Genomic DNA, 56,117 nt, shown 5'->3' on the forward strand with positions numbered 1-56,117 from the left:
GATCGCCCGCCGCCGCCCCCGTTTTGCCGCAAAAATTGCGCTCGAACAACCCGGCGCGCCGCCACTGTCGCACACTTGCACACGGCGCGTTCGTACTTGGCCTGTGGCGGGCGTGATTGTGCGAGAATAAGTCAGCCCCGTCTCTATCAGGAACCGACATGGATCAACGCAAAACCATACTGATCGTGGATGACAGCCGCGTCTCGCGCATGATGGCGCGCCAGTACATCGCCGCCCTGCACCCGCACTGGGCGATCGAGGAGGCGGCCAGCGGCGAGGAGGCGCTGGCGCGCGCGCACGCGCTGGCGCCGGACTTGATTTTGATGGATGTCAACATGCCCGGCATGGGCGGGGTGGCGGCCGCCGAACAGCTGCGCCAGCAGTTTCCCGACACGGCCATCTCGCTGCTGACGGCCAATGTGCAAAGCGCGACCCGGGAACGGGCGGCCCAGATCGGCGTCGGCTTCATGGAAAAGCCCATCACCGAGGCCCGCATCGCTCAACTGGTCGCCGTGCTGGAAGCGTGAGCGCCATGTTCAACCTGAGCGAACTGGAAAACGACGCGCTGGTCGAAATCTTCAACATCGGCGTGGGACAGGCGGCGGCGGCCATGAGCGCCATCGTCAACGAGGAGGTGCGCATGTCCGTGCCCTCGATCCGCTTCATGCAGCGCACGGCCGCGGCCCGCCTGCTGGGCGGACAGGACGTACCGGCCGAGCGCATCTGCGGCGTCAGCCAGCATTACGCAGGCGCGTTCGACACGGAAGCAATCCTCATGTTCCCGGAGGATAAGAGCCTGGAGATCGTGCGGCTGATGGTGGGCGAGGCCGTGCCGCTCAAGGAATTGACGGAGATGGAGCAGGAAGCCCTGTGCGAGATTGGCAACATCATCCTCAACGCCTGCGTGGGCACGCTGGCCAACATCTTCCAGCGCGAGCTGCACGGCTCGCTGCCCGAGTACCACGTGGGCACCAGCGACGATATCCTCACGGCCTCGGGCAGCGCGGCCGACACCATCGTGCTGATGCTGCACATCGACTTCGTGCTGGAAAAGCACCAGATCCACGGTTACGTCGCCTTCATCCTCGACATCTCCGCCCTGCATGACCTGAAGGACCAGATCAACCTCTACATCGCGCGCGCGATGGGACAGGCGTGACGCCATGAGCGACGACGGCGACCGGCTGGCGTTGTTGCAGCAAGTGCTGGGCACACTGAACGTGGGCGCCATCGTGCTCGACGGCGAGCGCCGCATCGTGCTGTGGAATAACTGGATGGCGCGCCGCACCGGCCACAGCGCCGACAGCGTGACCGGCAGCGACCTGCTGCACCTGTTTCCCGAGCTGCGCGGCCAGCGCGTCGATGCGGCCGTGACCCAGGCCCTGCACAACAACTTCCCGTCGCTGCTGTCGCAAAGCCTGAACAAGGCGCCCTTCCCCCTGTATGCGAGCGCGGCGGCGGCCGCGCGCGGCGAGCGGGTGCAGCAGGCAATCGAGGTGACGCCGATCGCCGTCGCCGGCGCCGCCCGCCATTGCCTGATCCAGATCAACGACGTCAGCCTGGCCGTGGGGCGCGAAAAACTGCTGCGCGAGCAAACCATGGTGCTGCGCTCGCAGACTTTCTCGGACGGCCTGACCGGCATCGCCAACCGGCGCCACTTCGACATGGCGATCGAGAAGGAACACCGGCGTGCCCGGCGCGGCGGCCTGCCGCTGTCGCTGCTGATGATCGACATCGACAGCTTCAAGGCCTATAACGACCACTACGGCCACCCGCAAGGCGACCAGTGCCTGATCCAGGTGGCGGCCGCGCTGGCGGCCATGTTCAAGCGGCCGTGCGACCTGCTGGCGCGCTACGGCGGCGAGGAGTTCGCCGCCATCCTGCCCGACACGGACGCCGAGCAGGCGCGGCAGATGGCCGAAGCGATCCGCCTGCGCACGATCGAACTGGCGATACCGCACCTGCCCGGCGGCGAAGGGCATCTGGTCACGGTCAGCATCGGCATCGCCACCCGTCAACCCGACAGCGCGGCCGATGCCGCCGCCCTGATCAGCACCGCCGACCGCGCCCTCTACCAGGCCAAGCGCGACGGCCGCAACCGCGTGGCGGCGCAGGCGCTGGCTTAACGCTACGTTCTCAAGATATGCATAAAATATGCATGCCGACTACAATGAGATAGAATTTGATCCAAGCAAGGCTCAATCAAACTTGGTCAAACATAAGGTCAGTTTCGCCCATGCAGAGCAAGCCTTGCGCGACGACGAAGCGATCACGATCGAAGACCGGAGCGCACAGGGCGAACAACGTTTCGTTACGCTAGGCATGGATGCGCTGGGCCGCGTCCTGGTCGTCGTACATACGCCCCGTGGCGACAAGGTGCGGCTCATATCTGCACGCAAGGCCAGTCGGGGGGAAGCGGAGCAATATCATGCATAAACAATACGATTTCAGCGAAGGCAAACGCGGTGCCGTTTTGTCCTCTACAGGGAAGACGCGTATCACCATCATGCTCGACGAGGAAATACTCGAATATTTCCGCAAATACGCCGAGGCGCAAGGCAGCGGATACCAGACCATGATCAACGCCGCACTGCGGCAGTTCATCTTCGACCAGAGCAAACCTGCCAACCAGCCAGTGACGGAAGAAACGCTACGCAGGGTACTGCGGGAAGAACTGCACACCTCCTGATGCAACCTCACGGCCAAGGCCTTATTACGCCGTCAGTCGTGGAACGCATCCAGCGGCAGCGTCACCGTGAAGACGGTGCCCTTGCCCACTGCGCTCTGCACCGCGATGCGGCCATCGAGCACGCCATGCACGAGGTTGTAGACGATGTTCAGCCCCAGGCCGGAACCGCCCTTGCCCAGCTTGGTCGTGAAGAACGGATCGTAGATGCGCCCCAGGTGCTCGGGCGCGATGCCGGCGCCGTCATCACGCACTTCCAGATCGACCCAGCCATCGTCGCGCACGCGCGCGCGCACCGCTACGCAACCACCGTGGACGCCGTCGAAGCCGTGGATGACGGCGTTGTTGACCAGGTTGGTCAGCACCTGCCCCACCGCCCCCGGATAGCTGCGCATGCTGATGCCGGGCGGGATATCATGCGTGATGGCGACCCCGCAGTTCTTCAGCGACGGCCACAAGGTCAGCAGGATCTCCGTGACCACTTCGTCGAGCAGGAACTCTCGCCCCTGCGAACTGGCCCGGTCCACCGCCACCTGTTTGAAACTGGCCACCAGGTCCACCGCCCGGTTCAGGTTGCGCAGCATGATGTCGGCCGCCTGATGCACCTCCGCCAGGTGCGCCTCCAGCGCCGATTTGCGCAGGCCGGCGGCCACCTCGCCCTCGAAGCTGCGCACGTGGTCGGCCAGCGAACTGGCCGCCAGCAAGCCGTTGCCGATCGGCGTGTTCAGTTCGTGCGCCACGCCCGCCACCAGTGAGCCCAGCGCCGCCAGCTTCTCGCTGCGCACCAGGTCGTCCTGCGTCATCTTCAGCGATTCGAGCGATTGCTCCAGCTCCGCGTTGGTCTCCTGCAGCGCGAAGGTGCGCTCCTCCAGCCGGTCGCGCATGACCTTCATCGCGTACAGCAGGCTGGCGCGGTCACGCGGGGCGATGGCGATCTCAAGGTCCATCTGGCCGGCTGCGATCTGGCGCGCGATGGCGGTCGCATAGTCGGGCTCCCCGCCCAGTTGCCGCAGCAGCGAACGGGTGATGCCGAACGTGATGACGACACTGAGCAAGGCCGCGAACCCGCTCAGCGCCAGCATGCTGACGCGCGCCCGCTGGTAGGACGCATCGATCGCTGTCCTGGCCTGCTCCATCAGGGCGCTCTCGTGCTGCTGCAATTTTTCCAGGGCGCGGAAATAGTCGCCCTGATAGGGGTCCAGGTCAACCAGCAGCAGGTTCTTGGCCTCGCCCAGCCGTCCATCGGCCAGCAGTGCGATGAACTCCTCCTGGTTGAAAGTGTAGGCCGAGCGGATGATCTCGATCTGCTGCAGGATCTCCACGCCGGCCGGGTCGCGCACGTTCAGGGTGAGCTGGCCCATCAGCGCCGTCACACGCAGCTTGGCGCGCGCGATGTCGGCCAGCTGCGCCTTGACCTGATCCGGCTCGGTCATGATGAGCGTATTGCGCATGGCGCGCGCAACCGCCCCCAGCTCGAAGATCACTTCATTGACCAGCACCGTGTTTGGATACTTCTCGCGCAGCGCCTCGTCGGTGGTGCGGCTCAGGGCGCCCAGCCTGGCCACGCCCACCAGCGTCATCGCGATTAGCAGCACGATGACGAAGCCGTAACCGAACGCCAGGCGCTGGCCTATCTTCAGGTGCGGGAGGCGCATGGCCACAGTGGCTTCTGTCTGTTCTGTCTTATCTGTCTATCGTGCGCCGATGCCAAACACGGTCTTGTTCGCCACCGGCATCAACTGCTCGACGTTCTTGCTGGTCGCCACCAGGATAGGCACCATGATCTGCTTGGCCGGCGCCTTGCCGTGCAGGCTGTCCACCAGCGCCTCGGCCGCTTTCGCGCCCATCAGGTAGGGCTGCTGCATGCCGCAGGCCACCAGCGGCCCGGCCTTGAGCAGCGCCGCCACTTCCGGCATGGCGTCGAAGGAACCGATCAGCAACTCGTTCTGCCTTTTCGCGGCCTTGATGGTATGCAGCGCGCCCATGGTGGGCTGGTCGGTCTCGATGAAAATGCTGCGCAGCCTGGGCGTGGCCGCCAGCAGGCTTTTGACGTAGCCGCTGGTTTCCTCGGCCGAGTAGTTCTGCATCTGGCGCAGGCCCCCTTCATGGGTGATGCCGGCGTCCTTCATCGCATCGCGAAAGCCATTGGTGCGGTCCTGGCCATTCTTGCGCGCCAGCGAGATGGTCACCAGCGCGAACGGATCGCCCTGCCAGCCTTTTTCCTTGAGCGCGGCCGCCACCGCCGCGCCCACCTCGTAGGCGCCGCGATAGTTGTCGGACTTGATGTAGGAGACGTACTGGCCGCTGTTGGTGCCGATGTCGGCGATCACCACCGGCACGCCGGCCTTGCGCGCCAGCTCCAGCGTGTCGGGCGCGGTCTGGCTGTCGACCGGCGAGATGACGATGCCCGCCACGCCACGGGCGATCGCGTCGCGCGCATGCTGGAGCTGCGTCTGCGGATTGAGCTGGCTGTCCATCACGCTGTAGGCATAGCCATTGGCCAGCGCCGCCGACTCCACCCCTTTGCCCATCGTACTCCAGAACGGCAGGTCCAGCTTGGCCGTGATGTACACGATTTCCTTCGGCGCGGCGGCGGCCCCGCCATGCCAGGACAGAACCCCGAGGAAGGCGGCCAACGCCACGCCACGACAGAGCAACGCTAGTCGCATCATCATTGTCCCCCCGGCTGAGAAAGTTCACGTGTGCAAGTACTGTTTTACTCCCGGCATGGATGGCCGTCAAACAAAAGTTCGGAATTGTGGGCGGCGATCGACATGCCTGATCAGTCCAAACGGACTGATGCGGAAACGGCCGCCGCAAAAGATAATATAAAGACATCATTCATCAGGAGGCAACATGGCAAGCACATCAACCAGCGTCCGATGCTGGACCGACCGCAAGATCCCCTACGCATTCCAGCCCGACTACGCCTACCGGCAAGCCGTGCGCGAGGCCATGAACCAGTGGGAGCAAGCGGCCGGCGTCTGCTTCACGGAGCGCGGCAACGAGGCCGATTACCTGGTGATCGGCGCCGCCAACGGCGGCTCGCACAGCACGCTGGGCATGAGCAACGGCGCCAGCCATGCCGTCATCAACAACGACTACATCGGCGTGCATGAACTGGGCCACGCGCTGGGCCTGATCCACGAGCAGACCCGCAGCGACCGCGACCAGTTCATCACCGTCGAATGGGAGCACGTGGACGGCGGCCATCAAAACGGCAACTTCAGGATCGACGCGGACAGCCTCTCGTTCACGCCCTACGACCGCTACTCCGTGATGCACTATCCGGCGCCCGCCCAAGGCTGGAGCGGCACGCCGCCGGACCAGGAAGTGTGGACCATGCGCTGGAAGGCCGACCACAACGCGCGCCTGGGCGCCGGTCCGCTGGCCAGCTGGACCACGTTGTCGGGCGGCGACCGCGAAGGCGCGCGGGCGCTCTACAACCGCGTGCCGGGCTGGGGCAACCGCGGCACAGGCCCCACCTGCGCCATGTCGCGCGCGCCGCGCTGCGCCACGTTCAAGGATCAGGTGTGGGCCGTCTGGCAAGGCGCGACCGGCTCGGGCATCTGGTATTCCACCACCGCCGACGGCATGCACTGGCGCGACCAGCAATACATCGGCGGCGTGGCCACCGACTGCAGCCCGTGCATCGCCGTCCACGACGGCATCCTGTACTGCGCCTGGCGCGGCTACGGCCTGGACGCCGGCATCTGGTACGCCACCAACGACGGCACCGGCTGGAGCGGCCAGCAGAAGGTGCCGGGCGTGGGCACGGCCGAAGCACCTGCCCTGTGCAGCTTCCAGGGCCGGCTGTGGCTGGTCTGGACCGGCTACGGCCATGACGGCGTGTGGTTCACCACCTTCGACGCGGCCGCGCGCCAGTGGCAGGGCCAGCAACGCATCGGCCAGCTGGTCAGCCAGGAGGGACCGGCGCTGGCCGTGCATGAGAACACGCTGACCCTGGCCATCCGCGGCCTGGGCGACGACCGCCAGGTCTACCTCGCGCACAACGCGGGCGGCGGCTGGAGCGGCGCGGAGACGGTGCCATGTGCCGTGACGGGCAACGCGCCGTCGCTGGCCAGTTACCAGGGCAAGCTGTGGCTGACGTGGAAAGGGCACGGCGACGACCGCATCTGGTGGGCGCAGCGCGGCAGCGATCCGCTGGGCTGGAGCGGCAAGGCCTACCTCGCCGACTGCCAGGCCTACGACACGCCCGCGCTGACCGTCTTCGGCCAACAGCTGGTGGTGTGCTGGGCCTACGCCGGCCTGTCCTTCGCCAAGTATCCGCAACCACGCTGAGACTCACGTCAAAAAAAACGGGACGTAACACAATCGTGTTACGTCCCGATTCAGGGGATGGACCAGCGCGGCGGCTTAGCGCAGGCTGCTGGCGGCCTTGGCCAGATCCGTGATGCGGTCCCAGTTGCCGGCCGCGATGGCGTCCTTCGGCGTGAGCCAGGAGCCGCCCACGCAGGCCACGTTCTTGAGCGCCAGGAACTGCGACGCCGTGTCCTGCGAAATGCCGCCCGTGGGGCAGAACGTCACGTCCGGCAGCGGGCCGCCGATGGCGCTCAGCATGCCCACGCCGCCGGCCGGCACGGCCGGGAACAGCTTGAGCTGCTGGAAGCCGTGCTCGCGCGCGGCCATCACTTCGGACGGGGTCATCACGCCCGGCAGCAGCGGCAGGCCGCTGCTCTTGGCGGCCGCGATCAGGGCCGGCGTGAGGCCGGGCGAGACGCCGAACACGGCGCCCGCGTCGCGCGCGGCGGCGAATTCCTCGGGCTGGGTCAGCGTGCCGACGCCGACGATGGCGCCTTCCACGGCCGACATGGCGCGGATCGCGCCCAGGCCGTGCTTGGTGCGCAGCGTCACTTCCAGCACGCGGATGCCGCCGGCCACCAGCGCGCGCGCCAGCGGTACGGCATGTTCAGGATCGTCGATCGCGATCACGGGGATCACGGCCGAGGTACGCATAATGTCGAGCAGAGTCATGGTCATGGCTTAGGCTTCTTTCTTCATCGAGAAATCTTCATCGGAACCGGGCACGGTATTGCCTACCGGGTCGGCGTCATGCAGGCCGACCGTGGTCGGGATCGGCGATGGCAGCGGGAACGTGGTGGCGCCCTGCTCGGCCGCGCTCACGCTGGCGCGGAACATGGAGAACAGTTCGCGCCCCATGCCCACGGCGTTGGGCGACAGGTCGGCCGTGGCCAACGCGCGCGCGCACCACACGTCCGACGGCACCAGCGCTTCCAGCGTGCCGCTGGCCGCGTCCAGGCGGATCATGTCGCCGTCGCGCACCAGGCCCAGCGGACCACCGGCCAGGATCTCCGGCGACACGTGGATCGCGGCCGGCACCTTGCCCGACGCGCCCGACATGCGGCCGTCCGTCACCAGCGCCACGCGGCGGCCGGCGTCCTGCAGGTTGGCCAGCGCCGGGGTCAGCGCGTGCAGTTCGGGCATGCCGTTGGCGCGCGGGCCCTGGAAGCGGATCACGGCGACGAAGTCGCGATCGAGCTTGCCGGCCTTGTAGTCGGCCATGAAGTCTTCCTGCGAGTTGAACACCAGCGCCGGCGCTTCCACCGTGCGGTGCTGCGGTTTGACGGCCGACACCTTCATCACAGCGCGGCCCAGGTTGCCCTTGACCAGCACCATGCCGCCGTCGGCCGAGAATGGCGCGCCGGCCTTGCGCAGCACGCCCTCGTCGCCCGACTCCAGCGGCGAGGCTTGCCACACCACGCCCTTGCCGTCTTCCGAAAGGAACGGCTCGCCGCAGTGCGCGCGCAGGCCCTTGCCCAGGATGGTGGTGACGTCGTCGTGCAGCAGGCCCGCGTCCAGCAGTTCGCGGATCACGAAACCGGTGCCCCCGGCCGCGTGGAAGTGGTTCACGTCGGCCTCGCCGTTCGGGTAGATGCGCGTCAGCAGCGGCACCACGGCCGACAGTTCGTTGAAGTCGTCCCAGTCGATCACGATGCCGGCCGCCTTGGCGATGGCCACCAGGTGCAGCGTGTGGTTGGTGGAACCGCCCGTGGCCAGCAGGCCGACGACGGCGTTGACGATGCACTTCTCGTCGACGATGTGGCCGACCGGCAGATAGTTGTCGCTCTGGGCCGTGATCTGGGCCGCGCGCTTGGCGGCGGCCGCCGTCAGCGCGTCGCGCAGCGGCGTGCCGGGGGTGATGAAGGCGGCGCCCGGCAGGTGCAGGCCCATCACTTCCATCAGCATCTGGTTGCTGTTGGCGGTGCCGTAGAAGGTGCAGGTGCCGGCGCCATGGTAGGACTTGGCCTCGCCTTCCAGCAGTTCCTCGCGGGTAGCCTTGCCTTGCGCGTACAGCTGGCGCACCTTGGCCTTGTCGGAGTTGGACAGGCCGCTCGTCATCGGGCCGGCCGGCACGAACACGGCCGGCAGGTGGCCGAAGTGCAGCGCGCCGATCAGCAGGCCCGGCACGATCTTGTCGCACACGCCCAGGTACAGGGCCGAGTCGAACATATTGTGCGACAGCGCCACGGCCGTGCCCATGGCGATGGCGTCGCGCGAGAACAGCGACAGTTCCATGCCGGGCTGACCCTGGGTCACGCCGTCGCACATGGCCGGCACGCCGCCGGCGAACTGCGCCACCGCGCCCACTTCACGCACGGCGTCCTTGATGATGCGGGGGAAGCTCTCGAACGGCTGGTGCGCCGACAGCATGTCGTTGTAGGCCGAGACGATGGCCACGGAAGGCTTCTTCACTTCCTTCAGCACCAGCTTGTCGTTGGCCGGGAAGGCGGCGAAGCCGTGCGCCAGGTTGGTGCACGACAGCGCGCCGCGCTGCACGCCCTTGACGCGGGCCGCCTCCAGGTGGGCCAGGTACGCGCCGCGCGATGGTTTGCTGCGCGCGATAATTCGCGCAGTGACGGTTTCAAGTACAGGATGCAGCGCCATGATCGTTCCTTATGAATGAAGAATTCGGTGAAATTTTACTACAAAAATTCCGACAATCCGATCTTTTATCGCATCTTTTTTATCATGACCGCGCAAAAACAGCCCGATCCGGCGGGGGAATCAGGTGAAGGAAACCGAGGCGGCATAAGGCCGCGCACGAAAGTGTAGTGAATTTACCTGTTTTTCATGTATTATTAGCCATCCGAACCGCAACCGACCGTTGCACGGTGCCTATTCCAACCCCACACGACGACGCCACCTCATTATGCGCCAGCCCGCCCTCTCCGCTACCGCCAGCTTCCAGGCCCTCGAATCCCATGCCGCCACGGCCCGCCAGTGGACCCTGCGCGACCTGTTCGCCCAGGACGCGCAGCGTTTTCCCAAGCTGACCGTGGACGCGGCCGGCCTGTTCCTCGATTATTCGAAGAACCGCCTGGACGCCACCACCGTGGAACTGCTGCTGGACCTGGCGCGCGAGCGCGGCGTGGAGCAGCAGCGCGACGCCATGTTCGCGGGCGAGAAGATCAATCTTACCGAGCAACGCGCCGTGTTGCACACGGCCTTGCGTATGCCGCGTGGCAACAAATTGGTAGTGGACGGCCAGGACGTGGGGCGCGACGTGCATGCCGTGCTTGATCACATCAAGGACTTCACGGACCGCGTGCGCAGCGGCGCCTGGACCGGCCACACGGGCAAGGCCATCACGGACGTGGTCAACATCGGCATCGGCGGCTCGGACCTGGGCCCGAAAATGGTGTGCCTGGCGTTGCGCTCATACGCCCACCCGCGCCTGAAGATGCACTTCGTCTCCAACGTGGACGGCCACGACATGGATGCCGTGCTGGACCAGGTCAACCCCGAGACCACGCTGTTCATCGTCGCCTCCAAGACCTTTGTCACCGCCGAAACCATGCTCAACGCGCAGACGGCCCGCAACTGGTTCCTGCGCGGCGCCGGCGAGGACGCGCTGGCGCGCCATTTCGTGGCTGTCTCCACCAACACGGATGCGGTCAAGGCCTTCGGCATCGACCCGGCCAATATGTTCCCGTTCTGGGACTGGGTGGGCGGCCGCTACTCCGTGTGGTCGTCGATCGGCCTGGCGGTGGCGTTGTCGGTGGGCTTTGGCTACTTCAGCGACTTCCTGGCCGGCGCCCACGCGCTCGATGAACACTTCCGCACCGCGCCGCTGGCCGAGAACATGCCGGTGCTGCTGGCCCTGGTGGGCTTCTGGAACCGCCAGTTCCTCGGCTGCGGCTCGCTGTCGATCGCGCCCTACCACCAGGACCTGAGCCGCTTCCCGGCCTACCTGCAGCAGCTCGACATGGAGAGCAACGGCAAGCGCGTCACGCGCGACGGCGCCGACGTGGGCGTACCCACATGCCCCGTGGTGTGGGGCGAATGCGGCACCAACGCCCAACACGCCTACTTCCAGCTGCTGCACCAGGGCACGGACGTGACGCCGATCGATTTCATCGCCGCGCTGCGCGCCACGCACGACCTGGCGGGCCACCACGACGCACTGCTGGCCAACTGCTTCGCCCAGTCGGAAGCCTTCATGACCGGCAAGACGGCCGACGAAGTGCGGGCCGACCTGCGCGGCCAGAACCTCAGCGCGGAGCAGATCGAAGCGCTGGTGCCGCACAAGACCTTCCCCGGCAATCGCCCCAGCAACACCATCCTCATGGACCAGCTCACGCCGCCGCTGCTGGGCGCCCTGATCGCGCTGTACGAGCACAAAACCTTCGTGCAGGGCGTGCTGTGGAACGTGAACAGCTTCGACCAGTGGGGCGTGGAACTGGGCAAGGTGCTGGCCAAGAACATCCACGCGGAGCTGACGGGCGAGATCGCGCCCGAGCGCCATGACAGCTCGACCAATGGCCTGATCGTCATGGCCAAGGCCGCGCAGCACCTGTGAATTCGAAAACCGGGGTCTGCCCCCCCCATAAAACGGGGTCAGACCCCACGCTTTCTTAGAGCATCGCTATGAGCAAATACGAGATCATCCCCGCCTTCGACGCCGTCATGCAGGTGGGCGAATGCCCGCTGTGGCATCCCGAGGAACAGGCCCTGTACTGGGTCGACATCGAAGGCTTCGCCGTGCACCGGCTGGTGCCGTCCACCGGCGCGCACCGCAAGTACCCGATGGCGAGCGAACCGTCGGCGCTGGCGCGCAACGAGAATGGCGGCCTGATCGTCTCCCTGCGGCGCGGCTTCGTGCACCTGAACACGGACAGCGGCGAGCTGACCGACATCGCCCCCGCGCCCTACGACACGGCCACCACCCGCTTCAACGATGGCCGCGCCGACGCGGCGGGCCGCTTCTGGGTGGGCACCATCTACGAACCGCGCGACCGCCAGGCGGCCGAGATGTATGTGCTCGAACGCGGCGCGGTGCGCAAGGTCTGGTCGGGCGGCATGACCGTCTCGAACGGCCTCGGTTTCAGCCCCGACCAGCACACCATGTACCACAGCGACACGACGGCCCACCGCATCACCCGCTATGCCTACGACCTGGCCAGCGGCAGCGTCTCCGACCCGCGCACGCTGATGCAGTTCTCAACCGACCGCACGCACAACTACGGCGGCCGTCCGGACGGCGCGGCTGTGGACAGCGAAGGTAACTACTGGTGTGCCATGTTCGAAGGCGCGCGCGTGCTCAAGCTGTCCCCGGACGGCGCCATCCTCGACGTGATCCCCCTGCCCGCCCGCTGCCCCACGATGGTGGCATTCGGCGGCGCCGACCTGCGCACGCTGTACATCACCAGCGCCAGCTACAAGCGCCCGGCCGGCGAGGCGGAGCAGTATCCGCACACGGGCCGCGTCCTGTCGGTGCGGGTGGACGTGGCGGGCCGGGTTGAGCCAGCCTACATCGAATAAACCCGGGGACAGGCCCTCATGCCCGTCCCTACGCCCGCAGGCAGGCATGGCGGCGCCGCAACGCGCCGTGCGGATTGTAGTAAAATTTCTTGCGTTGCCGCTTTTTGTGTAGTAAATTTACATTGAGGCAGCATCCTTCCGGCACCACCACTTTTGCGATCACACACATATTATGGCTCTTACCGATTTTGACCTGGTTCTGTTTGGCGGCAGCGGCGATCTGGCAATGCGCAAACTGCTGCCCGCGATGTACGCACGCGACGTCGCCAACGACTTGCCGCCAACGGCGCGCATCATCTGCGTGGGCCGCCAGGATTACGGCCAGGATGCCTTCCTGCACACGGTGGAAACCACCTCGCGCCCGCTGATCAAATCGCCGGCCGTGACGGCCGAAGCGTGGGCCCGCTTCACGGCGCGCATCGTCTACGTCTCGCTGAGCGCCACCGACGTGGACAGCTACGGCCCGCTGATCAACGCGCTGCGCCCCGACCCGGTGACCCGCGTCTACTACCTGGCCACGCCGCCGCACCTGTTCTCGCAAATCTGCGACAACCTGGCCGCCAACGGCCTGGTCACGCCCAATTCGCGCGTGGTGCTGGAAAAGCCGCTGGGTCGCGACCTGGCCTCGGCCAAGCAGATCAACGCCGAAGTGGGCAAGGTGTTCGCGGAATCGCAGATCTACCGTATCGACCACTACCTGGGCAAGGAAACCGTGCAGAACCTGCTGGCCCTGCGCTTCGGTAACATCCTGTTCGAACAACTGTGGCGCCGCGAGTGGATCTCGGACGTGCAGATCACCATCGCCGAGAAACTGGGCGTGGGCAACCGCATGGGCTACTACGACACCTCGGGCGCGCTGCGCGACATGCTGCAGAACCACCTGCTGCAACTGCTGTGTATCGTGGCCATGGAACCGCCGACCTCGATCGCGCCGGACGCTGTGCGCGACGCCAAGCTGCAGGTACTGCGCTCGCTGAAGAAATTCACGCCCACCACGCTGGCACAGAACATCGTGCGCGGCCAGTACCGCGCCGGCCACGTGGATGGCAAGGCCGTGCCGAGCTACCGCGACGAACCGGATGCGCCGGAGCAGTCGCGCACCGAAACCTTCGTCGCCATGAAGGCGGAAATCGACACCTGGCGCTGGGCCGGCGTGCCGTTCTACCTGCGCACCGGCAAACGCATGGCCGACTCGCTGGCCGAGATCGTGGTGCGCTTCAAGCACATTCCGCATTCGATCTTCAACCAGCCCACGTCGAGCTTCCAGCCCAATTCGCTGGTGATCCGCCTGCAGCCGGACGAAGGCCTGCGCATGAACCTGATGGCCAAGACGCCCGGCGACGGCATGCGTCTGAAGCCGGTCGAACTGGAACTGGACTTCCGCGAATCGTTCAAATCGCCCCGCATGGACGCCTACGAGCGCCTGCTGCTAGACGTGCTGCGCGGCCAGCTGACCCTGTTCATGCGCGGCGACGAACTGGAAGCGGCGTGGGAATGGGTCGAGCCTATCCTGAACAACTGGGAGCAGGACGACACCATGCCGATCCCCTACGCTGCCGGCACCTGGGGCCCGGCCGCCGCCTCCGCCCTGATCGGCCGCGACGGCCTGCAGTGGCGCGAAGAAGCCTTACCTGAGGATTGATTCAAGCATGCTGCTCGATTCCATCCGCACCCAGCTCGATTCGCTGTCCAAGTCCGAGCGCAAGGTCGCGCTGGCCGTGCTGGAACAGCCGGCGCAGACGGTCAACCAGAACATCACGGCGCTGGCCAAGAGCGCCCAGGTGTCCGAGCCGACCGTGGTGCGGTTCTGCCGCACGCTGGGCTACGACGGCTGGCATGAGTTCAAACTCAAGCTGGCCCAGGGCCTGGCGCTGGCACTGCCCGGCCTGAACGAGCAGCCGGCTCAGGACGACCTGGCGGCCGACCTGGTCAACAAGATCTGCAGCCGCTCCATCAACACCCTGCTGGACCTGCGCAACAACCTCGATCCGGAAGCGATCCAGAAGGCGCTCGACATCCTGTCCAAGGCCAACAAGATCGAGTTCTACGGCCAGGGCACCTCCGGCATCGTGGCGGCGGACGCGCAGCACAAGTTCTTCCGCTCCGGCGTGCCGACCGTGGCCTACGCCGACCCGGCCATCCACGCCATCGCCGCCGCCCTGCTGCGCACCGGCGACGCGGTGGTGGCCATCTCCCAGCGCGGCAACAGCCCGCCGCTGGTGCGCTCGGCCAAGCTGGCGCGCCGTGGCGGCGCGGACGTGATCGTGATGGCGCCCTCGGGCACCCCGCTGGCCGAAGAAGCGACGGTACTGATCCCGATCGACCTGATCTTCAACACCGACCCGTACACGCCGATTTCCGCGCGCCTGGCCTACCTGGTGGTGATCGATGTGCTGGCGGTGGGACTGGCGCTGCAACGCGGCCCGGAATTCCGCAAGAAGATGCAGAACGCCCAGAAGGCGCTGCAGGAATTCGACCTGCAGTTCGACTCCTTCATCGGCTGACGCGCGAGCTGAAGTCGGCAACGCCCCAACGGCGCGCAGAGCTATGTGCCTTCAGGTGACCGTACGATCGCGCCAATAACCGGGGCGACGGGAACGATGCGCAACCGCGATCACAAGGATGCCCTCAGCTTCATCGCGATAAATGATCGAAAATGGGAAATGCCTGACCATCATCCGCCGCGCTGGCCCCAGCGGTGCGCCTGATAATGGAAAGGCCAAAGCACGAGCTACCGCCGCCTCCACCGCCGCGACGAACTGCGTCCCTGTTCCTGATCGCGCAGTGTTGTAATAAGCCACCTCGGCCAGAAACTCCTCTCTGGCTTGCGGTAGAAACCGGGCACGTTTCATTTGGCAAGCAAACGCGCTTCCGCAAAGACCGACTCAGCCGCCAAAGCATTTGCCTCGTCGCGCTCGAACGCTGCAAGACGTTCGGCTATTTCCTGATTCCAGGCGGCTTCAACTTCAGCAATGGGCGCCGCTTGCAACGACTGCAATAACACTTCTGCCAGCCGCGCACGCTCATCAGCAGGAAGGGCGACAGCCATTTTCTCCAGTTCAGATAGCAAGATATTCATCATGGCGCCTCCAGCAGTGAGTCCTCATTCTACGTCAACCAACAGGTTCATGGCCGGCTCACGCCCCGCGCAGCGGAAGCAACAATAACCATGATCGACAGCTTGTCTGCCCTGCCCGGAGCACGTATCAGGTGCGCTGCGCGATCACCGTATCGAACGCCTTCACCGTGCCACCGGGCGCGGGGAAGCTGTGCTGTTCATGCACGAGGATGCGCCAGCCGTCGAACTGCCCCAGCAACTCGCCCGGCTTGAACAGGCAATGTCCTTCCGGTGAAAACATGCCCATGTAAGTGGTGCCCTCTGTCAGCACGTTGACCACCGCCACGCCGCCCGGCCGCAGCAGCGATTGCAGATGCGCCAGTTGGGCAAGCGCCGTGGGACAATCGAAGAACATCAACAGGCCGATGCAGACCACGGTATCGAACTGCTCCTGCAACCGCATCTCGCGCAAATCCGCCACGGCTGCCCGCAACGGCAGCGCTTCCTCGCGCGCCACCTGCTGCAAGTGGGCGATGGCGGCGGGACTGGCGTCGTATGCCAACACCTCATGTCCGGTGCGCGCCGCGTGCAAGGCCAGGTTGCCCATGCCGCAGCCGAAATCCAGCACCCGCCCGCACAAATGCGGCAACGCGGCCTGTTCGAACGGGTTGAGCGCGAATTCGTTCTGCGCGATCTGGCGCTGGAACTGGGTATCGAAAAACTCCACGCTGGCATGCAAGGTCATGGCGAACGTCCTTCAGGATGACTGGGCGCCAAACACTATACCAGCACTGAAACCAAGCTGCTTGGCGAAGCACACGGCCAGCGGATTGCCCGCGTATTTTCCGTAGTTGTCGATCGGCGTGTAGCCGGCGGCCGTGTAGAACTGCACCGCGCGCCGGTTCACTGCACGCGTCTCCAGCCACATTTCGCGATAGCCGCGCGCGCTCGCCTCGCGCTCGAGGAAAGCCAGGATGGCGCGCCCCGTGCCCGCGTTGCCCGCGCGCGCGTACATGCGCTTGACCTCCGCCACGCCCGGCTGCAGCGGCCGGAACGCGCCGCAGCCGATCGCCACACCCTGCAGGTTGCGCGCCACGGCGAAGCAGGCGGTCTCGCCGCGCACGTCGGCCACGTCGAACGAGGCCTTGCCGCTACTGCCCGTGATACCAGCCAGGATGCCGGACAACTCGTCCATCAACAATTGCGCGTCGGCCGTCTCGGGGTCTTCCTGCGCAATCGAAATCTGGTTACCCAGCTGCTCCATCAGGAAAGCGATGAACAGCTTGGTGCGCGCGGGCAGGTGGCGCGTGTCCGTGATCGCATGCACATGGGTCGGCTCCAGCTGCCAGTCCGGCAGCACGCGCACCAGCCGCCCCGCCTCCACGTCCTGCCGCACGATGCGCGGATCGAGGCCGGCGATGCCGATGCCGCTGGCGGCCATGGCGCGGTTCACTTCCGCGCTGTTGCTGACGAAGCGCGAACCGCCCATCACCTCCACGGTCTCGCCGCCGCGATGCAAGCGGCGCCACACATCCGTCTCGCGCGCCGCGCCCCGGCCCACGCACAGCGAATGGTTGGACAGGTCGCTCGCATGCATCAACCGGGGCGCCCGCGCCAGGTATTCGGGCGCCGCGTACAGGTAGCGCGGCAGCGTGGCGATCTGGCGCACCACCAGCGAGTTGGGGCCGGCCGGCGGGCGGCCCATGCGGATGGCCAGGTCGATCGGCTCCGTCTGCAAATCGACGGGGCGCACCGTGATGTCGAAATTGAATTTGATGAGCGGATAGGCGCGCGCGAACTCCCCGAGGATGGGCGCCAGGTAGCCGATGGCGAAGTCGGACGTCATCGACACCCGCAAGGTGCCGATGGGCCGCTCGGATACATCGCGCAGCGCCTGATGCGCCGACAGCGCTTCCTCGACGATGCTCTGGCAGCGCTTGAAATACACTTCGCCGGCCGCCGTCAGCTCCACCTTGCGGGTCGAGCGGTTCAGCAGCCGCAGGCCGATGATCTTTTCCAGCTCCGCGATATTGCGCGACAGCGTGGAATTGGGCATGTCCAGCGCGTCGGCGGCGGCGCGGAAGCTCTTGCGCCGGGCCACTTCCACGAACAGCCGCATGTAATTCAGCACATCCAATCATTGCTCCATTTTTGGAATACTCAATTCGATTATACGTATTTATCCCATCGCGGGAACAGTGCAAAATAAGCATACCAAATCGACAAGGAGTTCAAGATGGCAACACTGCTCAGCGTGAACCAAGCCTCCGTCCCCTGCGCGCCCCTTTCCTCCCGCCCCGCCAGCGCGCATCCGGCCACCGCCCAGCACGCGGCCAAACCCGCCAAGTCGGCCACCCTGCCCTCGGACTTCCTGCGCGAACTGCACCACCTCCTCGCCGCGCTGGCCCACAAGTAGGGCCGGCGCAACTGCACCGAGCGTGACATCATGCGCTCCGTATTTATCATTTGACCAGAGATGAGGACAATAAGCTAAGATACTCTTTGCAATTTCGCTTACCTCTTCTCTTTTGGCACCGCACATGAATCAACTCGAACAGCTCAAGCAATTCACCACCGTCGTTGCCGACACCGGCGATTTCCAGTCGATGAAGGCCTACACCCCGCGCGACGCCACCACCAACCCGTCGCTGATCCTGAAGGCGGTGCAGAAGGACGAATACAAGCCGCTGCTGGAAAAGGCCGTGCGCGACAACCCCAATGCCGCCACCGGCGACGTGATCGATCACCTGCTGATCGCGTTCGGTGGCGAGATCCTGAAGATCGTCAGCGGCCGCGTCTCGACCGAGATCGACGCCCGCCTGTCGTTCGACACGGAAGGCTCGGTGGCCAAGGCCCGTGAATTGATCCACCTGTACGAAACGGCCGGCTTCGACCGCGAACGCGTGCTGATCAAGATGGCCGCCACCTGGGAAGGCATCCGCGCGGCGGAGATCCTGGAGAAGGAGTGCATCCACTGCAACATGACGCTGCTGTTCTCGCTGGGCCAGGCTATCGCCTGCGCGGAAGCGGGCGCCCAGCTCATTTCGCCGTTCGTGGGCCGCATCTACGACTGGTACAAGAAGTCCACCGGCATCGAATACGAGCCGGCCGAGGACCCGGGCGTGCAGTCGGTCAAGCGCATCTACAACTACTACCGCAAGTTCGGCTACCAGACCGAGGTGATGGGCGCCAGCTTCCGCAACACGGGCCAGATCCTGGAACTGGCCGGCTGCGACCTGCTCACCATCAGCCCCGACCTGCTGAAGCAACTGGCCAGCAGCGACGCCCCCGTCATGCGCAAGCTGTCGGCCGAATCGGCGCCGGCCGCCCCCGTGGGCAAGATGTCGCTGGACGAGAAATCGTTCCGCTTCATGCTCAACGAGGACGCCATGGCCACGGAAAAACTGGCCGAAGGCATCCGCGCCTTCTGCGCCGACTCGGGCAAGCTGAAACAGATCATCTCCGGTATGCGCTGATCGCTTCAGCCCTCGTTCCTCGCCAGCGGGGACGGCGCACGCGGGCCGGCACTGGCCGGACGCGGGTGCCGTCCCCGCTGCCATTTCCACCGTTGTCGGCTACAAAACGTTACATGAATTGCTGTATTACAATGCTGCAACCCACCCCGCCCTTATCATGCGCCGGGGACCAGCACAGTCAACCATCCTAATATTTACGAGACATCCATGAGATCAGTCCCGCGCTGCACGTCTGTCGCCCTCTCCCTCCTTACCCTGGCCAGCCTGGCCGCCTGCGGCGACAAGGCCGCCGGCAATGGCGGCCCGCCGCCAGCGCCCACGGTCGCCACCATCACCGTCGCCCCTGCCGCCGTCACCCTCAGCACCGAGCTGCCGGGCCGGCTGGAAGCATCGCGCACGGCCCAGGTACGGGCGCGCACGGCCGGCATCGTGCTGCAACGGGTCTACACGGAAGGGGGCGACGTCAAGGCGGGCCAAGTGCTGTTCCGGATCGACCCGGCCAGCTTCCAGGCCTCGTACGACAGCGCCCAGGCGGCCGTCTCCAAGGCCGAGGCCAACCTGGCCCAGGCTGACCTGAAAGTGAAACGCTACAAACCGCTGCTGGCCGCGCAGGCCGTGAGCCAGCAGGAATACGACGACGCCGTCACGGCCCAGAAGCAGGCCACCGCCGACCTGGCGACGGCCCGGGCCGCGCGCCAGAACGCCAGCCTCACGCTCGGTTACGCCACCGTCACCGCCCCCATCTCGGGCCGCGCCAGCCGCGCGCTCGTCACGGAAGGCGCGCTGGTGGGCCAGGGCGAAGCCACGCCGATGGCCACCGTGCAGCAGATTGATCCGATCTACGTCACCATCACCCAGTCGTCCACCGAGCTGCTGAAATTGCAGCGCGCGCTGGCCAGCGGCAAACTGACCAGCGCCGGCAAGGGCCAGGCCAAGGTCACGCTGGTGACGGAAGACGGCCAGACCTACCCGCTGCCGGGCAAGCTGCTGTTCTCGGATGTGTCGGTCGATGAAAGCACAGGCGCCGTGTCGATGCGGGCCGAGTTCCCGAATCCCCAGCACACGCTGCTGCCGGGCATGTACGTGCGCGCGCGCCTGGAGCAAGGCGTGCGCGAAGCCGCCATCACCGTGCCGCAGCAGGCCGTGGTGCGCGGACCGGAAGGCGCGTCCGTGCTGGTGGTGGGCCCCGACGACAAGGTGCAATCGCAGCCCGTGGTGGCCGACAGCGCCCAGGGCCAGGACTGGGTGATCAGCTCCGGCCTGAAAGGCGGCGAACGCATCATCGTGGAAGGCTTCCAGAAGGCCAAGCCGGGCGCGCAGGTCAAGCCGCAGCCGTGGACCGGGCCAGCGTCGGCGTCGGCGCCTGCATCGGCATCGGCATCGGCATCCGCTTCGGCCGCTGCTGCTGCGGCGCCGGCTGCGGCCAAATAAGCGCGGGGAGCACAGATGCCTAAGTTCTTCATCGACCGCCCCGTCTTCGCGTGGGTGATCGCGCTGTTCATCCTGCTGGGCGGCGCGCTGGCCATCACCACGCTGCCGGTGGCCCAGTATCCGACCATCGCCCCGCCGTCCATCGTCATCACGGCCAACTACCCCGGCGCCACGGCGCAGGTGCTGGACGACGCCGTCACCAGCGTGATCGAGCAGGAAATGAACGGGGCCGACGGCTTGCAGTACGTCGAGTCCCAGAGCGAGGCCAATGGCGCCGTCACCATCACCGTCACCTTCCAGCCGGGCACCAATCCCGACCTGGCGGCGGTGGATGTGCAAAACCGCATCAAGCGGGTCGAATCGCGCCTGCCGGCCGCAGTCACCCAGCAAGGTGTGCAGGTCAACAAGGCGCGCTCGAACATCCTGATGTTCGTCGGCCTGTCGTCCACCGACGGCAAGCTCGATCCGACCGCGCTGGGCGACTACCTGGCCCGCAACGTCGTCAACGAGATCAAGCGCATTCCCGGCGTGGGCCAGGCCCAGTTGTTCGGCACCGAGCGCGCCATGCGCATCTGGATCGACCCGGCCAAGCTGGTGGGCCTGAAGATGACCATGGCCGACGTGACGGCCGCCATCAAGGCCCAGAACGCGCAGGTGGCGTCCGGCACGCTGGGCGATCTGCCCAGCCCCGCGAAGCAAACCTATTCCGCGCCCATCGTCGTCACCGGCCAGTTGTCCTCGACGGACGAATTCGGCCGCATCGTCCTGCGCGCCAATCCCAACGGCTCGCTGGTGCGGCTGTCGGACGTGGCCCGCATCGAAATGGGCGGCGCCAGCTACAGCATCAATGCGCGCCTGAACGGCGCGCCGTTCTCCGCCATCGGCGTGCAGCTGTCCCTGTCCGGCAATGCGCTGCAAACGGCGACGGCGGTGCGCAACAAGATGGACCAACTGGCCAAGTACTTCCCGCCCGGCGTGAAGTACACCGTGCCTTACGATACCTCGCTGTTCGTCAAGATCTCCATCGAGGAAGTGGTGAAAACGCTGGTGGAAGCAGTGATCCTGGTGTTCCTCGTGATGTACCTGTTCCTGCAAAACATACGCTACACGCTGATCCCCACCATCGTGGTGCCGGTGGCGCTGATGGGCACCTTCGCCACCATGCAGATGTTCGGCTTCTCGATCAACGTGCTGACCATGTTCGGCATGGTGCTGGCGATCGGTATCCTTGTCGATGACGCCATCGTCGTGGTGGAGAACGTCGAACGCATCATGAGCGAGGAAGGCCTGTCGCCGCGCGACGCCACCCGCAAGGCCATGGGCCAGATCACCGGCGCCATTATCGGCATCACGCTGGTGCTGATCGCCGTGTTCATCCCGATGGCCTTCTTCGGCGGCGCCGTGGGCGCCATCTACCGCCAGTTTTCGCTGTCGATGGTGTCGGCCATGGTGTTCTCGGCGCTGATGGCGCTGTCGCTCACGCCGGCCCTGTGCGCCACCATCCTGCAGCCGGTGGAAGCGGGCCATCACCATGAGAAGCGCGGTTTCTTCGGCTGGTTCAACCGCCGCTTCGCCGTCACGGCCACCGGCTACCAGGGCATGATCGCCAAGATCCTGACCCGCACCGGCCGCTATCTCGTGATCTTCGCGCTGATCCTGGGCGTGGTGGGCTGGCTGTACGCGCGCCTGCCGTCGTCCTTCCTGCCCAATGAGGACCAAGGCTACCTGATCACCAACGTGCAGCTGCCGGCCGGCGCCTCCACCAGCCGCACGGCCGCCGTGCTGGCCAAGGTGGACGCCTACTTCCGCCAGCAGCCCGGCGTGGCGCGTACCATCGCGGTGGCCGGCTTCAGCTTCTCGGGCAATGGTCAGAACGCGGGCCTGGTGTTCGTGCCGCTCAAGGACTGGAGCGAACGTGGGCCGGACCAGTCGGCCACCGCCATCGCGCAGCGCGCGTTCGGCGCCCTGTCCGGCATTTCGGACGCCATCGTGTTCCCGCTCAGCCCCCCACCCATCCGCGAACTCGGTAACGCCACCGGCATCACGGCGCGCCTGCAGGACCGCAGCGGCCAGGGCCACGCCGCCCTGCTGGCCGCCCGCAACCAGTTGCTGGAACTGGCCGGCAAGAGCAAGGTGCTGAAAGGCGTGCGTCCCGAGGGCTTGGAAGACGCGCCGCAGCTGCAGCTCGACATCGACCGTGAAAAAGCCAACGCACTGGGCGTGGCCTTCGCCGACATCAACAGCATGCTGTCGATCTCGCTCGGCTCGTCCTACGTGAACGACTTCGCCAGCGCCGGCCGCCAGCAACGCGTGATCGTACAGGCCGACGCGCCGCAGCGCCTGCAGCCGGAAGACCTGATGAAGCTCAACGTGCGCAGCGCCAGCGGCGCCATGGTGCCGTTTGCGTCGTTCGCCCGCTCGCACTGGATCAACGGCCCCGTGCAGCTGGTGCGCTACAACGGCTACCCCGCCATCAAGCTGACCGGCGACGCAGCCCCCGGCCGCTCCACCGGTGAAGCCATGGCCGAACTGGAACGCCTGGCAGAACAACTGCCGCCCGGCTTCGGCATCGAATGGACCGGCCAGTCGCTGGAAGAAAAAACCTCCGGCTCGCAGGCGCCTGCCCTGTTCGCGCTGTCGCTGCTGGCCGCCTTCCTGGTGCTGGCCGCGCTGTATGAAAGCGAATCGATCCCGGTGGCGGTGCTGCTGGTGGTGCCGCTGGGCGTGCTGGGCGCGCTGCTGGGCGCCACCTTGCGCGGCCTGCCCAACGACGTCTACTTCAAGGTCGGCCTGATCGCCATCATCGGCCTGTCGGCCAAGAACGCGATCCTGATCATCGAGTTCGCCAAGGACTTGCAGGCGCAAGGCAAAGGCCTGATCGAATCGACGCTGGAAGCGGTGCACCTGCGCTTCCGCCCCATCATCATGACCTCGCTGGCCTTCATCCTCGGCGTGCTGCCGCTGGTGGTGGCCAGCGGCGCCGGCTCCGCCAGCCAGCGCGCCATCGGCACCGGCGTGATGGGCGGCATGATCACGGCCACCGTGCTGGCCGTGTTCCTGGTGCCCGTGTTCTTCGTCGTGATCCGCCGCATATTCAAGGGCAGCGAACGCCAGCGCCGTCTGGCCGCACATGAACTGGACCTGCCTGTGGAGAAAAAACATGACTAAGCCCGGCCACACTCTCTTGACCGCGCTGCTGGCGGCCGGCCTGTTGTCGGCCTGCTCGCTGGCGCCCACCCTGCAACGCCCGGCCGCGCCGGTGGCCGCCACCTGGCCCGAAGCGTCGGCCGCCGACAGCGCCGCCGAGGGCAAGGCCGCCGCCGACACGGGCTGGCGCGACTACTTCACCGACGCCCGCCTGCAACAACTGATCGCCACGGCGCTGGAGCACAACCGCGACCTGCGCACGGCCGCCCTGCGCATGGAGGAAGCGCGCGCCCAGTACGACATCCAGTCCGCCGACCGGCTGCCCAATGTGAACGCCAGCGCCACCGACACCCGCGCCAAGACGCCGGCCTTCCTCACGCCCAGCGGCCAGAGCACGATCGGCAAGCGCTACGACGTGGGCCTGTCCATGCCCGCCTTCGAGCTGGACTTCTTCGGCCGCGTGAAAAGCCTGAACGATGCCGCGCTGGCGGCCTACCTGGCCACCGACGAGGCGCGCCAGGCGGCGCAGATCGGACTGGTGGCCGACGTGGCCAAAGCCTACTACACGGAACGGGCTTACGCCGAGCAGTACGCGCTGGCCCAGCAAAGCTTCGAAACGCGCCAGCGCACCTACGACCTGACGCGCCAGCGTGCCAACGTGGGCGCCTCGTCGCTGCTCGACTTGCGTACCAACGAAACGCTGATGGAAACGGCCCGCGCGGCCGCGCTCACGCTGGCGCGCCAGCGCGCGCAGGCTGAAAACGCGCTGACGCTGCTGGTGGGCCAGCCACCCGCGCCTGCCCCGGCCAACGCCGCCACCGCCGCAAATGCCGCCAATACCGCGAATGGCGCCGGCACCGCCAGCGCTGCCAACAACGCACGCGACACCAGCAATACCAACGCTGCCAACAGCGCCAACAACGCCGGCGCCCTGGCCAGCGACGCCCAGATCGACGCCATGAGCGCGCTACCGGCCGGCCTGCCGTCGGACCTGCTCACGCGCCGGCCCGACATCCGCGCCGCCGAGCAGCGCCTGAAGTCGGCCAACGCCAACATCGGCGCCGCGCGGGCCGCCTTCTTCCCGCGCGTGAGCCTGACGGCGGCCGTGGGCAGCAGCAGCCCCACGCTGGGCGGCCTGTTCGACAGCGGCTCGGGCAGCTGGTCGTTCGCGCCGCAACTGGTGCTGCCGATCTTCGACGCGGGCCGCAACCGCGCCAACCTGAACCTGAGCGAAGTGCGCAAGAACCTGGCCGTGGCCGACTACGAGAAGACCATCCAGGTGGCCTTCCGCGAAGTGGCCGACGCGCTGGCCGCGCGCAGCTACCTGGGCGACCAGGTGACAGCGCAGCGGGCCATCCAGGATGCCCAGGCCGACCGCCTGCGGCTGCTGGAACTGCGCTTCGCCAACGGCGTGGCCAGCTCGCTCGACGTGCTCGACGCCCAGCGCGAACTGTTCAGCGCCCAGCAAACGCTGGTGCAGGCGCGCCTGCTGCGCACCACCAGCGCCATCGACCTGTACCGGGCGCTGGGCGGCGGATTGAAGTAAGGCGGCCGTGACGTCACCGATCACCATCCGCCTGGGCCGGCGAGCGCGCGAGCGCATCGCCGCCGATGGCCTGCGGCCAGAAGACGTGGCCATCATCCCCGCCGCGGCCGGCGGCCCCAAGGGCCTGATCCTGAACGGCATCGATTGCTGGCTGTTCGGTTCCTGGCTGCCGCAGGCGCCGCGCCAGCGCGCGCTGGTGGGCGCCTCGATCGGCGCCTGGCGCATGGCCGCCGCCGCATTCCACGACCCGGTGGCCGCGCAGCGCCGGCTGGCCCGCCTGTACGCGGCCCAGCGCTACCCGGCCAAGGTGGACGCGGCCTACGTCAGCCGTACCTGCCGCGCGCTGCTGGACGAGGTGCTGGACGGGCGCGGCGCCGAAGTGCTGAACCACCCCGGCCATCGGCTGTCCGTACTGACCGTGCGCGGGACGGGACCGCTGGCCGCGACGGGCGGCGTGCGCTGGCGCGAACTGGCCGGCTTCCTGCGCGCGGCCGCCAGCAACGCCATCAGCCGCAACCGGCTGGCCGCCTCCATGGAACGGGTGGTGTTCCACGATGGTCGCGACGAGGCCCAGTGGCTGCGCCAGCCGTTCGACGCCTTCGCCGGCCACTTCGTCGGCCTGTCCGGGGCCAACCTGCGCGACGCGCTGCTGGCCTCCGGTTCCATCCCGCTGGTGCTGGAAGCCGTGTCGGGCATCGCCGGCGCGCCGGACGGCAGCTACTGGGACGGCGGCTTGATCGACTACCACCTACACTTGCCCTACCAGCGCGATCCCGGGCTGGTGCTGTACCCGCACTTCGCCGATTACATCGTGCCCGGTTGGCTCGACAAATCCATGCCGTGGCGCCGCGTGCGCGACGCGGCGCTGGACAATGTGATCCTCGTGTCGCCCTCGCCCGGGTTCGTGGCCAGCCTCCCCAACGGCAAGCTGCCGGACCGGCGCGACTTCAAGTTCTACGGCCAGGACCACGCGGCCCGCACGCGCGACTGGAGCCGCGCCATCGCCGAAAGTGAACGCATGGCCGAGGCGCTGGCGCGCTGGAGCGAGCGGCCCGACTTGCGGTTGGCGCAGACATTTTGAGGACGGCGCACTGTCCTTCCGAAATGAAATATTGTTTCAAAAAAGCAACAAACACGACAGAAAATTTCATGCCCGAAGGCGGCGCTTGAGCGCATACTAACAGCGCCGCCGCCCCCAAACATCCCCCGTGGCAGGCCGGCCTTTCAGGGAGATTCGCCATGAAATTCCTGTCCCACCTGCGCATCCGCACCCGCCTGTCGATCGGCTTTGCTGCCGTGCTGCTGATGTCCGTGTTCGCCACCTCCGTCGCGCTGGTGGACGCCCGCGCCAACGCCGAGGCGACCAAGCTGATGATGGCCAAGCCGCTGGCCAAGGAACGCATCGTGTCGGACTGGTATGTGCTGATCTATTCGGCCATCGCCCGCACGGCGCTGATCGCCCGCAGCACGGACGAAACGCTGTCCGTCACCTTCGCCGACGTGATCGCCGACAGCGTCAAGCAAGGCAGCGCGCTGCTGGCCAGTATCAAGGAACTGCTGGTCACGCCCGAGGAAAAGGCCATGTACGACCAGGCCATTGCCCTGCGCAATGGTTACCAGTCATCGAAGAACGCCGTGATGGCGGCCCGCAAGAAAGGCGACGCGGCCGAAGCCGAGCGCCTGTACCAGCAGGTGTTCACGCCGGCCGCCGCAGCCTACCAGAACAAGGTCAAGGCGCTGCTGGCCTACCAGCGCAAGGCCATCGACGATACGGCGCTGGCGATCGAAGCGGCCAACGACCGGGGCATGCTGCTGCAAACCATCCTGTCGGTGCTGCTGATCGTGGTCGGCAGCCTGGCCGCGTGGGTCATCTCGCGCAGCATCACGGCGCCGCTCAGATCGGCGGTGGACGTGGCCAGCACCGTCGCCACGGGCGACCTCACCACCCGCTTCGAAGCTGAAACCTCGCGCGACGAGATCGGCGAATTGATGAAGGCCCTGCACGGCATGAACGACGCGCTACGCAACGTGGTCAGCCAGGTGCAGGAAGGCACCCACACCATCGCCACCGCATCGACCCAGATCGCGGCCGGCAACCAGGACCTGTCCTCGCGCACGGAGCAGCAGGCCGGTTCGCTGGAGGAGACGGCGTCCTCGATGGAGGAACTGACCTCCACCGTGCGCCAGAACGCCGAGAACGCGCGCCAGGCCAATCAGCTGGCGCAGGCCGCGTCGAACGTGGCCGAAAAAGGCGGCAACATCGTCGGCCAGGTGGTCGACACCATGGGCTCGATCGACGCCTCGGCCAAGAAGATCGTGGACATCATCGGCGTGATCGACGGCATCGCGTTCCAGACCAACATCCTGGCCCTGAACGCGGCGGTGGAGGCGGCGCGCGCCGGCGAACAGGGGCGCGGCTTCGCCGTGGTGGCGACGGAAGTGCGCAACCTGGCCCAGCGCAGCGCCGGCGCGGCCAAGGAAATCAAGGCACTGATCAGCGACTCGGTGGAACAGGTGGACCAGGGCGCGCGGCTGGTGCAGCAGGCCGGCAGCACCATGCAGGAGGTGGTGGCCAGCGTCAAGCGCGTGACCGACATCATGGGCGAGATCACCTCGGCCAGCAGCGAGCAAAGCACGGGCATCGACCAGGTGAACACGGCCATCACGCAGATGGACAACGTGACCCAGCAGAACGCGGCGCTGGTGGAACAAGCAGCAGCCGCCGCAGCCAGCATGCAGGAGCAGGCGGCACGGCTGGCCGAAGTGGCGGCGTCGTTCAAGCTGGGGAATGAAGCCATGCTGGCGGCGCCGGCACATGCATCAGCGAGCGCGCCGGTACGCGCACAGGTACGGACGCCGATCCGGGCGGCGGTGGCGGCGCCCAAAGCACCGGCGCGTCCTGCCGCGCCAGCGGCCCGGCGCCTGGCCGCCGCCCCCTCGCCCGCCCCGGCCAAGCCCACCCCGCGCAAAACGGCCACCGTTGGCGACGACCAGGACTGGGAAGAGTTCTGACGCCTTCCCCTTGGGGGGCAGTGCCGGCAATCGTACACGGGCGCATGTACGACGGCTCGCTTTGACCCCCGTCATTTTTTCGCTCCCGCTTGCATAACGGCCCACGCAGGCACTTGACCTTACTGCGATGGTAAGGTGTAGTGTCGCCGACATCCATCAATGCAAAAGGAAGCCCCCTATGAAACACCTGCACAACGTTGTCCTGGCCACCTTCATCGCCGGCGTGTTCACGTCTGTCAGCCCGCTCTGCTCCGCGCAGCAAGCCAGCGCGGCGGTCGCTCCGGCTGCCATGAGCGAAGGCGAGATCAGGAAGGTGGACAAGGACGCGGGTACGCTCACCATCAAGCACGGCGAATTGAAGAATCTGGGGATGGGGGCCATGACCATGGTCTTCAAAGCCCAGGACCCGGCCATGCTCAACCAGGTCAAACAAGGCGACAAGGTGCGCTTCGTCGCCAACATGGTGAACGGCGTGCTGACCGTCAGCACCATCACCGTCGTGAAATAAGCATTAGGAGCAGCAAAGATGAATGCATTCCGCGCCATCGTCCTCACCGCCGTGATGGCTGCCGCCACATTGGCCAGCCCGATCGCTTCCGCCCACGCGAGCCTGAAAAGCGCGACCCCGGCGGCCGGCGCCACCGTCGATGCATCGGCCAGGGAAGTCACGCTGACGTTCAACGAAAAGATTGAACCAGCCTTCAGCAACATCACCGTCACCGACAGCCAGGGCAAGAACATGGCGATGGACAAGGCCAGGGTGGATGCCGCCAACCCGGCCATCCTGCGGCTGACGCTACCGGCGCTGGCGGCCGGCACCTACGCGGTGCACTGGGCGGTGGCCGGACACGATGGCCACCGCCGCAAGGGCGACTATCAGTTCACGGTGAAGTGAGTGGATGCGGTCACACTGCTGCAGGTCGCTTCAGCCTTTTTGCTCAACCTGGCTTTCAGCTGGCTGGCCGGCGCATGGTGCGCGCGCCGCTGGATGCACGCCAACGGCGCCAGCCGGCATGCGTTCGAACCGGCGCTGCGCCGGCTGGACATGGCGGCTGCGGGACTGGGCGTCGTCAGCGGCGCGGCGGGATTGCTGGCCGCCACCGCCATCATGGGCGACGTCGGCCTGCGCGAGGCGTGCCCGATGTTCCGGGTGATGTTGACCGATACCGACTATGGCCGCGCCGGCTGCGTCGTTGTGCTGGCCATGGCGGCGCTGCTTCTCCTGCGCTGGCGCGGCGCCGCCAGCCGTGCCGGTGATGCCGGCGCCATGCTGGCGTTGGGCATATTCACCCTGACGCGCGCTTCGATGGGACACGCTGGCGAGGAAGGCTATTGGTCCGTCGCGCTGGCGGCGGAAGCGATGCACTACGCGGCCATCGGGATCTGGACGGGCGCGGTACTGGTGTCGGGATGGTTCGCGCTTGAGGATGCGCGCATCGGCGCCAGCGGCATGGGCATGGGCATAGGCGCGCAGGATGCCTACCTGCACCGCATGTCGCAAGCGGCGCTGGTGGCGGTGCTGGCGATCGTCGTCACCGGCGTGTACAGCGCCTGGCGCCGGGTGGGGACACCAGAGCACTTGCTGCACACGTCCTACGGCGCGATCCTGCTGGCCAAGGTGGCGCTGGTCATGGCGGCCATCGCGCTCGGCGGCTACAACAAGCTGGCCGGCCTGCCCGCCGCCAGCCGCTCGCACCGTGGCCTGCTGCGGGTCCGTGCCGTGCTGCGGCTGGAAAGCGTGGTGTTGCTGGGGGCCTTGCTGGCCGCGTCGACGTTGATCACGCTGCAGCCACCCACGGCCCAGTAAGCGGTGCTGCCTATGACCGCAGGAACATCTCCTGCAAGTCATTCAGGAAGCGCTGCCCGAGTTCCGTCGGCCGGATCACCAGGTGGTCGCGGTACAACAAGCCCTTGGCTTCGGCGGCGTTGAGGGTCTTGTCGATCGCGTTCAGGCTCATGCCCGTGCGTTCGGCGAACAGGTTGGGCGAAAAGCCGCCGTGCAGCCGCAGCGTGTTGAGCATGAACTCGAAACCCATGTCTTCGCGCGCGATCTCGAATTCCTCCTGCACCGGCGTGCCGTTGCGCACCTGCTCCATGTAGCTTTTCGGCTGCTTGTAGCGGGCCTGGCGCAGCACGCGATGCGGGAACGACAGCTTGGAATGGGCCCCGGCGCCAATGCCGAGATAGTCGCCAAATTCCCAGTAGTTCAGGTTGTGGCGCGCCTGCCGGCCCGGCTGGGCGTAGGCCGACACTTCGTACTGGCCGTAGCCGTTGGCCGCCGTCAGCTCCGCGATCATGTCCTGCATGTCGGCGCTGGCGTCGTCGTCGGGCAGCGTGGGCGGGTACTTGGCGAACACCGTATTGGGCTCCATCGTCAGATGGTACAGCGACAGGTGCGGCGGCTTGAACGACATGGCCGTCTCCACGTCCAGCCGCGCCTGTGCCAGCGTTTGCGACGGCAGCGCGTACATCAGGTCGAGGTTGAAGTTGTCAAAGTTGGCCTGCGCGATCTCGACCGCGCGACGCGCCTCGTCGCCATCATGGATGCGGCCCAGCGCCTTCAAATGGCCGGCGTCGAAGCTCTGGATGCCGATCGACAGCCGGTTGATGCCGCTGGCGCGGTACGAGCGAAATTTCTCCGCCTCGAACGTGCCAGGATTGGCCTCCATCGTGATCTCCGCGTCGCCATCGAGCGGCAGCAGCGTGCGCAGGTCCGACAGCAGCCGGTCCAGCCCCGCCGCCGACAGCAGGCTGGGCGTGCCGCCGCCGATGAAAACGGTATAAATCTTTCTGCCCCAGATCAGCGGCAGCGCCATTTCCAGGTCGGCGCGCAGCGCGTCCAGATATTCCTGTTCGGGGAAGTCGCCGCCCTTGGCCTCGTGCGAGTTGAAGTCGCAATACGGGCATTTGCGCACGCACCACGGGAAATGCACGTACAGCGATAACGGCGGCAGCGCCTGCAGGTTCAGGGCGCCCGGCTGCAGATATTTGACGGCAGCGCCGGCCGCGTCGGACGTGGCCATGGCCGGCTTGGCGGCGGCGCCCGCGACTTTAATCGGGATCATCGCAGCTTCTCAACCAGTGCGCGCAATGCCTGGCCACGGTGCGACAGCGCGTTCTTCTCGTCCGAGCTCAGTTCGGCCGCGCATTTGCCCAGCGCGGCGATGTAGAAGTGCGGATCGTAGCCGAAGCCGCCGTTGCCGCGCGCCTCCGCGATCATCTCGCCGTTCCAACGGCCTTCCGCGATCACCGGCTGCGGGTCGTCGGCGTGGCGCACGTAGACCAGCACGCAGTAGTAATAGGCCGACTTGTCGGCATGCGGCGCCAGGTCGGCGATCAGCTTGGCGCTATTGGCGGCGTCGGACTTGGGCTCGCCCGCGTAGCGCGCCGAGTACACGCCCGGCGCGCCGCCCAGCGCGTTCACGCACACGCCCGAGTCGTCCGCCAGCGCCGGCAGGCCGGTCAGGCGCGACGCGTGGCGCGCCTTTTCCAGCGCGTTCTCGACGAAGGTGATGTGCGGCTCCTCCGCTTCAGGCACGTTGTATTCGCCCTGCGCGTGCACGGAAAAACCGACGGTGGACAACAGTTCGTTGAATTCCTTGAGCTTGCCCGCGTTGTTGGAGGCAAGGATGAGACGTTGAGTCATGGGTAATCTGGCTAGAGTGGCAATGCGCCCCGCGCGCGGGGCCGGAAGTGCCGCCATTGTAAACCCAAACGCCAGCGGCGACGCCGGCCATGCAAGCCGGCGTGCCGCCCACGGGCCACGGTCAGCCGCGCGCCACCTGCAGCACCAGCTTGCCGTTGTTGCTGCCGTCGAACAGCTTCTGGAACGTTTCAGGGAAGGTATCGAGTCCCTGCACCACGTCCTCGCGGGTTTTCAGCTTGCCTTCCCTGATCCAGCCGCCCATGGCGACGATGGCCTCCATCGCGCGCGGATAGTAGTCCGACACCATCACGCCCTTCATCGTGGCGCGCTTGACCAGCAATTGCAGGTAGTTGGCCGGGCCGCGCACGGGCGTGGTGTTGTTGTACTGCGAGATGGCGCCGCAGATCACGATGCGCGCATTGAGCGCCAGCCGGTTCAGCACCGCGTCCAGGATCTCGCCGCCCACGTTATCGAAATACACGTCCACGCCTTGCGGGCAGTGTTCGCGCAGCGCCTGCGCCACGTTCTCGCGCTTGTAGTCGATGGCCGCGTCGAAGCCCAGCACATCGACCAGGTAGCGGCACTTGTCCGCGCCGCCGGCGATGCCGACCACGCGCGCGCCCTTGATCTTGGCGATCTGCCCCACCACGGCGCCCACGGCGCCCGCCGCACCCGATACCACCACGGTCTCGCCGGCCTTGGGCTGGCCCACGTCGAGCAGGCCAAAGTACGCCGTCAAGCCGGGCATGCCCAGCGCGCCCAAGTACAGCGGCAATGGCGCCAGCTTGGGATCGACCTTGGTCAGGCCCTGACCACGCGAGACGGCATATTCCTGCACGCCCAGCAGGCCATTGACGTAATCGCCGGCCGCGAAGCCAGCATGGCGCGACTCCACCACTTGCCCCACGGCGATGGCGCGCATCACTTCACCGATCGCCACCGGCGGAATGTAGGAATCTTCGCTGGCGTTCATCCAGCCGCGCATGGCCGGGTCGAGCGAGATGTATTCCAGCTTGATCAGCAGCTCGCCGTCGGCCAGCGCCGGCACGGGCACGGCGGCGTAATCGAAATCGCTGCGCTGGACGGTGCCCTGGGGACGGCGGGCCAGCAGGAATTGGTGATTGGTGAGGGACATGGTGGTCTGTGCTCGCGAAGAATGGATAACAGAGCGCAGTATAGGACCCCGCAAGATGCTTGATTAGTCATCAATTCAGCATTACATTGTTGCCCATATGGCGACAATCCCCACTCCCCCGTTCCACGGCCCCGCCCTCCATTCGCAGCGGCTGGCCATTTTCGCCGCCATCGTGCGGGCCGGCAGCATCAGCGCGGCCGCCACCCAGCTGGGCTGCGGCAAATCCGTCGTGTCGCGCCAGCTGGCGCGGCTGGAACTGGAGCTGGGCGCGCGCCTGATCCTGCGCTCCACCCGGCGCCTGGCCCTGACCGAGATCGGCGCGCTGGTGCTGCAACAGGCGCAGCAGATCGAACAGGCGCTGGAACGCATCGCCGACATCACCGACCAGTACCAGCAGCAGGTACGCGGCCTGCTGCGCGTGTCGTGCTCGATCGCCGGACGCCGCCCGCTGGTGCCGCTGCTGGCCGAATTCGCGGCCCTGTATCCGCAAGTGAAAGTGTCGCTGCAACTGGAGGACAGGCTGGTGGACCTGATCGAAGACCAGATCGACGTCGCCATCCGCACCTCCAACCTGGTCGATTCCACGCTGGTGGCGCGCAAGCTGGCCGACAACGTGACGGTGATGGTGGCCGCCCCCGCCTACCTGGCGCGCGCCGGCACGCCGGCCACGCCGCAGGACCTGCGTGCGCATGCCTGCCTGTTGTACACCAACGGCGGCAAAGTCTATGACGAGTGGACGTTTATCGGCGACGCGGGGCCGTATGTGGTGCGGGTCGATGGCCCGCTGCAGATCAACGATGGCGGCTCGCTGGTGACGGCCGCCGCGGCCGGCGCCGGCATCCTGCGCATTCCGCAGGTGCTGGCGCGCGAGGAACTGGCGCGCGGCGAACTGGTGCCCGTGCTGGCCGCATACCGGGTGCCGCCGGCGCCGGCCAGCTACGCCGTCTATCCGGCGCGCGACTTCCTGCCGCTGAAGACGGTGGCCTTCGTCGAGTTCCTGCAGCGCCGCATGGGTGGCGCCAGTTAGTTACGCGGCCAGGCCCAACGCCTGCTTCTGCATCCGGATCAGGTCCGCGATGCCGCCCTGGGCCAGGTCCAGCAGACGGTTCATGCAGGCGCGGTCGAAGGCGGCGCCTTCGGCCGTGCCCTGCACTTCGATGAAGTGGCCGGCGTCCGTCATCACCACGTTCATGTCGGTGTCGCAGCCCGAATCCTCCACGTAGTCCAGGTCCAGCACCGGCACGCCCTGGTACACGCCCACCGAGATGGCGGCCACGAAGTGCTTGAGCGGGATGGCCGGTACGGCGCCGCGCGCCACCAGCTTGGAGAAGGCGTCGTAGGCGGCCACCATGGCGCCCGTGATGGAGGCGGTGCGGGTGCCGCCGTCGGCCTGGATCACGTCGCAATCGAGGTGCAGCGTGCGCTCGCCGATCGCTTCCAGGTCGAACGCGGCGCGCAGCGAGCGGCCGATCAGGCGCTGGATTTCCTGGGTGCGGCCGGACTGTTTGCCGCGCGCGGCCTCGCGGTCCATGCGGGTGTGGGTGGAACGGGGCAGCATGCCATATTCGGCCGTCATCCAGCCCTGGCCTTTGCCCTTCAGGAAGCCGGGCACCTTTTCCTCGATGCTGGCGGTGCAGATCACCTTGGTGTCGCCGCATTCGATCAGCACCGAACCCTCGGCGTGCTTGGTGTAGTCGCGGGTCAGGCGCAGGGTGCGCAGCGCATCGACGGCGCGGCCGCTGGGGCGGGATACAAAAGTCATCAAATTTCCTATTTCAGTATTTGGGAGGATTTTTCAATCGCGCCGCGGATTTCCGCGATGGCGCGTTCGATTTCGTCGTCGTTGAAGGCATCCGGTTCCGGCGCGGGATCAGCGTCGGCCACATCCGGCACCGCCGCCTTGTCCGGCGCGCCGCCATGGATGGTGGTGCTGTGCAGGTCTTCCGGCAGCGCCTCGGTCGAGATCACGGTGGACATGTCGGGCGCCGTCACGGTGGCGATGCCGTCGGTGACGCCGCCGCCCTGCCACATGATGGCCAGCGCCGTCACGTTGTCGCTGCCGGCGCCGGCCTTGGCCAGCGCCGTGCTGACCAGGTCGGGCACGGCGCGCACCACCATCTGCGTGGTCAGCCGGTGCGCCATGTCGTCGTCCGGCAGCATAGACCACAAACCGTCGGAGCACAACAGCAGCTGGTCGCCCGGCAGCAGGCTGGCGCGGCCCGACAATTCGATGCGCGGCACTACCCCGGCGCCCAGGCAGTTATACAGCTTGTTGCGGTCGGGATGGGTGGCGCGCGCCGAGGGCGGCACCACGCCGCGCGCGATCAGGCTTTCCACGTGCGAGTGGTCGCGCGTGCGCGCCAGCACCTGGCCGCCGCGCAGCCAGTACAGGCGCGAGTCGCCCACGTGGGCCCAGATGGCCGTGTTGTGCTGGATCAGGCACACCACCACCGTGGTGCGCGGCGTGTCGGGCAGGTTGTTGGCGGCGCTGTAGCGGTGGATCTCATGGTGCGCCGCCATGCAGGCCAGTTCCAGGAAGCGCTCCGGCTTTTTCACGTAGGGTGTGGCCTGCTGCTGGAACATGGTGGAGATGGTCTGCAACGCGATGGTGGCCGCCACCTCGCCGCGCAGATGGCCGCCCATGCCGTCGGCCAGCACCAGCAGCAGCGCGTCGCGGGTGAAGCTGTAGCCCATGCGGTCCTGGTTGACCTTGCGGCCGCCGATGTGGCTTTCCTGATAGACGGAGAATTGCATGGTGGTGCCTTGCCTTGAATAGGTTGATGCCGTCGTTAGCGCTGCGTGTCGGGTCCGGCCTTGTCCCTGGCCCGTCCCAGGCCGCCCAGGCGGCCCACCAGGCCGCGCAAGCCGCCGCCCAGTTTTTCCAGCGTGCCCTGGGGCGCTGGCGCGGGCGCTTCCGGGGCCGGCGCCTGCAATACCTTCTGCAGCGCGAACAGGCTTTGCGGCCGGGCCAGCGGGTCGAGCGCCAGGCACCAGCGCACCAGCTGGATCAGCTCATCCGAGTACAGGCCGGCCAGCTTCTGGAAATGGGCCTCCATTTTATCCTCAGTCTTGCGCTGGTCGGCCGGTTGTGGCGGCGATCCCACCATGCAGGCGAACATCGAGGCGCCAATACTGTACACGTCCGTCCACGGCCCCAGCGCCGCATTGCGCGTGTACAGTTCGGGCGGCGCGAAGCCGGGCGTGTACATGGGCGTGAGCTTGGGCAGGTCGGTGTTGACGGTCTGGCGCGCCGCACCGAAGTCGAGCAGCATGGGCGTGCCGTCCGTGCGCAGGTAGATGTTGGCCGGCTTGAGGTCCAGGTGCAGCAGCTTGTTGGCGTGCACCTCGCGCAGCCCGCGCAGCACCTGGGTGAAGATCTGGCGGATGAAGGCCTCATTGGGCCGGCTCCCCTTCGATTTCAGGCGCGAGATATGTTCCTGCAGCGAGTGGCCGGACTCGTAGGCCATCACCATATAGACGGTGTCATTGGCGCGGAAGAAATTGAGCACGCTCACCACGTTGGGGTGGGCGATGCGGGCCAGCGCCCTGCCCTCCTCGAAAAAGCACTTGAGGCCAATGCGGAACACGGGCAGGTTGGCCTTGGAAATGGCGGGCGCAAGCTCCCCCGGCTGGCGCAAGGCCAGTGAACTGGGCAGATATTCCTTGATCGCGACCGCGTTGCCGTCCGGGTCGTACGCCAGATAAACAATACTGAACCCACCGGACGCAATTTTCTTTACAATGCGATATCCAGCAATTTCCAGGCCATCTGGTAAGGGGGCGTTGTTCTGTGCAGCCATAAGTTTCCTCGCCTCAACAACCGGATTGTGTGGATAATTCACTGATTTGTAAAGATTTAACCGGGGACATCCTTTGAGCATTTCCAGCATGACAGGCTACGCGGTTGCCACCAGCGAGAGCGCGGCGGGAACCTTGACGATAGAAATCAAGAGCGTCAACTCGCGCTTTCTTGACCTACAGTTTCGAATAAACGACGACTTGCGCGCCCTCGAACCGGACTTGCGGGCCGCCATCATGGCCGCCATCACCCGGGGCAAGGTGGAGATCCGTCTCAGTTTCGGACGCAAGGCCGCCACCACCGGCAGCACGGCGCTGAACATGGCATTGCTCGGTGAATTGCAACGCTTGCAACTCGAAGTGGGCAAACATTTCGTCAACGCGCCGGCCATGACTGTGGCGGAATTGCTGCGCTGGCCAGGCGTGATCGAGGAAGCCCAGATCGGCCAGGAATCGCTGCAGGCCGACGTGGCCGCGCTCACGGCCCGCACAGTGGCCGCCTTCGTCACCAGCCGCCAGCGCGAGGGCGCGGCGCTGGAAGCAATGCTGACGGCCCGCATCGACGCCATGGAAGCCATCGTCAAGCGCATCACCCCGCTGATCCCGCAGGTGGTGGCCGCCTTCCAGCAGAAAGCCGTGGAACGCATGCAGGACGCGCTGGGCCTGGCCTGCCAGGGCTCGAACTCGTCGCTGTCGCGCCAGGACGCGCTGGAGCGCATCCGCCAGGAAGTGATCCTGTACGGGATCCGCATCGACGTGGCCGAAGAACTGGGCCGCCTGTCGGCCCACCTGACGGAGACACGACACATCCTGAAAAAAGGCGGCCAGGTCGGCAAACGCCTGGACTTCATGATGCAGGAACTGAACCGCGAAGCGAATACGCTGGGCGCCAAGGCCTCCGTCAAGGAACTGGCCGACGCGTCGATGGAACTGAAGCTGCTGATCGAGCAGATGCGCGAGCAGGTGCAGAACCTGGAATAAGACCGGTGCGGGCACCTGCCGTCCCCGGCTGGTGCCCGACCGATCCAGGCCGCACACAACGCCTGCGCCCCCGCATGGCCGCTGCCGCCGTCCGGGCGCCGCCGACAACCAGTTGCATGCACAATACCGGCAATCGCAACGATGGCGGAGGATGGCATGGCAACCACACGTGTTGGCATAGGCGGCTGGGACTACGCGCCATGGCGCGCAACCTTCTACCCCGACACGATCCCGCAGAAGCGCCAGCTGGAATATGCCAGCCGCCAGTTCAGCAGCATCGAAATCAACAGCACCTTCTACCGCAACGCCAGGCCCGAGCACTACGCCTCCTGGCACGCGCAAACGCCGGATGACTTCCTGTTCGCCGTCAAGGCCAACCGCTACACCACCCACCGCAAGGAGCTGGGCGAGGCCGGCGAATCGGTCGAACGCTTCCTCGGCAGCGGCCTGTCCGAGCTGGGCGATAAACTCGGCCCCATCCTGTGGCAACTGGCCGCCACCAAGCACTACGATCCCGACGACCTGGCAGCCTTCTTCAAGCTGCTGCCCGCCAGGCTGGGCAAACGCAGGCTCCGCCATGTGCTGGACGCCCGCCACGACAGCTTCCTGTGCGCCGGCTATCTGCAACTGGCGCGCCGCCACCATGTCGCCACCGTGTTCACCGACGCGCCCCAATTCCCAGCCTTTGCCGACATCACCGGCGATCTCATCTACGCCCGACTGATGAATGCCCGGAGCACCATCGCGACCGGCTACACCAGGCCGGCGCTGAAAAAATGGGCCGCCGCCGCGCAGCAATGGCAGGCCGGCCAGCTGCCCGAGCTGCCCGGGCGCCCCTACGTCACCAGTGGCAAGGTCAGCGCCAGGGAGCGCGACGTGTTCGTCTACTTCATCAACGGCGCCAAGGAGCGCGCCCCGGCCGCAGCCACGCGCCTGATCGACTTATTACAATGACAGGCCCGGTAGCTTACCGGCGTTGCTCTTGGTAAAATAGCTGTTTGGGCGATCGTATCGCCCGCAGACGTTAGTGAAAGATCAACATGAGCCAACCTACCGCCTTCTCCGGCAGCCTGTTCATGGTGGTGGCGCCGTCGGGCGCCGGTAAATCGACCCTGGTCAACGCGCTGCTGGCGCAGGAACCGGCCATCAAGCTGTCGATTTCCACCACCACCCGCGCGCCCCGTCCGGGCGAGACCCACGGCAAGGAATACTATTTCACCAGCGCGGAAGACTTCGTGGCCCGCGCCCAGGCCGGCGAGTTCCTCGAATGGGCCGAAGTGCACGGCAATTACTACGGCACCTCGCGCATCATGGTCGAGCAGCAAATGCAGACCGGCACCGACATCCTGCTCGAAATCGACTGGCAGGGTGCCCGCCAGGTGAAAAAACAGTTCCCGCAGGCGGCCGGCATCTTCATCCTGCCGCCGTCGATCGACGCGCTGGAGGAACGGCTCAACAAACGCGCCACCGACGCGCCGCACGTGATCACGCGCCGCCTGCTGGCCGCCGGCGGCGAAATCGCCCACGCGCCGGAGTTCGAGTATGTTATTATCAACCAAGACTTCCCGGTCGCCCTGTCCGAGCTGAGCGCGATCGTCCGAGCGGCCCGTTGCCGGTTTGCGCAACAAGCGGCCCGCAACGTATCGCTCTTCGCCCAACTGGGCATCCACGCAGAATAAACACCCGATTTAGGAGTTAAGATGGCCCGCATCACGATTGAAGATTGCCTCAAGAATGTCCCCAACCGCTTCCAGCTGACCCTGGCCGCCACCTACCGCGCGCGCCAGCTGCTGCAAGGCCACACGCCTAAAGTCGAAGCCAAGGACAAGCCGACCGTGGTCGCACTGCGCGAAATCGCAGCCGGCAAAGTCGGTCTGGAAATGCTGAAAAAGGTTCCCATGTAAGTGGCACCCGCGTTCCGCAAGGTGATGATGGTCAGGACCTGGGCAGTTCTGCAATAATGCAGCTGGCGTGTTGACCATTTCACTGCGACGGAACGCGAACAAGATGAACCTGACTCCTGCCGATACCCTCACTGCCGGCACCCGCGCCAAAACCGCGCCTTCAGCGGCCGGCGCCAGCACCGTCACACCCGCAGCAAACCCCGCCCTGGCATCACCCGCCCCCATGTCGTCTCCGTTAGCCGCCCCCGTTGTCTCCGCCGGCGTCGCCTCCGTCACCCATCTGACGGAAAAGCTGGCCGAATATATGAGCCCGGCCGACCTGAAAAAGGTCAAGGAAGCCTACCGCTTCTCGGACGAGATGCACCTGGGCCAGGTGCGCAAATCGGGCGAGCCCTACATCTCGCACCCGATCGCCGTGGCCGAGATCTGCGCCGACTGGAAGCTGGACGCGCAAGCGATCATGGCCGCGCTGCTGCACGACGTGATGGAAGACCAGGACGTCAAGAAGGAAGAATTGATCGAGCGCTTCGGCGCGCCCGTGGCCAGCCTGGTCGACGGCCTGTCCAAGCTGGAGAAGATCGAGTTCCAGAGCCAGATCGAAGCGCAGGCGGAAAACTTCCGCAAGATGCTGCTGGCCATGGCCTCGGACGTGCGCGTGATCCTGATCAAGCTGGCCGACCGCCTGCATAACATGCGCACGCTGGACGTGATGGCGCCGGCCAAGAAGGCCCGCATCGCCGGCGAGACAATGGAAGTGTACGTGCCCATCGCGCACCGGCTGGGCCTGAACAACATCTACCGCGAACTGCAGGACTTGTCGTTCTGCCACCTGTACCCGCTGCGCTACCGCACGCTGTCCAAGGCCGTCAAGGCGGCGCGCGGCAACCGGCGCGAAGTGGTCAAGAAGATCCTGGAAGCGGTCAAGAGCACGCTGGCCATGGCCAACATCCATGCCGAAGTGTATGGCCGCGAGAAGACCCTGTACGGCATCTACAAGAAGATGCGCAGCAAGCACCTGTCGTTCTCGCAAGTGCTGGACGTGTACGGTTTCCGCGTGGTGGTCGACAGCTTCCCCAACTGTTATGTGGCGCTGGGCACGCTGCACTCGCTGTACAAGCCCATGCCGGGCAAGTTCAAGGATTACATCGCGATCCGCAAGCTCAACGGCTACCAGTCGCTGCACACGACGCTGATCGGCCCCTACGGCACGCCGGTCGAATTCCAGATCCGCACCCAGGAAATGCACCGCACGGCCGAATCGGGCGTGGCGGCGCACTGGCTGTACAAGAACGGCGACTCCAACCTGTCGGACTTGCAGCAGCGCACCCATGCGTGGCTGCAATCGCTGCTCGACATCCAGCAGCAGACGGGCGACTCGGCCGAATTCCTCGAACACGTCAAGGTCGACCTGTTCCCCGATTCTGTCTACGTGTTCACGCCCAAGTCCAAGATCATCGCCCTGCCGCGCGGCGCCACCGCCATCGACTTCGCCTATTCGATCCACACCGGCATCGGCGACCACACGGTGTCGGTCACCATCAACAACGAACCGGCCTCGCTGCGCACGGAACTGCGCAATGGCGACATCGTCGAGATCGTCACGGACAACAACTCGCGGCCCAGCCCGACGTGGCTGTCGTTCGTGCGCACCGGTAAGGCGCGCTCGGCCATCCGCCACCACCTGCGCACCATCAACCTGCCCGAATCGATCACGCTGGGCAAGCAGTTGCTGGCCCAGGCCCTGACCACGCTGGGCATCGACCCGTCGATGGAAGACCAGCTGGTCGAGCGCCTGCTCAACGAATCGAGCGCCAAGTCGCTGGACGAACTGTACGCCGACATCGGCATCGGCAAGCGCATGGCGGCCCTGGTGGCGCGCCACATCTTCGGCCTCAAGGGCGGCGAATCGGCCAGCGCGCCGATCGACCACAACAGCGCGACCGAGCTGGACCCGGTCACCATCTGCGGCAGCGAAGGCGTGTCCGTGCAACTGGCCCAGTGCTGCCTGCCGATCCCCGGCGACGCCATTATCGGCCAGTTGCGGCGCGACCAGGGCTTGCTGGTGCACACCAGCGACTGCACGCTGGCCAAGCGCCAGAAGGGCAAGGAGCCGGACCGCTGGATCGCCGTCAAGTGGGGCACCGAGCTGAACCGGCGTTTCGACTGCCGCATCAAGCTGTTGATCAACAACGAAAAAGGCATCCTGGCGCGTGTGGCGGCCGAGATCGGCGAATCGGACGCCAACATCACCTACGTGGGCATGGACGAGGACAAGGAACACATCCTGCACCAGCTGCGCTTCACGATCCAGGTCAAGGACCGCGTGCACCTGGCCGGCCTGCTGCGCAATGTGCGCCGCGTGGCCGGCGTCAACCGCATCCTGCGCGAACGCAGCTGATCAAAAAACCGGGGTCAGGTCATACCATTAAGCAAGATGCCAGCATCTTGCTTAATGGTATGACCTGACCCCGGTTCTTTAGCGGCTCACCCGGCGTCCGGCGCCGGATAGCTCACCTCCAGTATCTCCAGCTCCTCCAGCCCGTGCGGCGCCTGGAAGCTCACCACATCCCCCACCCGCGCCTTGGTCAGCGCGCGCGCCACCGGCGCCACCCAGCTGATCTTGCCCTTGAGCGGATCAAGCTCGTCGATGCCGACGATGGTGATGGTGCGCTCCTCGCCCGTCTGGTTGCAATAGGTGACGGTGGCGCCAAAGAAGACTTGGTCGCTGCCATGGTGCACGCTGGGGTCGACCACGGCCGCCAGGTCCATGCGCTTGGTCAGGAAGCGGATGCGGCGGTCGATCTCGCGCAGGCGCCGCTTGCCGTAGATATAGTCGCCATTCTCGGAACGGTCGCCATTGGAGGCGGCCCAGTGCACGATGCGCACCACTTCCGGCCGCTCGACATCGATCAGCTGCAGCAGCTCATCCTTGATGCGCTGGTAGCCGGCCGGCGTGATGTAGTTCTTCGACCCGGGCGGGATGGCCAGCGCCAGCGCGGCCGCTTCCTCATCGTCGTCGTGGTCGGATTCTTTGACAAAGGCTTTGTTCATGACCGTATTGTAACGGCTATGACGGCTGTCGCGCCGCGCGCCCGCCCTGCGCAGCGCGCATTTTTTCACGTATGATCTGCCCATGCGCGCACTCGCCCTTCCGGCCTTCCCGGCATGAAACTCTCGCCCACCGCGCGACGCCGGCTGACGGCGCCCCTGGTCTACCTGGCCGCCCTGTTCCTGCTGCTGGAGGACTGGCTGTGGGACCTGGGCGCGGCCCTGATGGCCTACCTGGCCCGCTGGCCGCCGCTGCGCCGGCTCGAACGGTGGCTGCAAGGCTTGCGCCCAGTGGCCGCCCTGGCCGTGTTCGTGCTGCCGGCCCTGCTGCTGTTTCCCGTCAAGCTGCTGGCCCTGTTCGCCATGGCCCGCGGCCACGCCCTGACGGGCCTGGCCGTGATCGTGACGGCCAAGGTGGCCGGCGCGGCGGCCGTGGCTCGCCTGTACGCGCTGACCCGCCCCACGCTGCTGACCATCGCCTGGTTCGCCCGCCTGCTGACCTGGTTCCTGGCGCTCAAGGCGCGCTGGATCGCGCGCCTGCAAGCGAGCGCCGCCTGGCGCGAGTTCCAGCTGCTGGCCACCGCCGTGCGCCGCTGGCGACGGCGCCTGCCGCGCAAGCGCTGGTGGCCGACGCGCGTGTTGCGCCGTTACGCGGCCCGCTGGCGCGCGCGCCGCCGCCGTTTTTCCGATGACCATGAATGATGACTGATCCAACCGCCTCCGCCCCCTCCGCCACGCCCGCCACGCCCGCCACCCCGGCCGACCCGGCCGCCGTGGCCGCCGAACTGGCCCGGGTCCGGGCCCGCCTGGACGCCATCGTCTCCAACACGCCCGGCCTGGTCTACCAGTTCGAGCTGCATGCCGACCAGCGCGTGTCCTTCCCCTACCTGAGCGACGGCTGCCAGGCCCTGCTGGGCCTGACGCCGGCCGCCCTGCACGCGGCGCCGGAATGCTTCCTCGCCCTGATCCTGGAGCCGGACCGTCTGTCCTACCTGGACGCCATGCACACCTCGGCCACCACACTGGCCAGCTGGAACTGGGAAGGCCGGATCTGGATCGAGGCGTGGAAGGACATCAAGTGGATCAACCTGCGCGCCACCCCGCACGCGCTGCCCGGCGGCGGCGTGCGCTGGGAAGGCATCATGACCAACATCACGGAGAGCCGGCGCGAGCAGCAGGAAGTGCGCCAGTCGCGCGCCCGGCTGGCCGAGCTGACGGCCCACATCGAGAAGGTCAAGGAACAGGAGCGCACCCGCATCGCGCGCGAGATCCACGACGACCTGGGCGGCAACCTGACGGCCATCAAGATGGCGCTGGCCATGCTGGCGGCCCGCCTGCCCGAAGGCGACACCACGCTGCACGACAAGGCCGCCTACGTGGACGCGCTGGTCGACCGCACCATCGACGCCGTGCACCGCATCTCGCTCGACCTGCGCCCACCGCTGCTGGACCTGGGCATCGTGGCCGGGCTCGAATGGCTGTGCAAGGAGTTCGAGCAGCAGGCCGGCGTGCACTGCGCGTTCAGCGCCAACCGGCGCGAGTTCGCGCTCGACAACGACCAGTCCACGGCCCTGTTCCGCATCGTGCAGGAGGCGCTGACCAACATCGCCAAGCACGCCGGCGCCAGCCGCGTCACCGTCAAGCTGGCCCGCACCCGCCACCACGTGAGCCTGAAAATCAGCGACAACGGCAGCGGCATCTGGCAGGGCGACCGCGCCAAGCCCGAGTCGTTCGGCATCCGCGGCATGACCGAGCGGGCGCGCGCGCTGGGCGGCACGTTGACGCTGAGCCACGCCGTCGGCGGCGGCACCGTGGTGGCCGTCAAAATTAAGTGCGATGGCCATCACGCGGGCGCCATGCCGGCCGCCGCCGGCGCTACAATAGCGGATCACAGTATTTCCACTGCGAAATAGCGTAACCGGGTAAATGATCGATTCATGACAGAAAAAGCCATCATCAAGGTCTTCATCGCTGATGACCACGCCATCGTGCGCGAGGGCTTGAAACAGATCCTGGCCGAGACCGGCGACATCGTCGTGGCCGGCGAGGCCGAGAACGGACTGGACGCCATCAAGCTGTTCCGCAAGGCCGACTGCCAGGTGATCCTGCTCGACATCTCGCTGCCCGACCGCAACGGCATCGAAGTGCTCAAGCAGATCAAGAAGGAAAAGCCGGAACTGGCGGTGCTGATGCTGTCCATGCACCGCGAGGACCAATATGCGATCCGCTCGCTCAAGGCCGGCGCGGCCGGCTATCTGACCAAGCAGAGCGCGCCGCGCGAGCTGGTGACGGCGATCCGCCAGGTGGCCGGTGGCCTCAAGTACATCAGCCCGGCGCTGGCCCAGGAACTGGCCAACCACGTGGGCGAGGACCACGAGGCGCCGCCGCACGACGCGCTGTCGGACCGCGAATACCAGACCCTGACCATGATCGCCTCCGGCAAGACGGTCGGCGCCATCGCCAAGGAACTGTCGCTGTCGGTCAAGACCGTCAGCGAATACCGGGCCCGGCTGCTGGTCAAGATGAAGCTCAAGAACAGCGCCGAGCTGACCCACTACGCCATCAAGAACCAGTTGATCGAATGAGCCGGACTGAGCCGGCGGGTCTGGCGTTGCCAGGAAGAATACTTTGTATGCGTTTAATTAAGACCCCTTCCGGCCGCTAATCGTCGCTATGCACGGCCATGGTGTCGCCTATCATGATAGGACTGAGTCACTGAAAGAGGCTGTGCGCAACCATGTCTAGCAAAACCACCCCAGCGGCCGCGGCGGAGCAGAACCCGGCCGACATCGCCCGCGAAGCGTTCCGCCGCCTGGCCGTGCGCCGCATCGCGCCCACGCCCGACGCCTACCGCGACATCTACCTCGAAATCGCCGGCCTGCCGCCGGTGGCGCCGGCCGCCGCGCCGGCCGTGCTGGGCAGCGCCGACCCCGGCCCGGAATCGGTGCTGACCGGCTTTGCCAACCGCATGGCCGACGGCGTCGGCGACCTGGCCGAGTTCGGCCGCCGCTTCAACCGCGCCGTCAAGTCGCGCGACTGGGATGGCTACGCCAAGGCCCTATCGCAACTGGTGGACAAGCACATCACCGTCAAGAAAGGCATCGAGACGGCCGCCGCCCCCGATTCCGAGCAAAGCCGCATGCTGCGCGACCTGCTCAGCCGCACCCTCACCTTCGCCGTCGCCTCCCTTCTGACGGGCGCGCCGGCCCTGGTGGCCGAGGCCGAATCGCTGGGCGCGGCCACCAAGCAGGCCCACAGCGAGGAGGCGCTGGCCGAGATCGCCGTGCGCCTGAAGCAACTGTGCTACCAGATCGAACTCAAGAGCGGGGACACGGCCGAGCAGCAGGAATTGCTGCTGCGCCTGTTCAAGCTGCTGCTCGAGAACGTCAGCGAACTGCTGGACGACGACAGCTGGCTGCGCGGCCAGATCGACGCCGTGCAGAACCTGATCGCCGGCCCGATCGACCAGCGCGCGCTGGAGGAAGCCACGCGCAGCCTCAAGGATGTGATCTACAAGCAAAGCCAGCTCAAGCACAGCCTGTCGGACGTCAAGCTCACCGTCAAGAACATGATGATGACCTTCATCGACCGCCTGGGCCAGGTGGCCGCCTCGACCGGCGACTTCCACGAAAAAATCGGCGGCTACTCGGAGAAGATCAGCCGCGCCGACAATATCGGCGAACTGAACCAGATTCTCGACGACGTGCTGCGCGAGACGCGCATCGTGCAGAATGAGGCGCTCAAGGCGCGCGACAAGATGGTGCTGGCGCGCCAGGAAGTGCAGGACGCCGAGCAGCGCATCCACGCGCTGGAGGCCAAGCTGCAGCATATGAGCGAGCTGGTGCGCGAAGACCAGCTCACGGGCAGCCTGAACCGGCGCGGCCTGGACGACGTGTTCGAACGCGAGACGGCCCGCTCGGACCGGCGCGGCACGCCGCTGTGCATCGCGCTGCTGGACCTGGACGACTTCAAGCGCCTGAACGACACCTACGGCCACATCGCCGGCGACGCGGCCCTCAAGCACCTGGTCAAGATCGTCAAGGAGACGCTGCGCTCGATGGACGTGATCGCGCGCTTCGGCGGCGAGGAATTCCTGATCCTGCTGCCCGAGACGACGGTGGAGGCGGCCTCGCAGACGATGACGCGGCTGCAGCGTGAACTGACCAAGCATTTCTTCCTGCACGACAACGAGAAGGTCTTGATCACCTTCTCGGCCGGGGTGGCGCTGCGCCGTCCCAACGAAGACCAGGGCGAACTGGTCAAGCGGGCCGACAAGGCCATGTACCAGGCCAAGCAGTCGGGCAAGAACCGGGTGGTGGTGGCCGACTGACGGCCCCGCCCGGGGCCCCGGCAGGCGGGGTCAGGTCATAAAAAAAGGCAACATGCGCGCATGTTGCCTTTTTTTATGACCTGACCCCGTCTTTTTTTGCGCCCACCATTGTCATCCAGACCACCATTTCCCCCTCCGGCCAGCCAAATCACGTCGAAATAAGGGCCAAAATATAATTATTTTCGCCCTAAAGATTCGACAAACGCGGTCGTTTAAGCGGGCATGGGCGGCCAACGTTTAGCCCCGAAAGTGAAAATTTCGCGCGTTTTTTTGCCTAAATTTTCCCGTGGGGCAACCGTTACACATTACAACAGCGGTTTGATTGTCTCGGAACGCGGAGACAGACCAAAGTGAAATGAGCAAGTAGCCCAACCTAGTCTGGAGAATCATCATGGCACAAACCATCAACACCAACATCGCCTCGCTGAACGCGCAACGCAATCTGAACACCTCGCAAGCTTCGCTGTCGACCTCGTTGCAACGTCTGTCTTCCGGCCTGCGCATCAACAGCGCCAAGGACGATGCCGCCGGCCTGGCCATTTCCGAGCGCTTCACTTCGCAGATCCGCGGCGATACCCAGGCGGCACGCAACGCCAACGACGGCATCTCGCTGGCGCAAACTGCCGAAGGTGGTTTGAGCACGGCTGGTGACCTGCTGCAGCGTATCCGCGAACTGGCCGTGCAATCGGCCAACGGCACCAACTCCGATTCGGACCGCAAGTCGATCCAGAACGAGGTGTCGTCGCTGGCACAGGAACTGAACCGCGTGGCCACCACCACCCAGTTCAACGGCCAGAACGTCCTCGACGGCAGCCTGACCAGCACCCAGTTCCAGGTCGGCGCCAACTCGAACCAAACCATCAACGTGGGCATCCAGAGCGCCAAGGCGACCGACATCGGCAACAACACGCTGAAATCGGCCTTCACCTCGAGCGGCGGCCAGATCTCTGACGCGTTCGCTGGCACCGCCAACAACGTGACGGCCCAGACCCTGACCGTGACCTCGGGCACCGGCACCACCACCAACGTCGATGTCAAGCTGGGCGACACCGCCAAGCAGATCGCTGCCAACGTCAACGCCCTGAGCGGCACCACCGGCGTGTCGGCCACGGCCACCACCACGGCGACCCTGTCGGGCCTGGCCACCGGCACCGACGGTTCCGTCCAGTTCGAACTGCGCGGCCAGAATTCCATCGCCAACGATGCCAATTCGACCCCGGTGACGATCTCGGCCAAGGTGAAAGGCAACGACCTGTCGGCGCTGGCCCAGGCCATCAACGCCCAGTCCGGCACCACCGGCATCACGGCCTCCATCAAGCTGAACTCGACCACCAACGTCAAGGAAGTGGTGCTGAGCGAAGCGTCGGGCGACGACATCCAGATCAAGAATGTCAACTCGTCCGCCGACGACCTGCTGGCCGCCACCACCATGCGCGGTGCCGAGAAACCAGCGGCCGGCCTGACCGCCGCCGTGGCCGCCAACGCGACCGCCATCGGCGCCAGCGGCAGCTCGATGACCGTCGGTGGCAGCCTGAACTTCTCGTCCGACAGCGGCTTCACCATCACCAGCACCGCCACCAACGTGGTCAACAACGCTGCTGACGGTACGGGCTCCAACAACAACACCGGTAGCGACCTGCAATCGGTGGCCAAGATCGACGTCTCGACCGTGGCCGGCGCCAACGCCGCACTGCTGTCGATCGACTCGGCCCTGAACCAGGTCAACAGCAACCGCGCTTCGCTCGGTGCGATCCAGAACCGTTTCGCTTCGACCATCTCGAACCTGCAAACGACGACGGAAAACCTGTCGGCTTCCCGTAGCCGGATTCAGGATACCGACTTCGCGGCGGAAACGGCCAGCCTGACCCGTGGCCAGATCCTGCAACAAGCTGGTACCGCGATGTTGGCCCAGGCCAACTCGCTGCCGAACGGCGTGCTGTCGCTGCTGCGTGGCTAAACCCGTGTGACGATGGACTGACATCGTTAAAACCCGGTTCCCCGGCTGACTCGTGCAGCCGGGGATTTTGCACAAACAGGAACCATCATGACCATCGACTCATTAAGCACTGCCTCGGCAGCACGCCCGATCGAGCGCCATCCTGCCGGCTACGATGCCGCCCCGGCCCCCGCCGGCACGGCGCGCGCCCCCGCCACCGCCGTCGAAACAGCGGCCGCCGTCAAGGGCGCTGGCGCCGTGCCGACGCTGGACCAGGTGTCGCAAGCCGTGTCGCAGCTGAACCAGTCGCCCCAGGCCCGGGCCCAGGGACTGGAATTCTCGATCGACAAGGACAGCAAGCGCACCGTCGTCAAAGTGATCGACCAGACCACCAAGGAAGTGCTGCGCCAGATCCCCTCGCCCGAGGCGCTGGAGATCGCCAAATCGCTGGGTAACACCAACCATAGTTCCGGCCTGCTGATCAAGCAGACCGCCTGAGGCGGCCGCGCCGCCTTGGCGCACCGCCTTGGCGCGCCGCTTTTCCTTCCATCATGGCCTGCGTGCGCTATGCTGTAGCCATGCGCCCCGCTGTTTATTCTCTCTGCGCCCCGCCCCAGCCCCGCGTGGCCGTCCACCCGGCTGCATCGCCGCCGGCGGGCCGGTGCAGCCGTGTCCGCACCCTCCGCGCCATCCGCACTGCCCTGACTGCCCGCCCTGCCACCACCGCCGCGCGCTGCCACTTTTTTGAGCGAATCGTGAACAGACTGGCATTTCCCCCTCTCAAGTCCTCTTTGATGGCGCCGATAATGTCTTATATTGTTGCTTTCCATAGGAGTCCAACGTGGGTATCTCATCTCCCGGCATCGGTTCAGGCATCGACGTCAACACCATCGTCAGCAAGCTGATGCAGGTGGAGTCCGCCCCGCTGGCGGACTTCGACAAGAAATCGGCCAGCTACCTGGCGCAGGTATCGGCCTTCGGCAACCTGTCCGGCGCGCTCGGCTCGTTCCAGGGCGCGCTCTCGCCGCTGACCTCGCTGTCCAGCTTCCAGTCGCTCAGCGCCCTGCCCAGTGATTCAAGCGTGCTGAGCGCCAGCGCCACCACCAAGGCCTTGCCCGGCAGCTACCGCATCAACGTCAGCCAGGTGGCGCAAGCCCAGACCCTGGCCTCGGGCGGCTACGCCAGCACCACGGCCGCCATCGGCCTGGGCGGCAGCACCACCATCAACTTCGCGCTCGGCACCGTGTCCGGCGGCACCTTCGGCCTGGCCGGCACCACGCTGGGCGCCGGCGTCAAGACCGGCGGCCTGACGCCGGGCGCGCTGACCATCAACGGCACCGCCATCGCCACCGACGGCAGCACCCGCAGCGCGCGCCTGCTGGCCGACGCCATCAACGCCAAGAGCGGCACCACGGGCGTGTCGGCCAAGGCGGCCGCCACCGTGACCTCGGCCACCCTGTTCGGTGCGGCCGGCGCCAGCAGCTTCGGCACGGTCGACACCAGCGGCGGCGGCACCTATGCGCTGACGGTGGGTGGCGTGACCATCGCCAGCCAGGCGGCCGGCGTGGCCGCCGGCGCGGCCGGCAGCATCGACGCCGCCGCGCTCGACACGGCGCTGACCGGTGACACGGCCGTCACGCGCGCGCTGGCCGACGCCAACATCACCGTCAGCGGCACGGCCGCCGCCGGCACGCTGCAATTCACCAACGCCGACGGCAGCAACATCAACATTTCCGAGGCCGTCAGCGGCGCCGTCACGGGCGGCATCGGCAACAGCGGCACGGCCAACACCGGCTCGACCACCACTGCCATCAGTTCGATCACGCTGGAGTCGGCCGACGCCAGCCCGATCACCGTGGGCGGCACCAACCCGGCCGCGGCCGGGCTGACGGCCGGTGTGGGCGGCGCCTACCTGGGCGCCGGCTTCACGCCCGACCCCGACCGCACGGCCGGCAGCATCGTCATCGACACCAGCAACAACACGCTGCAGGGCATCGCGGCAGCCATCAACAAGGGCAATTTCGGGGTCACGGCCAGCCTGGTGTCGGACGGCGCCACCGGCGCCAACGCCACCCCCAACCACCTGGTGCTGACCTCGACGGCCACGGGCGCCTCGTCGACCATGCGCATCACGCTCAGCGGCACCAACGGCAACCCGGCCGACCCCGGCCTGGTCAACCTGCTCGGCTACGATCCGGGCGGGGTGCAGAACATGAGCCAGAAGGCGTCCGCGCTCGACACCCTGGCCAACGTGAACGGCATCGCCGTCAGCAGCAGCAGTTCTTCGATCAGCGGCGCCATCGCCGGCGTCTCGCTCAACGTCAGCAAGACCGGCAGCACCAGCCTGACGGTGGCGCGCGACACGGCTTCGCTGACCAGCTCGGTCAACAGCTTCGTCAAGGCGTACAACGACCTCAACAGCCAGATCGCCCAACTGTCCGGCTACGACGCCGCCACCAAGACCGGCGGCCCGCTGCTGGGCGACGCCACCGTCCGCAACCTGCAGGCGTCCGTGCGGCGCCAGCTGTCGCAGCAGATCACGGGGCTCAAGGGCAACCTGACCAGCCTGTCCCAGATCGGCATCTCGTTCCAGAAGGACGGCACGCTGACACTGGACACGGGCAAGCTGAACAAGGCCATCACCAGCAACTTCGACGACATCGCGGGCCTGTTCGCGGCCGTCGGCAAGACCAGCGACAGCAAGATCAATTTCGTCAGCTCGACCTCGGCGACCCAGGCCGGCGACTACGCGATCGACATCACCACGCTGGCCACCAAGGGCAGCCTGACCAGCGCGGCCGCCGTGCCGGCCAGCACCGTGATCGACAGCGACACCACCTGGATCGTCAAGCTCAACGACACGGCCACGGCCGCCAGCACGGCCACCATCACGCTGCCGGCCGGCACCTACACGCCGAGCCAGCTGGCGACCCAGCTGCAATCGTCGATCAACGGCGTGAGCGGCTTCGCCAACGCCGGCTGGTCGGTCAGCGCCACGGTCGGCACCGACGGCAAGCTCAAGCTCGAATCGAACCGTTATGGCGCGCAATCGAACATCAGCCTGGTCGACGACACGGGCAGCAGCGTGTCCTCCGTCTTCGGCGGCGCCACCTCGGTGGACGGGGTGGACGTGGCCGGCACCATCGGCGGCTACGCGGCCAGCGGCGATGGCCAGACGCTGACGGGCGCGGCCGGCGCCCCGGTCGCCGGCCTCAAGCTCACCGTCGACGGCGACACCATCGGCTCGCGCGGCGACATCGGCTTCTCGCAGGGCTATGCCTACCAGCTCAACAACCTGGCCAGCAATTTCCTGGGCAGCAATGGCTACATCACCAGCCGCACCAATGGCCTGAACCAGACGGTCAAGGACATCGGCAAGCAAAAGGATGCGCTCAGCGCCCGCCTGGTCGACGTGGAAGCCCGCTATCGGGCCCAGTACACCCAACTCGATACGCTGGTGGCCAGCTTGAACAGCACCCAATCGTATTTGACGCAACAATTGGCGGCCATCGCCAAGAACGGTTAATAGACAGGAGATACCCTATGTTCGGATCCCGACAAACTGGCGTACACGCCTATGCCAAGGTAGGCATGGAAACGGGCGTGCTCGCGGCCAGTCCGCACAAGCTGATCGTGATGCTGTTCGATGGCGCCATGGTGGCCATCAACACGGCGCTGGTCAGCATGCGCAACGGCAATATCGGCGAGAAAGGCAAGTCGATCTCGAAGGCCATCATGATCATCGACAGCGGCCTGCGCGCCGCGCTCGACAAGAAGGCCGGCGGCGAGATCGCCGAAGGGCTGGACGCGCTGTACGAATACATGAGCGCGCGCCTGCTGGCAGCCAACCTGCAGAACGACCCGGCCATCCTGGAGGAAGTGCAACGCCTGCTGACGGAATTGCGCGACGCCTGGAACGCCATCGGCGACGCCCCGGCCGCCACCGGCCGTGCCACCTCCACCCCCACCCTCGCGAGCGCCTGAACGATGATGACCAGCCAAGAAGTGTTGACCGTGTACGCCGCCATGGCGGAACTGACCGAACAGATGGTGCAGGCCGCCACGGCCAGCGACTGGGACTTGCTGGTGCTGCTCGAACAGCGCTGCGCCGCCCACGCCCAGCGCCTGCGCGCGCACGAGCCGGCCGCCCCCATGCAGGGCGCCCAGCGCGAGCAAAAGATCGAATTGATACGGCAGATGCTCAACGCCGACCGCCAGATCCGCGACCTGACCATGCCGTGGATGGCCCAGTTGTCCAAGCTGATCAATAACACCGGCACGGAACGGCGCCTGGTCAACGCCTACGGCAGCGTCTGATCCCGGCGGGGCCCATGCTGCCGCGCCTGGACGTCAACGTCGGCCCGCTGACCGCGGCCGACACCGTGCACGGCACGCCGCCCATCGGCGACGGCCGCCAGGCCGCGTTCCAGCGCAACCTGCAGGCGCTGGTGGGCCAGTCGCTGCAGGCCACCGTGCTGTCGAAATACCCTGATGGCAGTTTCCTGGTGCGGGTGGCCGACAACGCGGCCCGCATGTTGCTGCCGCAGGGCGTGCAGGTGGGCAGCGAAGTGCCGCTGACGGTGATCGCGGCCCAGCCCCGTCCCACCTTCCAGCTCGGCAACGCGCCGGGCGCCGCCGCCACCCTCGTCTACAGCGACGCGCCGCCCGGCGCCGAGGCCGAAGCCCAGCTCTACCACCCGAATCCCCCCGCAGCGGACGCCGCCAGCGCGGCCCGCCTGCCGGGTTCGCCGGGCAGCACGCCGGGGTCAACGGCCAGCGCGCCGGGCGCCGCGCCATCGACAGCCCAGGCGGCCACCGCCCAGCCAAGCTTGCCGACCGGCGCGCAGCCGGCCAATACGGGCGCCGGCACCGCCGCCGGCGCAGCCGCCAACCAGGCCGCCGCCCAATCGGCCCTCCTGGCGCAAGGCGGCACCCAGCCGGGCGCCGGCGCCGCCGAACTGGCACGGCCGGCCACGGCCGGCGCGGCCTTGCTGGCCAAGGCGCCCCTGATCCCCGCCAGCGAACTGCCGTCGCTCGATGCCAGCACACCGCCACCCACGTTGAGCACGGCCGCGCGCGTGCTCAGCACCGTGCTGACGGCCGCGCCCGCCACACCGGCCGGCGCCCCCGTCGTGTTGACGGGCAAGACGCCGCTGGTGGCGGCCGGCGCCCCGCCTGTGCCTGAGCAAGTGGCCCAGCACCTGCAAACGGCCCTCTCGCAAAGCGGCCTGTTCTACGAATCCCACGTGGCCGAATGGGTCAAGGGCGAGCGCAGCCTGGCCGACCTGATGCGCGAGCCGCAGATGCAGCGCCAGCAGCAAGCCATGGCCGATGGTGGCGCGCGGGCCCAGGCCAGCGGTCCCGACCTGTCGGCCGCCCTGATGATCAACCAGCAATTGCATGCGCACGAACAGGGCCGCGTGCAATGGCAGGGCGAGGCATGGCCGGGCCAGCCCATGCAGTGGGAAGTGCGGCGCGAACCGCGCGACGAGCCGCGCCATGGCGACGGCCGCGACAGTGGCGAGCAGGCCCAGCCGGAACAGGTGTGGCGCAGCGGCGTGCGCTTCCGTTTCCCGCTGCTGGGCAAGGTGGCGGCCACCGTCACGCTGGCCGGCGACCAGGTACAGATCCAGGTGCAAACCGGCAGCGACGCGTCGGCCGTCACCTTGCGCGCCTACGCGGGCTTGCTGGAACAGGCGATGGCGGCGGCCGGCGCGCCGCTGTCCTCGCTCACCATCGCCGCCGAACCGGGGGACGCCCATGAGCCGTGACAGCCGGGATACCCCGCGCCGCCCGCTGCAAAGCGCCGTCGCGCTGGCCTACCAGACCGGCGCGGCCGCCCCCAAGGTGGTGGCCAAGGGCCGCGGCCTGGTGGCCGAGCAGATCATCGCCGTGGCCCAGGAGCACGACGTGTTCGTGCACGAATCGAAGGAACTGGTATCGCTGTTGATGGAAATCGACCTCGACCAGCAGATCCCGCCCACGCTGTACCGCACGATTGCGGAACTGTTGGCGTGGCTATATCATATTGAATCAGCGCAAAAGTCCGGCGCCCCGCTCCCCGCGCCGCCCGACACCAGCCTGCCGCTCACCGAACCCTAGACCCCGATACGGACGCGATGCAATCATTACGACTGGAAGCAGACTTGGAAAACTGGCATGACTTCGAAGTCGAATCGCGCCGGGAGATCATCGCCTTGCTGCGCAGCATAGGCGAGAAGAATCAATTGATCCGCATGCTGGTGCAGGGCGAGTCCGACGTGTGCGTGACCTCGATCCTGGAAGTACAGCCGGACAACAACACGGTCATCCTCGATTGCTCGATCGACCGCGAGCAGAACCAGCGCGTGCTGGGCGCCACGGCCGTCCACTTCGAGACCACGCTGGACAAGATCCGCATCCTGTTTTCGTCCGACAAGGTGGAAAAGTGCCTGTACCGGGGCAACCCGGCGTTCCGCATGGCCTTGCCGGCCACCCTGATCCGCCTGCAGCGGCGCGAGTACTACCGCATGAACACGCCGGTGAGCAACCCGGTGCGGGTGGCCATTCCGCTGCCGGCCGAACTGGGCGGCGGCAGCCACCCGTTCCCGCTGGCCGACATCAGCTGCGGCGGCATCGCCATCCTCGACAACAAGCTGTTGCTGGGCGACACCATCGGCCGCAACTATGCCGATTGCCGCATCGACTTGCCCGACGTCGGCGCCATCGTCACGACTTTGCAGATCCGCAATTCGCTGGACATGACTTTGCTCAACAACAAGTCCAACCGCCGCCTCGGCTGCCAGTTCATCGACATCCCCCGGCCCATGCTGGCCCAGGTGCAGCGCTACATCACCAAGCTCGAACGCGAGCGCAACGCGCGCCTGGCCGGCCTGGGCTGAACGGGCGGGCCAGGCGGCCCGCCGCGCTCAATGATCATTGGATGATCATTTGATTACACCTGCATGTTCATGATGTCGTGATACGCCGTCACCAGCTTGTTGCGCACCTGCATGGTGGCCTGGAAGTTGATGCTGGCCTTCTGCATCGAGATCATCACATCCGACAAGCTCACGCTCTCATCGCCCATGGCGAAGCGCTGGCCCTGGGTGTCGGCCTTGACCTGGCTGGCGTTGACGGCGTCCAGCGAATTTTTCAGCGCGTCGGCGAAATTGACTTTCGCGGCCGGGGTTTCCGTCT

54 protein-coding genes (1 of these 54 running past the window's edge) are annotated in these 56,117 nt (G+C 66.4%); 38 read left to right on the forward strand and 16 right to left on the reverse strand.

The features are described 5' to 3' along the window. The first annotated feature begins 158 nt into the window (after nucleotides 1–158). The 5 genes from H3H37_RS21770 to H3H37_RS21790 are packed head-to-tail and all read left to right on the forward strand — an operon-like array spanning nucleotide 159 to nucleotide 2,689. Nucleotides 159–527 carry a response regulator transcription factor gene (locus H3H37_RS21770; protein ID WP_182166453.1) on the forward strand — a complete coding sequence of 123 codons (369 nt, stop codon included), beginning with the start codon at nucleotides 159–161 and terminating at the stop codon, nucleotides 525–527. Between the two features lie 5 nt (nucleotides 528–532). After that, nucleotides 533–1,159 carry a chemotaxis protein CheC gene (locus H3H37_RS21775; protein ID WP_182166574.1) on the forward strand — a complete coding sequence of 209 codons (627 nt, stop codon included), beginning with the start codon at nucleotides 533–535 and terminating at the stop codon, nucleotides 1,157–1,159. A gap of 4 nt (nucleotides 1,160–1,163) precedes the next feature. After that, nucleotides 1,164–2,126, forward strand: coding sequence for a sensor domain-containing diguanylate cyclase (locus tag H3H37_RS21780; protein WP_182166461.1), 963 nt, complete (start codon nucleotides 1,164–1,166; stop codon nucleotides 2,124–2,126). A gap of 28 nt (nucleotides 2,127–2,154) precedes the next feature. Further along, nucleotides 2,155–2,436: a BrnT family toxin gene (locus tag H3H37_RS21785; protein ID WP_182166463.1), complete on the forward strand. Its 282-nt coding sequence runs from the start codon at nucleotides 2,155–2,157 to the stop codon at nucleotides 2,434–2,436. Beyond that, nucleotides 2,429–2,689 (forward strand): BrnA antitoxin family protein, encoded by a 261-nt coding sequence (locus H3H37_RS21790; RefSeq protein ID WP_182166465.1) that lies wholly within the window; start codon nucleotides 2,429–2,431, stop codon nucleotides 2,687–2,689. Before H3H37_RS21785 ends, H3H37_RS21790 begins: the two co-directional genes overlap by 8 nt. 32 nt (nucleotides 2,690–2,721) lie before the next feature. Here the strand turns inward: H3H37_RS21790 and H3H37_RS21795 are convergent, their stop codons facing one another. Both H3H37_RS21795 and H3H37_RS21800 read right to left on the reverse strand, forming a co-directional pair. Beyond that, a complete protein-coding gene (locus tag H3H37_RS21795) occupies nucleotides 2,722–4,341 on the reverse strand; it encodes an ATP-binding protein (protein WP_229218971.1) in 1,620 nt (539 codons plus the stop codon). A 36-nt stretch (nucleotides 4,342–4,377) separates the two neighbouring features. Then, complete coding sequence (locus tag H3H37_RS21800; RefSeq protein WP_229218964.1) at nucleotides 4,378–5,361, reverse strand: substrate-binding domain-containing protein; 984 nt, start codon at nucleotides 5,359–5,361, stop codon at nucleotides 4,378–4,380. Nucleotides 5,362–5,542: 181 nt separating this feature from the next. Here H3H37_RS21800 and H3H37_RS21805 point away from each other — a divergent pair, with 181 nt between their 5' ends. Continuing rightward, a complete protein-coding gene (locus H3H37_RS21805) occupies nucleotides 5,543–6,988 on the forward strand; it encodes a M12 family metallopeptidase (protein ID WP_182166469.1) in 1,446 nt (481 codons plus the stop codon). A 75-nt stretch (nucleotides 6,989–7,063) separates the two neighbouring features. Here the strand turns inward: H3H37_RS21805 and eda are convergent, their stop codons facing one another. Together eda and edd are read right to left on the reverse strand one after the other, a co-directional pair. Continuing rightward, complete coding sequence (gene eda / locus H3H37_RS21810; protein WP_182166471.1) at nucleotides 7,064–7,687, reverse strand: bifunctional 4-hydroxy-2-oxoglutarate aldolase/2-dehydro-3-deoxy-phosphogluconate aldolase; 624 nt, start codon at nucleotides 7,685–7,687, stop codon at nucleotides 7,064–7,066. 3 nt (nucleotides 7,688–7,690) lie between these two features. Continuing rightward, a complete protein-coding gene (gene edd, locus H3H37_RS21815; RefSeq protein WP_182166473.1) occupies nucleotides 7,691–9,613 on the reverse strand; it encodes a phosphogluconate dehydratase in 1,923 nt (640 codons plus the stop codon). Between the two features lie 265 nt (nucleotides 9,614–9,878). Here edd and pgi point away from each other — a divergent pair, with 265 nt between their 5' ends. The 4 genes from pgi (at nucleotide 9,879) to H3H37_RS21835 (ending at nucleotide 14,994) form a co-directional block, all read left to right on the forward strand. Continuing rightward, entirely contained in the window at nucleotides 9,879–11,528 is a 1,650-nt protein-coding gene (pgi, locus tag H3H37_RS21820) for a glucose-6-phosphate isomerase (protein ID WP_182166475.1), read from the forward strand. A gap of 68 nt (nucleotides 11,529–11,596) precedes the next feature. Then, nucleotides 11,597–12,490, forward strand: coding sequence for an SMP-30/gluconolactonase/LRE family protein (locus tag H3H37_RS21825; RefSeq protein WP_182166477.1), 894 nt, complete (start codon nucleotides 11,597–11,599; stop codon nucleotides 12,488–12,490). Nucleotides 12,491–12,662: 172 nt separating this feature from the next. Continuing rightward, nucleotides 12,663–14,132: a glucose-6-phosphate dehydrogenase gene (gene zwf / locus H3H37_RS21830; protein ID WP_182166479.1), complete on the forward strand. Its 1,470-nt coding sequence runs from the start codon at nucleotides 12,663–12,665 to the stop codon at nucleotides 14,130–14,132. A 7-nt stretch (nucleotides 14,133–14,139) separates the two neighbouring features. Next, on the forward strand, nucleotides 14,140–14,994 hold the full coding sequence (locus H3H37_RS21835) for an SIS domain-containing protein (RefSeq protein ID WP_182166481.1): 855 nt from the start codon (nucleotides 14,140–14,142) through the stop codon (nucleotides 14,992–14,994). A gap of 51 nt (nucleotides 14,995–15,045) precedes the next feature. On the opposite strand, the gene H3H37_RS21840 is transcribed toward H3H37_RS21835, so the two are convergent. From H3H37_RS21840 to H3H37_RS26160, 4 genes are all read right to left on the reverse strand, one after another. Beyond that, complete coding sequence (locus H3H37_RS21840) at nucleotides 15,046–15,342, reverse strand: type II toxin-antitoxin system RelE/ParE family toxin (RefSeq protein WP_182166483.1); 297 nt, start codon at nucleotides 15,340–15,342, stop codon at nucleotides 15,046–15,048. Further along, nucleotides 15,339–15,572, reverse strand: coding sequence for an addiction module protein (locus H3H37_RS21845; protein WP_229218965.1), 234 nt, complete (start codon nucleotides 15,570–15,572; stop codon nucleotides 15,339–15,341). The genes H3H37_RS21840 and H3H37_RS21845 overlap by 4 nt, the downstream gene beginning before the upstream one ends. A gap of 124 nt (nucleotides 15,573–15,696) precedes the next feature. Then, nucleotides 15,697–16,293 carry an SAM-dependent methyltransferase gene (locus tag H3H37_RS21850; protein ID WP_182166485.1) on the reverse strand — a complete coding sequence of 199 codons (597 nt, stop codon included), beginning with the start codon at nucleotides 16,291–16,293 and terminating at the stop codon, nucleotides 15,697–15,699. Nucleotides 16,294–16,305: 12 nt separating this feature from the next. Beyond that, entirely contained in the window at nucleotides 16,306–17,679 is a 1,374-nt protein-coding gene (locus tag H3H37_RS26160) for a GNAT family N-acetyltransferase (protein ID WP_311197575.1), read from the reverse strand. A 105-nt stretch (nucleotides 17,680–17,784) separates the two neighbouring features. Between H3H37_RS26160 and H3H37_RS21860 the strand changes: the two genes are divergently transcribed. From H3H37_RS21860 to H3H37_RS21905, 10 genes are all read left to right on the forward strand, one after another. Beyond that, nucleotides 17,785–17,964: a hypothetical protein gene (locus H3H37_RS21860; protein ID WP_182166489.1), complete on the forward strand. Its 180-nt coding sequence runs from the start codon at nucleotides 17,785–17,787 to the stop codon at nucleotides 17,962–17,964. A gap of 124 nt (nucleotides 17,965–18,088) precedes the next feature. Further along, nucleotides 18,089–19,024, forward strand: a complete 936-nt coding sequence (tal, locus tag H3H37_RS21865) for a transaldolase (RefSeq protein ID WP_182166491.1) — start codon at nucleotides 18,089–18,091, stop codon at nucleotides 19,022–19,024. 207 nt (nucleotides 19,025–19,231) lie between these two features. Continuing rightward, complete coding sequence (locus H3H37_RS21870) at nucleotides 19,232–20,455, forward strand: efflux RND transporter periplasmic adaptor subunit (protein WP_182166493.1); 1,224 nt, start codon at nucleotides 19,232–19,234, stop codon at nucleotides 20,453–20,455. Nucleotides 20,456–20,470: 15 nt separating this feature from the next. Beyond that, entirely contained in the window at nucleotides 20,471–23,623 is a 3,153-nt protein-coding gene (locus tag H3H37_RS21875; protein WP_182166495.1) for an efflux RND transporter permease subunit, read from the forward strand. Next, nucleotides 23,616–25,148, forward strand: a complete 1,533-nt coding sequence (locus H3H37_RS21880) for a TolC family protein (protein WP_182166497.1) — start codon at nucleotides 23,616–23,618, stop codon at nucleotides 25,146–25,148. The genes H3H37_RS21875 and H3H37_RS21880 overlap by 8 nt, the downstream gene beginning before the upstream one ends. 7 nt (nucleotides 25,149–25,155) lie before the next feature. Continuing rightward, nucleotides 25,156–26,229, forward strand: coding sequence for a patatin-like phospholipase family protein (locus tag H3H37_RS21885; RefSeq protein ID WP_182166499.1), 1,074 nt, complete (start codon nucleotides 25,156–25,158; stop codon nucleotides 26,227–26,229). A gap of 158 nt (nucleotides 26,230–26,387) precedes the next feature. Then, a complete protein-coding gene (locus tag H3H37_RS21890; protein WP_182166501.1) occupies nucleotides 26,388–28,160 on the forward strand; it encodes a methyl-accepting chemotaxis protein in 1,773 nt (590 codons plus the stop codon). Nucleotides 28,161–28,338: 178 nt separating this feature from the next. Further along, nucleotides 28,339–28,668: a copper-binding protein gene (locus tag H3H37_RS21895; RefSeq protein WP_182166503.1), complete on the forward strand. Its 330-nt coding sequence runs from the start codon at nucleotides 28,339–28,341 to the stop codon at nucleotides 28,666–28,668. 18 nt (nucleotides 28,669–28,686) lie between these two features. Further along, nucleotides 28,687–29,055, forward strand: coding sequence for a copper homeostasis periplasmic binding protein CopC (copC, locus tag H3H37_RS21900; RefSeq protein ID WP_182166505.1), 369 nt, complete (start codon nucleotides 28,687–28,689; stop codon nucleotides 29,053–29,055). Further along, complete coding sequence (locus H3H37_RS21905; protein ID WP_182166507.1) at nucleotides 29,056–29,967, forward strand: CopD family protein; 912 nt, start codon at nucleotides 29,056–29,058, stop codon at nucleotides 29,965–29,967. It begins immediately after the preceding gene. 10 nt (nucleotides 29,968–29,977) lie between these two features. On the opposite strand, the gene hemW is transcribed toward H3H37_RS21905, so the two are convergent. The 3 genes from hemW to H3H37_RS21920 form a co-directional block, all read right to left on the reverse strand. Further along, nucleotides 29,978–31,225: a radical SAM family heme chaperone HemW gene (gene hemW / locus H3H37_RS21910; RefSeq protein WP_182166509.1), complete on the reverse strand. Its 1,248-nt coding sequence runs from the start codon at nucleotides 31,223–31,225 to the stop codon at nucleotides 29,978–29,980. Next, nucleotides 31,222–31,806, reverse strand: a complete 585-nt coding sequence (gene rdgB, locus H3H37_RS21915; RefSeq protein WP_182166511.1) for an RdgB/HAM1 family non-canonical purine NTP pyrophosphatase — start codon at nucleotides 31,804–31,806, stop codon at nucleotides 31,222–31,224. Before rdgB ends, hemW begins: the two co-directional genes overlap by 4 nt. A gap of 121 nt (nucleotides 31,807–31,927) precedes the next feature. Further along, the gene (locus H3H37_RS21920; protein ID WP_182166513.1) at nucleotides 31,928–32,941 is read right to left on the reverse strand and encodes an NADP-dependent oxidoreductase; all 1,014 of its coding nucleotides are present in this window, start codon (nucleotides 32,939–32,941) and stop codon (nucleotides 31,928–31,930) included. Nucleotides 32,942–33,038: 97 nt separating this feature from the next. On the opposite strand from H3H37_RS21920, the gene H3H37_RS21925 reads away from it, so the two are divergent. Further along, a complete protein-coding gene (locus H3H37_RS21925) occupies nucleotides 33,039–33,968 on the forward strand; it encodes a LysR family transcriptional regulator (protein WP_182166515.1) in 930 nt (309 codons plus the stop codon). Here the strand turns inward: H3H37_RS21925 and rph are convergent, their stop codons facing one another. From rph to H3H37_RS21940, 3 genes are read right to left on the reverse strand one after another with little or no spacing between them, the layout of a single operon-like run. After that, nucleotides 33,969–34,703 carry a ribonuclease PH gene (rph, locus tag H3H37_RS21930; protein ID WP_182166517.1) on the reverse strand — a complete coding sequence of 245 codons (735 nt, stop codon included), beginning with the start codon at nucleotides 34,701–34,703 and terminating at the stop codon, nucleotides 33,969–33,971. Nucleotides 34,704–34,711: 8 nt separating this feature from the next. After that, complete coding sequence (locus tag H3H37_RS21935) at nucleotides 34,712–35,695, reverse strand: PP2C family protein-serine/threonine phosphatase (RefSeq protein WP_182166519.1); 984 nt, start codon at nucleotides 35,693–35,695, stop codon at nucleotides 34,712–34,714. A 35-nt stretch (nucleotides 35,696–35,730) separates the two neighbouring features. Beyond that, nucleotides 35,731–36,741, reverse strand: coding sequence for a serine/threonine protein kinase (locus H3H37_RS21940; protein WP_182166521.1), 1,011 nt, complete (start codon nucleotides 36,739–36,741; stop codon nucleotides 35,731–35,733). An 88-nt stretch (nucleotides 36,742–36,829) separates the two neighbouring features. Between H3H37_RS21940 and H3H37_RS21945 the strand changes: the two genes are divergently transcribed. From H3H37_RS21945 to H3H37_RS21965, 5 genes are all read left to right on the forward strand, one after another. Continuing rightward, nucleotides 36,830–37,720 (forward strand): YicC/YloC family endoribonuclease, encoded by an 891-nt coding sequence (locus H3H37_RS21945; protein WP_182166579.1) that lies wholly within the window; start codon nucleotides 36,830–36,832, stop codon nucleotides 37,718–37,720. Nucleotides 37,721–37,876: 156 nt separating this feature from the next. Continuing rightward, nucleotides 37,877–38,674, forward strand: coding sequence for a DUF72 domain-containing protein (locus tag H3H37_RS21950; protein ID WP_182166523.1), 798 nt, complete (start codon nucleotides 37,877–37,879; stop codon nucleotides 38,672–38,674). Nucleotides 38,675–38,760: 86 nt separating this feature from the next. Then, nucleotides 38,761–39,399 (forward strand): guanylate kinase, encoded by a 639-nt coding sequence (gene gmk / locus H3H37_RS21955; RefSeq protein ID WP_182152202.1) that lies wholly within the window; start codon nucleotides 38,761–38,763, stop codon nucleotides 39,397–39,399. A gap of 21 nt (nucleotides 39,400–39,420) precedes the next feature. Beyond that, nucleotides 39,421–39,624 (forward strand): DNA-directed RNA polymerase subunit omega, encoded by a 204-nt coding sequence (gene rpoZ, locus H3H37_RS21960; protein ID WP_005665923.1) that lies wholly within the window; start codon nucleotides 39,421–39,423, stop codon nucleotides 39,622–39,624. 223 nt (nucleotides 39,625–39,847) lie between these two features. Next, entirely contained in the window at nucleotides 39,848–42,022 is a 2,175-nt protein-coding gene (locus H3H37_RS21965) for a RelA/SpoT family protein (protein WP_229218966.1), read from the forward strand. Nucleotides 42,023–42,108: 86 nt separating this feature from the next. Here H3H37_RS21965 and greB read toward each other — a convergent pair whose 3' ends face one another. Then, nucleotides 42,109–42,675 carry a transcription elongation factor GreB gene (greB, locus tag H3H37_RS21970; protein WP_182166527.1) on the reverse strand — a complete coding sequence of 189 codons (567 nt, stop codon included), beginning with the start codon at nucleotides 42,673–42,675 and terminating at the stop codon, nucleotides 42,109–42,111. 114 nt (nucleotides 42,676–42,789) lie between these two features. On the opposite strand from greB, the gene H3H37_RS21975 reads away from it, so the two are divergent. The 12 genes from H3H37_RS21975 (at nucleotide 42,790) to H3H37_RS22030 (ending at nucleotide 55,819) form a co-directional block, all read left to right on the forward strand. After that, nucleotides 42,790–43,374 carry a hypothetical protein gene (locus tag H3H37_RS21975; protein WP_182166528.1) on the forward strand — a complete coding sequence of 195 codons (585 nt, stop codon included), beginning with the start codon at nucleotides 42,790–42,792 and terminating at the stop codon, nucleotides 43,372–43,374. Then, nucleotides 43,371–44,585, forward strand: a complete 1,215-nt coding sequence (locus H3H37_RS21980) for a sensor histidine kinase (RefSeq protein WP_229218967.1) — start codon at nucleotides 43,371–43,373, stop codon at nucleotides 44,583–44,585. The genes H3H37_RS21975 and H3H37_RS21980 overlap by 4 nt, the downstream gene beginning before the upstream one ends. Before the next feature lie 24 nt (nucleotides 44,586–44,609). Beyond that, on the forward strand, nucleotides 44,610–45,257 hold the full coding sequence (locus H3H37_RS21985; RefSeq protein WP_182166530.1) for a response regulator: 648 nt from the start codon (nucleotides 44,610–44,612) through the stop codon (nucleotides 45,255–45,257). A gap of 152 nt (nucleotides 45,258–45,409) precedes the next feature. Next, nucleotides 45,410–47,002: a GGDEF domain-containing protein gene (locus tag H3H37_RS21990; RefSeq protein WP_182166532.1), complete on the forward strand. Its 1,593-nt coding sequence runs from the start codon at nucleotides 45,410–45,412 to the stop codon at nucleotides 47,000–47,002. A gap of 391 nt (nucleotides 47,003–47,393) precedes the next feature. Beyond that, nucleotides 47,394–48,959, forward strand: a complete 1,566-nt coding sequence (locus H3H37_RS21995; RefSeq protein ID WP_182166534.1) for a flagellin N-terminal helical domain-containing protein — start codon at nucleotides 47,394–47,396, stop codon at nucleotides 48,957–48,959. 87 nt (nucleotides 48,960–49,046) lie between these two features. Beyond that, a complete protein-coding gene (locus H3H37_RS22000) occupies nucleotides 49,047–49,436 on the forward strand; it encodes a flagellar protein FlaG (protein ID WP_182166536.1) in 390 nt (129 codons plus the stop codon). 343 nt (nucleotides 49,437–49,779) lie between these two features. Then, entirely contained in the window at nucleotides 49,780–52,464 is a 2,685-nt protein-coding gene (fliD, locus tag H3H37_RS22005) for a flagellar filament capping protein FliD (protein ID WP_182166538.1), read from the forward strand. 17 nt (nucleotides 52,465–52,481) lie between these two features. After that, a complete protein-coding gene (gene fliS / locus H3H37_RS22010) occupies nucleotides 52,482–52,922 on the forward strand; it encodes a flagellar export chaperone FliS (protein WP_182166540.1) in 441 nt (146 codons plus the stop codon). Nucleotides 52,923–52,925: 3 nt separating this feature from the next. Next, nucleotides 52,926–53,255: a flagellar protein FliT gene (locus H3H37_RS22015; RefSeq protein ID WP_182166542.1), complete on the forward strand. Its 330-nt coding sequence runs from the start codon at nucleotides 52,926–52,928 to the stop codon at nucleotides 53,253–53,255. A gap of 14 nt (nucleotides 53,256–53,269) precedes the next feature. Beyond that, complete coding sequence (fliK, locus tag H3H37_RS22020) at nucleotides 53,270–54,709, forward strand: flagellar hook-length control protein FliK (RefSeq protein WP_182166544.1); 1,440 nt, start codon at nucleotides 53,270–53,272, stop codon at nucleotides 54,707–54,709. Further along, nucleotides 54,699–55,040 (forward strand): EscU/YscU/HrcU family type III secretion system export apparatus switch protein, encoded by a 342-nt coding sequence (locus H3H37_RS22025; protein WP_182166546.1) that lies wholly within the window; start codon nucleotides 54,699–54,701, stop codon nucleotides 55,038–55,040. The genes fliK and H3H37_RS22025 overlap by 11 nt, the downstream gene beginning before the upstream one ends. Nucleotides 55,041–55,057: 17 nt before the next feature. Continuing rightward, nucleotides 55,058–55,819 (forward strand): flagellar brake protein, encoded by a 762-nt coding sequence (locus H3H37_RS22030; RefSeq protein ID WP_182166548.1) that lies wholly within the window; start codon nucleotides 55,058–55,060, stop codon nucleotides 55,817–55,819. Nucleotides 55,820–55,872: 53 nt separating this feature from the next. On the opposite strand, the gene fliE is transcribed toward H3H37_RS22030, so the two are convergent. Then, nucleotides 55,873–56,117: the 3' portion of a flagellar hook-basal body complex protein FliE gene (gene fliE, locus H3H37_RS22035; RefSeq protein WP_182166550.1), read on the reverse strand. The gene runs 97 nt beyond the window's last position; only the last 245 of its 342 coding nucleotides appear in the window; its start codon lies beyond the right edge, outside the window; it ends in the stop codon at nucleotides 55,873–55,875.

This window comes from Rugamonas brunnea (assembly GCF_014042345.1).
In the GTDB taxonomy this organism is placed as follows: domain Bacteria; phylum Pseudomonadota; class Gammaproteobacteria; order Burkholderiales; family Burkholderiaceae_D; genus Rugamonas; species Rugamonas brunnea.

Excerpts from the sequence above, each read along its gene's own strand:
- H3H37_RS21790 (WP_182166465.1), top strand. The coding sequence starts at position 2,429 with ATGCATAAACAATACGATTTCAGCGAAGGCAAACGCGGTGCCGTTTTG.
- H3H37_RS21840 (WP_182166483.1), bottom strand. The coding sequence starts at position 15,342 with ATGAAACGTGCCCGGTTTCTACCGCAAGCCAGAGAGGAGTTTCTGGCC.
- H3H37_RS21805 (WP_182166469.1), top strand. The coding sequence starts at position 5,543 with ATGGCAAGCACATCAACCAGCGTCCGATGCTGGACCGACCGCAAGATC.
- copC (WP_182166505.1), top strand. The coding sequence starts at position 28,687 with ATGAATGCATTCCGCGCCATCGTCCTCACCGCCGTGATGGCTGCCGCC.
- H3H37_RS21860 (WP_182166489.1), top strand. The coding sequence starts at position 17,785 with ATGGCAACACTGCTCAGCGTGAACCAAGCCTCCGTCCCCTGCGCGCCC.
- H3H37_RS21800 (WP_229218964.1), bottom strand. The coding sequence starts at position 5,361 with ATGATGATGCGACTAGCGTTGCTCTGTCGTGGCGTGGCGTTGGCCGCC.
- fliS (WP_182166540.1), top strand. The coding sequence starts at position 52,482 with ATGTTCGGATCCCGACAAACTGGCGTACACGCCTATGCCAAGGTAGGC.
- hemW (WP_182166509.1), bottom strand. The coding sequence starts at position 31,225 with ATGATCCCGATTAAAGTCGCGGGCGCCGCCGCCAAGCCGGCCATGGCC.
- H3H37_RS21850 (WP_182166485.1), bottom strand. The coding sequence starts at position 16,293 with ATGACCTTGCATGCCAGCGTGGAGTTTTTCGATACCCAGTTCCAGCGC.
- rph (WP_182166517.1), bottom strand. The coding sequence starts at position 34,703 with ATGACTTTTGTATCCCGCCCCAGCGGCCGCGCCGTCGATGCGCTGCGC.
- H3H37_RS21945 (WP_182166579.1), top strand. The coding sequence starts at position 36,830 with ATGACAGGCTACGCGGTTGCCACCAGCGAGAGCGCGGCGGGAACCTTG.
- pgi (WP_182166475.1), top strand. The coding sequence starts at position 9,879 with ATGCGCCAGCCCGCCCTCTCCGCTACCGCCAGCTTCCAGGCCCTCGAA.
- H3H37_RS21895 (WP_182166503.1), top strand. The coding sequence starts at position 28,339 with ATGAAACACCTGCACAACGTTGTCCTGGCCACCTTCATCGCCGGCGTG.
- edd (WP_182166473.1), bottom strand. The coding sequence starts at position 9,613 with ATGGCGCTGCATCCTGTACTTGAAACCGTCACTGCGCGAATTATCGCG.
- H3H37_RS21835 (WP_182166481.1), top strand. The coding sequence starts at position 14,140 with ATGCTGCTCGATTCCATCCGCACCCAGCTCGATTCGCTGTCCAAGTCC.
- H3H37_RS21920 (WP_182166513.1), bottom strand. The coding sequence starts at position 32,941 with ATGTCCCTCACCAATCACCAATTCCTGCTGGCCCGCCGTCCCCAGGGC.
- H3H37_RS21770 (WP_182166453.1), top strand. The coding sequence starts at position 159 with ATGGATCAACGCAAAACCATACTGATCGTGGATGACAGCCGCGTCTCG.
- H3H37_RS21845 (WP_229218965.1), bottom strand. The coding sequence starts at position 15,572 with ATGATGAATATCTTGCTATCTGAACTGGAGAAAATGGCTGTCGCCCTT.
- H3H37_RS22030 (WP_182166548.1), top strand. The coding sequence starts at position 55,058 with ATGCAATCATTACGACTGGAAGCAGACTTGGAAAACTGGCATGACTTC.
- H3H37_RS21795 (WP_229218971.1), bottom strand. The coding sequence starts at position 4,341 with ATGCGCCTCCCGCACCTGAAGATAGGCCAGCGCCTGGCGTTCGGTTAC.
- eda (WP_182166471.1), bottom strand. The coding sequence starts at position 7,687 with ATGACCATGACTCTGCTCGACATTATGCGTACCTCGGCCGTGATCCCC.
- H3H37_RS21995 (WP_182166534.1), top strand. The coding sequence starts at position 47,394 with ATGGCACAAACCATCAACACCAACATCGCCTCGCTGAACGCGCAACGC.
- zwf (WP_182166479.1), top strand. The coding sequence starts at position 12,663 with ATGGCTCTTACCGATTTTGACCTGGTTCTGTTTGGCGGCAGCGGCGAT.
- rdgB (WP_182166511.1), bottom strand. The coding sequence starts at position 31,806 with ATGACTCAACGTCTCATCCTTGCCTCCAACAACGCGGGCAAGCTCAAG.
- H3H37_RS21980 (WP_229218967.1), top strand. The coding sequence starts at position 43,371 with ATGATGACTGATCCAACCGCCTCCGCCCCCTCCGCCACGCCCGCCACG.
- H3H37_RS22000 (WP_182166536.1), top strand. The coding sequence starts at position 49,047 with ATGACCATCGACTCATTAAGCACTGCCTCGGCAGCACGCCCGATCGAG.
- H3H37_RS21890 (WP_182166501.1), top strand. The coding sequence starts at position 26,388 with ATGAAATTCCTGTCCCACCTGCGCATCCGCACCCGCCTGTCGATCGGC.
- fliK (WP_182166544.1), top strand. The coding sequence starts at position 53,270 with ATGCTGCCGCGCCTGGACGTCAACGTCGGCCCGCTGACCGCGGCCGAC.
- H3H37_RS21975 (WP_182166528.1), top strand. The coding sequence starts at position 42,790 with ATGAAACTCTCGCCCACCGCGCGACGCCGGCTGACGGCGCCCCTGGTC.
- H3H37_RS21825 (WP_182166477.1), top strand. The coding sequence starts at position 11,597 with ATGAGCAAATACGAGATCATCCCCGCCTTCGACGCCGTCATGCAGGTG.
- rpoZ (WP_005665923.1), top strand. The coding sequence starts at position 39,421 with ATGGCCCGCATCACGATTGAAGATTGCCTCAAGAATGTCCCCAACCGC.
- H3H37_RS21990 (WP_182166532.1), top strand. The coding sequence starts at position 45,410 with ATGTCTAGCAAAACCACCCCAGCGGCCGCGGCGGAGCAGAACCCGGCC.
- H3H37_RS21925 (WP_182166515.1), top strand. The coding sequence starts at position 33,039 with ATGGCGACAATCCCCACTCCCCCGTTCCACGGCCCCGCCCTCCATTCG.
- H3H37_RS21965 (WP_229218966.1), top strand. The coding sequence starts at position 39,848 with ATGTCGTCTCCGTTAGCCGCCCCCGTTGTCTCCGCCGGCGTCGCCTCC.
- H3H37_RS21950 (WP_182166523.1), top strand. The coding sequence starts at position 37,877 with ATGGCAACCACACGTGTTGGCATAGGCGGCTGGGACTACGCGCCATGG.
- H3H37_RS22025 (WP_182166546.1), top strand. The coding sequence starts at position 54,699 with ATGAGCCGTGACAGCCGGGATACCCCGCGCCGCCCGCTGCAAAGCGCC.
- H3H37_RS21880 (WP_182166497.1), top strand. The coding sequence starts at position 23,616 with ATGACTAAGCCCGGCCACACTCTCTTGACCGCGCTGCTGGCGGCCGGC.
- H3H37_RS21870 (WP_182166493.1), top strand. The coding sequence starts at position 19,232 with ATGAGATCAGTCCCGCGCTGCACGTCTGTCGCCCTCTCCCTCCTTACC.
- H3H37_RS21875 (WP_182166495.1), top strand. The coding sequence starts at position 20,471 with ATGCCTAAGTTCTTCATCGACCGCCCCGTCTTCGCGTGGGTGATCGCG.
- H3H37_RS21940 (WP_182166521.1), bottom strand. The coding sequence starts at position 36,741 with ATGGCTGCACAGAACAACGCCCCCTTACCAGATGGCCTGGAAATTGCT.
- H3H37_RS21780 (WP_182166461.1), top strand. The coding sequence starts at position 1,164 with ATGAGCGACGACGGCGACCGGCTGGCGTTGTTGCAGCAAGTGCTGGGC.
- gmk (WP_182152202.1), top strand. The coding sequence starts at position 38,761 with ATGAGCCAACCTACCGCCTTCTCCGGCAGCCTGTTCATGGTGGTGGCG.
- tal (WP_182166491.1), top strand. The coding sequence starts at position 18,089 with ATGAATCAACTCGAACAGCTCAAGCAATTCACCACCGTCGTTGCCGAC.
- H3H37_RS21785 (WP_182166463.1), top strand. The coding sequence starts at position 2,155 with ATGCATGCCGACTACAATGAGATAGAATTTGATCCAAGCAAGGCTCAA.
- H3H37_RS21985 (WP_182166530.1), top strand. The coding sequence starts at position 44,610 with ATGACAGAAAAAGCCATCATCAAGGTCTTCATCGCTGATGACCACGCC.
- greB (WP_182166527.1), bottom strand. The coding sequence starts at position 42,675 with ATGAACAAAGCCTTTGTCAAAGAATCCGACCACGACGACGATGAGGAA.
- H3H37_RS21775 (WP_182166574.1), top strand. The coding sequence starts at position 533 with ATGTTCAACCTGAGCGAACTGGAAAACGACGCGCTGGTCGAAATCTTC.
- H3H37_RS21935 (WP_182166519.1), bottom strand. The coding sequence starts at position 35,695 with ATGCAATTCTCCGTCTATCAGGAAAGCCACATCGGCGGCCGCAAGGTC.
- H3H37_RS22015 (WP_182166542.1), top strand. The coding sequence starts at position 52,926 with ATGATGACCAGCCAAGAAGTGTTGACCGTGTACGCCGCCATGGCGGAA.